This is a genomic window from Pseudoalteromonas sp. APC 3355 (assembly GCF_030407615.1).
Taxonomy (GTDB): domain Bacteria; phylum Pseudomonadota; class Gammaproteobacteria; order Enterobacterales; family Alteromonadaceae; genus Pseudoalteromonas; species Pseudoalteromonas distincta.
In genome coordinates this window covers 143,306-200,976 of record NZ_JASDDB010000011.1, presented here as the reverse complement: position 1 = coordinate 200,976, position 57,671 = coordinate 143,306, and the positions used below count along the sequence as shown (strand labels likewise).

At 39.4% G+C, this 57,671-nt stretch carries 49 protein-coding genes (1 of these 49 cut by a window edge); 18 read left to right on the top strand and 31 right to left on the bottom strand.

Annotation, left to right across the window (positions count from 1 at the left end; genetic code table 11):
- From QMA08_RS15720 to QMA08_RS15710, 3 genes are all read left to right on the top strand, one after another.
- Positions 1 to 867 carry the 3' portion of a deoxyribodipyrimidine photo-lyase gene (locus QMA08_RS15720; RefSeq protein WP_290174898.1) on the top strand. The gene continues 651 nt to the left of window position 1, outside the view, so the window shows 867 of its 1,518 coding nt (coding positions 652-1,518); its start codon lies off the left edge, out of view; the stop codon is at positions 865 to 867.
- Positions 868 to 869: 2 nt separating this feature from the next.
- A complete protein-coding gene (locus tag QMA08_RS15715; RefSeq protein ID WP_002958154.1) occupies positions 870 to 1,010 on the top strand; it encodes a DUF2256 domain-containing protein in 141 nt (46 codons plus the stop codon).
- Positions 1,011 to 1,134: 124 nt separating this feature from the next.
- Entirely contained in the window at positions 1,135 to 1,572 is a 438-nt protein-coding gene (locus tag QMA08_RS15710) for an OsmC family protein (RefSeq protein WP_290174896.1), read from the top strand.
- 76 nt (positions 1,573 to 1,648) lie between these two features.
- Here QMA08_RS15710 and QMA08_RS15705 read toward each other — a convergent pair whose 3' ends face one another.
- Positions 1,649 to 1,831, bottom strand: a complete 183-nt coding sequence (locus tag QMA08_RS15705) for a 2TM domain-containing protein (RefSeq protein ID WP_002958152.1) — start codon at positions 1,829 to 1,831, stop codon at positions 1,649 to 1,651.
- Positions 1,832 to 2,048: 217 nt separating this feature from the next.
- Here QMA08_RS15705 and QMA08_RS15700 point away from each other — a divergent pair, with 217 nt between their 5' ends.
- Positions 2,049 to 2,825, top strand: coding sequence for an EAL domain-containing protein (locus QMA08_RS15700; protein WP_149603039.1), 777 nt, complete (start codon positions 2,049 to 2,051; stop codon positions 2,823 to 2,825).
- A gap of 47 nt (positions 2,826 to 2,872) precedes the next feature.
- Here QMA08_RS15700 and QMA08_RS15695 read toward each other — a convergent pair whose 3' ends face one another.
- Positions 2,873 to 4,360, bottom strand: coding sequence for a dipeptidase (locus QMA08_RS15695; RefSeq protein ID WP_039487193.1), 1,488 nt, complete (start codon positions 4,358 to 4,360; stop codon positions 2,873 to 2,875).
- A gap of 137 nt (positions 4,361 to 4,497) precedes the next feature.
- Here QMA08_RS15695 and QMA08_RS15690 point away from each other — a divergent pair, with 137 nt between their 5' ends.
- The gene (locus tag QMA08_RS15690) at positions 4,498 to 4,689 is read left to right on the top strand and encodes a DUF2986 domain-containing protein (RefSeq protein WP_290174894.1); all 192 of its coding nucleotides are present in this window, start codon (positions 4,498 to 4,500) and stop codon (positions 4,687 to 4,689) included.
- A 2-nt stretch (positions 4,690 to 4,691) separates the two neighbouring features.
- On the opposite strand, the gene QMA08_RS15685 is transcribed toward QMA08_RS15690, so the two are convergent.
- The 3 genes from QMA08_RS15685 to QMA08_RS15675 all read right to left on the bottom strand — a co-directional run bounded on the left by QMA08_RS15685 (position 4,692) and on the right by QMA08_RS15675 (position 9,469).
- Positions 4,692 to 5,654, bottom strand: a complete 963-nt coding sequence (locus QMA08_RS15685) for a TDT family transporter (protein WP_290174893.1) — start codon at positions 5,652 to 5,654, stop codon at positions 4,692 to 4,694.
- Positions 5,655 to 5,865: 211 nt separating this feature from the next.
- Complete coding sequence (locus tag QMA08_RS15680) at positions 5,866 to 8,037, bottom strand: TonB-dependent receptor (RefSeq protein ID WP_290174891.1); 2,172 nt, start codon at positions 8,035 to 8,037, stop codon at positions 5,866 to 5,868.
- A 133-nt stretch (positions 8,038 to 8,170) separates the two neighbouring features.
- Positions 8,171 to 9,469, bottom strand: coding sequence for a PAS domain-containing methyl-accepting chemotaxis protein (locus QMA08_RS15675; protein WP_290174890.1), 1,299 nt, complete (start codon positions 9,467 to 9,469; stop codon positions 8,171 to 8,173).
- Positions 9,470 to 9,829: 360 nt separating this feature from the next.
- Here QMA08_RS15675 and QMA08_RS15670 point away from each other — a divergent pair, with 360 nt between their 5' ends.
- On the top strand, positions 9,830 to 11,035 hold the full coding sequence (locus tag QMA08_RS15670) for an MFS transporter (RefSeq protein ID WP_039487205.1): 1,206 nt from the start codon (positions 9,830 to 9,832) through the stop codon (positions 11,033 to 11,035).
- 63 nt (positions 11,036 to 11,098) lie between these two features.
- On the opposite strand, the gene QMA08_RS15665 is transcribed toward QMA08_RS15670, so the two are convergent.
- From QMA08_RS15665 to QMA08_RS15650, 4 genes are all read right to left on the bottom strand, one after another.
- Entirely contained in the window at positions 11,099 to 12,145 is a 1,047-nt protein-coding gene (locus QMA08_RS15665) for an NAD(P)-dependent alcohol dehydrogenase (protein ID WP_290174889.1), read from the bottom strand.
- A gap of 144 nt (positions 12,146 to 12,289) precedes the next feature.
- Positions 12,290 to 13,003: a DUF1499 domain-containing protein gene (locus QMA08_RS15660; protein WP_024596009.1), complete on the bottom strand. Its 714-nt coding sequence runs from the start codon at positions 13,001 to 13,003 to the stop codon at positions 12,290 to 12,292.
- Positions 13,004 to 13,109: 106 nt separating this feature from the next.
- Positions 13,110 to 14,450, bottom strand: a complete 1,341-nt coding sequence (locus QMA08_RS15655) for a DUF1501 domain-containing protein (protein WP_290174888.1) — start codon at positions 14,448 to 14,450, stop codon at positions 13,110 to 13,112.
- A gap of 9 nt (positions 14,451 to 14,459) precedes the next feature.
- Positions 14,460 to 16,367: a DUF1800 family protein gene (locus QMA08_RS15650; RefSeq protein ID WP_290174887.1), complete on the bottom strand. Its 1,908-nt coding sequence runs from the start codon at positions 16,365 to 16,367 to the stop codon at positions 14,460 to 14,462.
- A 170-nt stretch (positions 16,368 to 16,537) separates the two neighbouring features.
- Between QMA08_RS15650 and QMA08_RS15645 the strand changes: the two genes are divergently transcribed.
- Positions 16,538 to 16,753: a hypothetical protein gene (locus tag QMA08_RS15645; protein ID WP_002958138.1), complete on the top strand. Its 216-nt coding sequence runs from the start codon at positions 16,538 to 16,540 to the stop codon at positions 16,751 to 16,753.
- A gap of 49 nt (positions 16,754 to 16,802) precedes the next feature.
- On the opposite strand, the gene QMA08_RS15640 is transcribed toward QMA08_RS15645, so the two are convergent.
- The 4 genes from QMA08_RS15640 to hrpB all read right to left on the bottom strand — a co-directional run bounded on the left by QMA08_RS15640 (position 16,803) and on the right by hrpB (position 22,106).
- Positions 16,803 to 18,368, bottom strand: a complete 1,566-nt coding sequence (locus tag QMA08_RS15640; protein WP_234047856.1) for a diguanylate cyclase — start codon at positions 18,366 to 18,368, stop codon at positions 16,803 to 16,805.
- A 395-nt stretch (positions 18,369 to 18,763) separates the two neighbouring features.
- Complete coding sequence (locus QMA08_RS15635; protein ID WP_138489497.1) at positions 18,764 to 19,108, bottom strand: hypothetical protein; 345 nt, start codon at positions 19,106 to 19,108, stop codon at positions 18,764 to 18,766.
- Positions 19,109 to 19,123: 15 nt separating this feature from the next.
- Positions 19,124 to 19,588 (bottom strand): nuclear transport factor 2 family protein, encoded by a 465-nt coding sequence (locus tag QMA08_RS15630; protein ID WP_138489498.1) that lies wholly within the window; start codon positions 19,586 to 19,588, stop codon positions 19,124 to 19,126.
- Between the two features lie 91 nt (positions 19,589 to 19,679).
- Positions 19,680 to 22,106, bottom strand: a complete 2,427-nt coding sequence (gene hrpB / locus QMA08_RS15625; RefSeq protein WP_290174886.1) for an ATP-dependent helicase HrpB — start codon at positions 22,104 to 22,106, stop codon at positions 19,680 to 19,682.
- A 285-nt stretch (positions 22,107 to 22,391) separates the two neighbouring features.
- Between hrpB and QMA08_RS15620 the strand changes: the two genes are divergently transcribed.
- Entirely contained in the window at positions 22,392 to 22,589 is a 198-nt protein-coding gene (locus tag QMA08_RS15620; protein ID WP_002958133.1) for a CsbD family protein, read from the top strand.
- A gap of 63 nt (positions 22,590 to 22,652) precedes the next feature.
- Here QMA08_RS15620 and QMA08_RS15615 read toward each other — a convergent pair whose 3' ends face one another.
- The 9 genes from QMA08_RS15615 to QMA08_RS15575 form a co-directional block, all read right to left on the bottom strand.
- On the bottom strand, positions 22,653 to 24,914 hold the full coding sequence (locus QMA08_RS15615) for a molybdopterin cofactor-binding domain-containing protein (RefSeq protein ID WP_290174885.1): 2,262 nt from the start codon (positions 24,912 to 24,914) through the stop codon (positions 22,653 to 22,655).
- Entirely contained in the window at positions 24,911 to 25,408 is a 498-nt protein-coding gene (locus QMA08_RS15610) for a (2Fe-2S)-binding protein (RefSeq protein WP_007376163.1), read from the bottom strand. The genes QMA08_RS15615 and QMA08_RS15610 overlap by 4 nt, the downstream gene beginning before the upstream one ends.
- A gap of 414 nt (positions 25,409 to 25,822) precedes the next feature.
- Positions 25,823 to 28,921: an Ig-like domain-containing protein gene (locus QMA08_RS15605; RefSeq protein ID WP_290174883.1), complete on the bottom strand. Its 3,099-nt coding sequence runs from the start codon at positions 28,919 to 28,921 to the stop codon at positions 25,823 to 25,825.
- A gap of 209 nt (positions 28,922 to 29,130) precedes the next feature.
- Positions 29,131 to 29,886 carry a hypothetical protein gene (locus QMA08_RS15600; protein WP_290174882.1) on the bottom strand — a complete coding sequence of 252 codons (756 nt, stop codon included), beginning with the start codon at positions 29,884 to 29,886 and terminating at the stop codon, positions 29,131 to 29,133.
- 26 nt (positions 29,887 to 29,912) lie between these two features.
- Positions 29,913 to 30,560 carry an AbiV family abortive infection protein gene (locus QMA08_RS15595; RefSeq protein WP_008133984.1) on the bottom strand — a complete coding sequence of 216 codons (648 nt, stop codon included), beginning with the start codon at positions 30,558 to 30,560 and terminating at the stop codon, positions 29,913 to 29,915.
- Positions 30,561 to 30,782: 222 nt separating this feature from the next.
- On the bottom strand, positions 30,783 to 33,413 hold the full coding sequence (metH, locus tag QMA08_RS15590; RefSeq protein ID WP_002958120.1) for a methionine synthase: 2,631 nt from the start codon (positions 33,411 to 33,413) through the stop codon (positions 30,783 to 30,785).
- 9 nt (positions 33,414 to 33,422) lie between these two features.
- Positions 33,423 to 34,496, bottom strand: coding sequence for a homocysteine S-methyltransferase family protein (locus QMA08_RS15585; protein WP_290174881.1), 1,074 nt, complete (start codon positions 34,494 to 34,496; stop codon positions 33,423 to 33,425).
- Positions 34,486 to 35,433 carry a homoserine O-succinyltransferase gene (gene metA / locus QMA08_RS15580; protein WP_002958117.1) on the bottom strand — a complete coding sequence of 316 codons (948 nt, stop codon included), beginning with the start codon at positions 35,431 to 35,433 and terminating at the stop codon, positions 34,486 to 34,488. Before metA ends, QMA08_RS15585 begins: the two co-directional genes overlap by 11 nt.
- A 210-nt stretch (positions 35,434 to 35,643) precedes the next feature.
- Positions 35,644 to 36,291 carry a porin family protein gene (locus tag QMA08_RS15575; protein WP_290174880.1) on the bottom strand — a complete coding sequence of 216 codons (648 nt, stop codon included), beginning with the start codon at positions 36,289 to 36,291 and terminating at the stop codon, positions 35,644 to 35,646.
- A gap of 333 nt (positions 36,292 to 36,624) precedes the next feature.
- Between QMA08_RS15575 and ettA the strand changes: the two genes are divergently transcribed.
- From ettA to QMA08_RS15555, 4 genes are all read left to right on the top strand, one after another.
- Complete coding sequence (gene ettA, locus QMA08_RS15570; RefSeq protein WP_002958115.1) at positions 36,625 to 38,298, top strand: energy-dependent translational throttle protein EttA; 1,674 nt, start codon at positions 36,625 to 36,627, stop codon at positions 38,296 to 38,298.
- 154 nt (positions 38,299 to 38,452) lie between these two features.
- Positions 38,453 to 38,818, top strand: coding sequence for a PilZ domain-containing protein (locus tag QMA08_RS15565; protein WP_002958114.1), 366 nt, complete (start codon positions 38,453 to 38,455; stop codon positions 38,816 to 38,818).
- Positions 38,819 to 38,871: 53 nt separating this feature from the next.
- The gene (locus QMA08_RS15560) at positions 38,872 to 39,780 is read left to right on the top strand and encodes a histone deacetylase (RefSeq protein ID WP_290174879.1); all 909 of its coding nucleotides are present in this window, start codon (positions 38,872 to 38,874) and stop codon (positions 39,778 to 39,780) included.
- A gap of 62 nt (positions 39,781 to 39,842) precedes the next feature.
- Positions 39,843 to 40,346, top strand: coding sequence for a TlpA disulfide reductase family protein (locus QMA08_RS15555; RefSeq protein WP_149603055.1), 504 nt, complete (start codon positions 39,843 to 39,845; stop codon positions 40,344 to 40,346).
- Position 40,347: 1 nt separating this feature from the next.
- Here QMA08_RS15555 and QMA08_RS15550 read toward each other — a convergent pair whose 3' ends face one another.
- Positions 40,348 to 41,349 carry an AraC family transcriptional regulator gene (locus QMA08_RS15550; RefSeq protein ID WP_149603056.1) on the bottom strand — a complete coding sequence of 334 codons (1,002 nt, stop codon included), beginning with the start codon at positions 41,347 to 41,349 and terminating at the stop codon, positions 40,348 to 40,350.
- Positions 41,333 to 42,253 (bottom strand): diguanylate cyclase, encoded by a 921-nt coding sequence (locus QMA08_RS15545; RefSeq protein ID WP_290174877.1) that lies wholly within the window; start codon positions 42,251 to 42,253, stop codon positions 41,333 to 41,335. The genes QMA08_RS15550 and QMA08_RS15545 overlap by 17 nt, the downstream gene beginning before the upstream one ends.
- A gap of 296 nt (positions 42,254 to 42,549) precedes the next feature.
- On the opposite strand from QMA08_RS15545, the gene QMA08_RS15540 reads away from it, so the two are divergent.
- The 4 genes from QMA08_RS15540 to QMA08_RS15525 all read left to right on the top strand — a co-directional run bounded on the left by QMA08_RS15540 (position 42,550) and on the right by QMA08_RS15525 (position 48,723).
- Positions 42,550 to 44,853, top strand: a complete 2,304-nt coding sequence (locus QMA08_RS15540) for a TonB-dependent receptor (RefSeq protein WP_290174876.1) — start codon at positions 42,550 to 42,552, stop codon at positions 44,851 to 44,853.
- 61 nt (positions 44,854 to 44,914) lie between these two features.
- Entirely contained in the window at positions 44,915 to 45,889 is a 975-nt protein-coding gene (locus QMA08_RS15535) for a metallophosphoesterase (protein WP_193226173.1), read from the top strand.
- Positions 45,890 to 45,900: 11 nt separating this feature from the next.
- The gene (locus tag QMA08_RS15530) at positions 45,901 to 47,883 is read left to right on the top strand and encodes a phytase (protein WP_290174874.1); all 1,983 of its coding nucleotides are present in this window, start codon (positions 45,901 to 45,903) and stop codon (positions 47,881 to 47,883) included.
- Between the two features lie 174 nt (positions 47,884 to 48,057).
- The gene (locus tag QMA08_RS15525; protein ID WP_290174873.1) at positions 48,058 to 48,723 is read left to right on the top strand and encodes a hypothetical protein; all 666 of its coding nucleotides are present in this window, start codon (positions 48,058 to 48,060) and stop codon (positions 48,721 to 48,723) included.
- Here the strand turns inward: QMA08_RS15525 and QMA08_RS15520 are convergent, their stop codons facing one another.
- Complete coding sequence (locus tag QMA08_RS15520) at positions 48,724 to 50,181, bottom strand: PLP-dependent aminotransferase family protein (RefSeq protein ID WP_290174872.1); 1,458 nt, start codon at positions 50,179 to 50,181, stop codon at positions 48,724 to 48,726.
- A gap of 106 nt (positions 50,182 to 50,287) precedes the next feature.
- Between QMA08_RS15520 and QMA08_RS15515 the strand changes: the two genes are divergently transcribed.
- Positions 50,288 to 50,863 (top strand): GNAT family N-acetyltransferase, encoded by a 576-nt coding sequence (locus QMA08_RS15515; protein ID WP_197121264.1) that lies wholly within the window; start codon positions 50,288 to 50,290, stop codon positions 50,861 to 50,863.
- Positions 50,863 to 51,450 (top strand): FMN-binding negative transcriptional regulator, encoded by a 588-nt coding sequence (locus QMA08_RS15510; RefSeq protein ID WP_290174871.1) that lies wholly within the window; start codon positions 50,863 to 50,865, stop codon positions 51,448 to 51,450. The genes QMA08_RS15515 and QMA08_RS15510 overlap by 1 nt, the downstream gene beginning before the upstream one ends.
- 61 nt (positions 51,451 to 51,511) lie before the next feature.
- Here the strand turns inward: QMA08_RS15510 and cyoE are convergent, their stop codons facing one another.
- From cyoE to QMA08_RS15480, 6 genes are all read right to left on the bottom strand, one after another.
- A complete protein-coding gene (gene cyoE, locus QMA08_RS15505) occupies positions 51,512 to 52,396 on the bottom strand; it encodes a heme o synthase (RefSeq protein WP_002958102.1) in 885 nt (294 codons plus the stop codon).
- A gap of 9 nt (positions 52,397 to 52,405) precedes the next feature.
- Positions 52,406 to 52,762 (bottom strand): cytochrome o ubiquinol oxidase subunit IV, encoded by a 357-nt coding sequence (gene cyoD, locus QMA08_RS15500; RefSeq protein WP_002958101.1) that lies wholly within the window; start codon positions 52,760 to 52,762, stop codon positions 52,406 to 52,408.
- Positions 52,762 to 53,388 (bottom strand): cytochrome o ubiquinol oxidase subunit III, encoded by a 627-nt coding sequence (gene cyoC, locus QMA08_RS15495; RefSeq protein ID WP_002958100.1) that lies wholly within the window; start codon positions 53,386 to 53,388, stop codon positions 52,762 to 52,764. The genes cyoD and cyoC overlap by 1 nt, the downstream gene beginning before the upstream one ends.
- On the bottom strand, positions 53,385 to 55,373 hold the full coding sequence (gene cyoB / locus QMA08_RS15490) for a cytochrome o ubiquinol oxidase subunit I (protein ID WP_024596558.1): 1,989 nt from the start codon (positions 55,371 to 55,373) through the stop codon (positions 53,385 to 53,387). Before cyoB ends, cyoC begins: the two co-directional genes overlap by 4 nt.
- Positions 55,374 to 55,375: 2 nt before the next feature.
- On the bottom strand, positions 55,376 to 56,335 hold the full coding sequence (gene cyoA, locus QMA08_RS15485; protein WP_290174870.1) for a ubiquinol oxidase subunit II: 960 nt from the start codon (positions 56,333 to 56,335) through the stop codon (positions 55,376 to 55,378).
- 322 nt (positions 56,336 to 56,657) lie between these two features.
- The gene (locus QMA08_RS15480; protein WP_149594338.1) at positions 56,658 to 57,077 is read right to left on the bottom strand and encodes a hypothetical protein; all 420 of its coding nucleotides are present in this window, start codon (positions 57,075 to 57,077) and stop codon (positions 56,658 to 56,660) included.
- Positions 57,078 to 57,671: the final 594 nt, after the last annotated feature.

The following is a 57,671-nucleotide window of genomic DNA, read 5'->3' as shown; positions in this document are numbered from 1 at the left end:
TTAAGCCAAACCCACTGCTCTCGGCTTTCGCCCTACCTAGCATGGGGGAACATTAGCCTTAGGCAAGTGTATCAAATGGCCATTGATGAATATCATTCAAAACACCCTGACAAAAGAGGTTGGAAACGCCCACTAGCAGCGTTTGTATCGCGCTTGCATTGGCACTGCCACTTTATGCAAAAGTTTGAAAGCGAGTGCTCTATGGAGTTTTTAGCCCTTAATCCGGGTTATCACGTATTTCCGTATCGTGATGATGAACGTGTGAAAAACGATATTGAACGCTGGGCGCAAGGTCAAACAGGTATTCCAATTATTGACGCTTGCATGCGCTGCTTAAAAGCCACCGGTTATATAAACTTTAGAATGCGCGCCATGCTTGTAAGCTTTGTAACGCATCATTTAAATATAAGTTGGCAGCAAGCAAGCTTTCCTCTCGCTAATTACTTTTTAGATTTTGAGCCAGGGATTCATTATCCGCAAATTCAAATGCAAGCCTCGGTCACAGGTATTAATACCATTAGGCACTACAACCCAATTAAACAATCAGAAGATCAAGACCCTACAGGTTCGTTTATTAAAAAGTGGTGCCCAGAGCTTGAGAAACTCCCTATTGAATATTTACATCAGCCTTGGGAGCAAACTCCGATGGAAGCACTCTTTAACGACTTTAAGTTAGGGGAGGATTACCCTGAACCGATGCTTGATTTAACAGCGGCTTCAAAAGAAGCACGCGAGCGCTTATGGCAATACCGTGAGCGAGCCGATGTTAAACGCGCCATAGGGAAAATTCTTAGAAGGCACGTAGCAATTACGCCAAAAACAACCCAAGTAAAAAATAACACTAAAAGTAACAGTAAGGCTAAGTAAGCATGGCGCACAAAAAACTAAACTTACCTCAGAAAATATGCCCTATTTGTAATAAACCTTTTACGTGGCGTAAAAAATGGCAGCGCGACTGGGATAACGTTATTTACTGTTCAGAGCGCTGTAAACGAAATAAACAGGGATAACAATTAACTGGCGCCTATTTTGCAGCATCATCTGTAATTAGTGCTTTTAAGGCTTTATGTAAGCTTATTTTGTAAATAACGCTTATCTAACCTGAAAAGCTTACACTCTAGCAAGGAGAAGATGATGACTATTAAAAAAACGGCAAGTTCAACATGGTCTGGCGACATTAAAACAGGTAAAGGTAGCATATCAACTCAAAGTGGCGCGCTTGATAAAAAACCTTATGGTTTTAATACCCGCTTTGAAGATGAGGCAGGCTCAAACCCTGAAGAATTAGTGGGTGCAGCGCACAGTGCATGTTTTAGCATGGCGCTTTCACTTGCATTAGGTGATGCAGGCTTTACCGCAGATAAAATTGATACTAAAGCCACTGTAAGCCTTGATGAAGTAGATGATGGTTTTTCGGTGACGCATATTGCCCTTGAGGTAAAAGCACGTATTAATGATATTCAAAACGAGCAGTTTCAAGCCTTATGTGAGCAAACCAAAAAGAGCTGCCCTATTTCCAAGCTCTTAAATACCGAAATATCATTAGATGCGACACTTCAATCAGCATTTTAAATATTTAGGTTTAGATTACTGTAAATAAAGCACATTAAATTAAAGCCAAGTAAATTATTACTTGGCTTACTAATCATCAAGATACCTTTTTAGAGCTGCTTATACCTAAGACTTCAGATAATAAAGCGATCCCCATGCCTAGCGCGGGCCAAATCACCCATAAGGTGTTTGGTGATGTAATTAAATTAATTAATCCTAAAAACACTAAAGCAACTGCATACTGTTTAAAACTTTGAAATATTGTTGTTGATGTATTCATATTTATCCTCCTGTTAATGCATAAATCTATTTTTATATAAAAAAGAAATACAAACCCCTGCCAAATGTCATTAAATAGCATGACATTAGTCATCATATTACTCACATATAAATAATTACTTATTACGTTAAAAAAAATACAAACTAATACTTTAATCTGCTCGTGTTAGGATCTACCCTCAACTAACTTTAAAAATAAACATAAGAGGATGAACTAAGTGATCGAAAAATCAAAAGATTGTGAAAAAGTGACATGTAGTAATTGTGCTGACGCCAACGATCTTGAATTTGATTTTTCTATGGCTTTTCAACCGATTATAAACTGTAAAACTCGCCTAATTTATGGCTATGAAGCATTGGTTAGAGGTTTAAATGGCGAGTCTGCTTATTCAATTATTTCAAAAGTGAATGAAGACAACCGCTATGCATTTGATCAGCTTTGTCGTATTAAAGCCATTCAACTAGCCGCAAAGCTGGACATAACATCAATGCTAAGCATTAACTTTTTACCTAATGCTATTTATAAACCAGAGCGATGTATACGCACCACACTAGAAGCTGCAAAAAAGTATAACTTCCCAATTCAAAATATTATGTTTGAATTTACTGAAGTTGAAAAAATTGAAGACACCGCACACATTAAACGCATTGTTGATTACTATCAGTCTCTTGGATTTAAAACCGCCACTGATGACTTTGGTGCAGGTTATTCTGGTTTAAATCTATTGGCTGACTTTCAAACAGATATTATAAAGCTGGATATGGCGCTCATACGCGATATTAACAACGACAAAAAACGCCAACTAATAGTAACTCATTGCTTAAATATGTTTCGCGATTTAAACATAACCGCACTAGCTGAAGGCATTGAAACAGTAGAAGAATATAAGTGGCTTAAAAACGCAGGTGTTGAGCTTATGCAAGGGTATTTATTTGCCAAACCAAGCTTTGAAAACTTGCCTGAGGTAAATTTTAAGGACATAGGTGCTGATTAGTGCTCAACACCTACTATTAAACCTTATTGAGTCTAAGTACGTTTAAACTACATATTACCTAGCTCTATCATCATTGCTGTGTACATACGTAAATTCAGTTCAAGTTGCTCAAGTGTCATAAATTCATGCTCTGAATGACCTGTGTAGCGCTTACCTGGCATTGAAGGGCCAAACGATACCGCATTATCAAACAGCTTTGCGTTAGTGCCACCACCTATTGATACAAAGTCAGCTTTTTCGTCGCCCGTAAAATGCTTGAAAATATCAAGCAGCTTTTGCGCATGCGGCGCGCCATCAAGTAGCATAGGTGTGCCAATAATTGTTTCTATGTTAGCAAGTGTTACATTGTTAGTAGCTTGCCAATTAGCGAGTGCATCATCAATTTGCTTTTGTAATACAGCTTCGTCTTTACCCATTGGGCGACGTGCATTTACAGCAAGTGTTAGCGCATTACCATCGCGTTCAATAACTGTTGGTGCCACTGTCATTGGGCCCATAAAGTCGTGCTTGTAAGCTATTTCGCCAAATTGTTTACCATGAATATCTAAACCAATTAACTGATTCACAAAGCCGATTAGCTCGCCGTCACTGTTATTTTCAAGCTCCACACCTTTAAATAACTCAGCTAAATAAGCAATAGCATTTATACCCGACTCCGGCTCAGATGAATGCGCCGACATACCTTTAACGCTTATTGCTAAACCATTACTTTTTTCACTAAAGTTAAATTCAACTTTATTTAATGTTTTAGCTTTTGCTTTTAATGTATTAATAAGTGCCGCGTCTGCATTGTGCAAAACTAAGCTTGCATCTTCTGGAATTTGGCTTCTAAACGCACCGCCAGTTACATCCTTTACATATAAACCCGTTTGTGGTGATGTTGCATTAAAAGTAGGTGCAATTAAGCTCCAGCCTTTCTCGGCAACCACTACAGGGTATGATGCATCAATCGTTACTGCATATTTTGGTTGTTCATACGTTTTCATAAATTGAGTAAGCGGACCCCAATCAGACTCCTCAGCAAGGTAAATCATAAGCTCAATACGGTTATTAAGGGTTATGCCTTTATCTTTAATTGCTTTCATAGCGTAAAGCGCTGTTGCTATTGCACCTTTGTCGTCCTCAGTACCACGACCAACTAATTTACCCGGTTCAGATGTATCAATAATAAAAGGGCTTTGTTTCCATTTGCTTGCATTAGCAGGTTGCACGTCGCCGTGGGTTACTACCGTTACTTTTTCGCTTTGCTCGCCCATACCAATTAATACGGTGTAGCCTAAATCTTGGTAGTCAAAACCAAGCTCTGCGGCTTTCATTTTTAACAGTGCTTTAAAGCCAATAAAATCGGGATTTTGAGGGGCTGTAATGTCGCTTTTATTAACGGTCGGAAAAGCCACTAAGTTAGTTAGTGTGTGTATTTGAGCATTTTGGTAGGTATTTACTGCGTAATCGGCAACGCTATCAATATTTTTATTTAACTGCGCATGAGCACCAAACGCAAATAAAGCAATACTGGCTAAAGCTAACTTTTTCAAAACAATTCCCATTTAATTAATAACTAAGAGCGGTAATTATAACGCTATGAAGCGCTTACTTATAGCTCTTTACGCTAAACACACAGGTAACTTAAGCTGAATATTTATATAGCAGCTTTTATGAGGATGGCTGTATAATGCGCGACTTAAAATTAACAGGGTATTTAATTGTGAACCGTCGTAAAAAAATCGTCACTAAATTTCAAAAGAAAGATAAACGCACTAACGCTAAATTGCATAAAAGCAACAAACCGTCTTATGTATCAAAAGCTGAGCGCGAAAAACTAGCTGAACAAGAAAGTAATGAGCCACAGGTAACCCAAGAGTAACTTTACGTTACCCGTTGCTTTGATAATTTAAAGTGGCAAAAGTAGCGACCACTTACATAACATATCACTGCCGTGGCAACTATAAGCTCAAACGTAGCTAAGTAATTAACTGTATCTACATATGGCATTGCGAGGTTTATACTTTGCATCCAATCAGCCATTTTAAATAATGCAGTTGCCCCAATAACCATTGGAAATGTAAAAGCAGCGTAGCTCGGCGTAAAAGGTCTGCTTAATAACTTTATAAATAACACATAAACAATCAGTGTTTTTATTATCGCTAATATAAATAATGCCCCCACTATAACAAGTGATGGATTAGCTACAATATGAAAATACCCTGCTAATGTTAAACTGGCAGGCGCAGCTAAAATGGCAAGTGTTGGCTGTATTTCGTAGTCACTTTTTAATGCTAATAAAAAACGATAAAACATAATTGGCAGCATTATCGCGTACGTTGATATACCAATAACCAGCGCACTATAAGCTAACCACGCTAATGTCGGATTTCCCGAAAAAGTAACATCTGCAATAATTATCCCTACTGGTGGCACAAACCAGCTGGGCGCCATATCCTCAAAGTTAAACTTTTTTGCTCGCTGGTATAAAAAGCTCACCAAAAATGTGAGATGCAGCACAAAAGCTAAAACCCACATAATATCACCAGCCAATGGGTTAAATTGCCCAATTGAGTTTGAAATAACAAGATTAGCCATTGCAAATGTAGGGATCACACTTCCTGCAACTGGGTGTGCTAAATCGGCTTTTAATAAATGAGGGTGTAGTAAAAACTTAGCAGCCAAAAGTAAAACTAATACGCCAGCTAATACAGCTCCCAAAAATTGCCCTTGGGAGTTTAAATTAAAAACGTTTTCCCATGTCCACCCCATACTGGCAATACCCAAAGCTAAACCAGCCATAGCTGTTGGCGCACCCATCACTTTATTTTTAAATTGCTTAAACACTGTATTTCCTAATCATTGGGTGATGAACAAGTTACTGCTTTTTACTGCATTGCCTTAAAATAACGCTGTAAAATTAGTACAAGCGTGCTTAATAGAACGCTTTTTGCGTACAAATATTTCATAAAAATAAGTTTACGGCTTACATATTAAAGCGTATGAAAAAAGCCATAACACAGTTATGGCTTTTACTTTATTTTAAAATTTAATTTAGTTAAAACGCGTAACTAATGCTTACATTAAATGAACGACCCTGCCCAGCAAGTTGTTCAAACCCGTTGCTGCTATCTTGTTTAAGTGCTGCAATACTTACGCCGCCTAGTGGGAGTTGGTAGTACTCATCAAACACGTTACTCACTTCTGCGCTTAGCGTTAATGAATCCCATGTGGCTTTAGAGCTTAAATTAACCAAGCTGTAGCTGTCTGTTTGGTTTTCAAAACGATTATTATCTACACGGGTTTTAGTATCTACCCACTGCCAAGATAACGCATTTTCAAATCGACCCATTTGCTGGCTAATACCTAGCTGGGTTTGCAGTGGTTTAATTTGATAAAGCGGCTGGTTAGTATCGTCGCGCTTACCTCTCGTATTAGTAACATTAGCGTGTAACTGCCAGTTACCTAAATCCTTAGATTCATAAATGTTGGCTGTTAAATCTATTTTTGCACCATATAAAATGGCATCTACATTAGTAAACTGCAAAATGTTACGCGCTGTGTTGTCCAAGTCATAACTATTGAAGCTTCTTACAATATCAGCATCAATATAATCATTCACATCTGTATACCAAACATTGGTGCTTAAACGCCAACCATCATCTTTAGCCTGCTTAATATAAGTAGCACTTAAAGTATGCGCTGTTTCAACGTCTAAATCAGGGTTACCAATATAGCCATTACCATCGCCATACCAACCAATCATGGTGGTTGCCATATTGCTTACCCCCCAGCTGTATCGCTCGTATAAATTAGGTGCGCGGTTTTTACGGGCAAGACCAAATTGCAGCTCATCATAATTTGTTATTTGGTAGTTAATTAAAAAGTTAGCATCAACTATAGTGTCGGTTTTATCTCTGTCGCCAGCATTAAAGTTCTGTGCAGCAATAGTGTTATCTGTAGACATATCGCTCATGGTCATAGTTTCCATACTATCCATGTCGCTCATATCGTCCATATCCGTCATACTCATGCTCATACCATCGTTGTAAGATTGAACCTCTCCAGCTTGGGTATTAATACTTTCAATACGTAGGCCTGCGTTTAACCATAACTTGGTATTTATTTGGCTCTCAAATTCAGCCAATACCGCTATGCGCTCTCGTTTGCCATTATTTATATTTACGTAATCGTTTGGTCCCATCATGGTTGAGCCTTCAATACCTGGCCACCAATCATCAATGCGGTAATTGTAATATTCTTGAGCGAGTAAAATACTGCTGCTTTTATTAAGCGCGATACGCCATTTAAGCTGCGTACTTATATCTTGTGCATCGGTTTTCATTCGCATCATGCCTGTTTTTTCTTCACTGAAAAAACCCATTTCGTGCTTTACGCTATGCCAGTTAACTTGCCCTTCAAGCTCGCTGTTATCAAAAGAGCGTTTGTATTTAGCTATTGCACCGTAACTGGTGTTATCGGTCATATCCATATACTGATTTGCAAATCCTTGATACGGGATTTTTTGATGTGTTAGCTTTATAACTAATTGCTGTTTATCATCGCGCATAGCTGCGGTTAAACTATGATTTTGTGCTCGATACAATGTATCTAATGCTACATCGCCGTTACCGTCTTCATAACTATCTGCGTCACTAAACGACCCCTGATAATTAAGGCTAAACGTGTCACTTGCTAAACGTGCACCAACGCCAAGTTTACGCCCGTTATCAACGCTACTGTACTTTGCTGACACATAGCCTGAGTGCCAATCTAATTCATTGCTATCGCTATACTGTGGTGAAATAGAATTAACGCTTATTACGCCAGCAATATTATCGCCGCCCGCGCTCACTGGCGACACGCCTGCAACCACATTGTAAGACGTAATTTGATTAGCCGAGATATACGAAAGTGGCGGGTTCATATGATTAGCGCATGCAGCGGTTACATCTGCGCCATCAATTAACACTTTAACTCTGTCGCCCATTAAACCATTTAAAATAGGGAGGTTAGATACGCCGCCTGCAGCTGAAAAGTCGACACCTAAATCACTTAATATCGATTCTGAGGAACCAAGTGCTAAATGCTTATTTTGAGCATGTCCGTGTACTTCAATTACTTCTAAAGACGTATCGTCGGCAAACGCAAAAGGAGATAGCACACCGCTAATAAAAAGTGCGACAGGGGAAAGTAAGTAAGTTTTTTGAGTTTTGCTTTTATAAAACATTGTTAATTTATGCCACTGTAATAATTGGCGTAATTATAGTGTGAACTACAAAAGCAAAAGCGCGACATATTGTCGCACTTTATCAATTTAAAATGTTGTTAGGTGTGTTTAATTTAAAAGGTCATATAATAAATTAAGTATTTAACTCAGCTACTGTTTGAGAAACAATATCAGCCCCTCGCTCAATCTCTTTAATAACTTCAGATACATTCGCAATAAGCTCTCGGCCTTGCTCTGAAGAGTCTGAAACCGACGTAATTTGCCTTGATATATCATTAGTAAGCTCTTGGTTATTTTTAACAACGGTCGCTATTTCATTAGTTGAACTACTCGTACTGGCTGCAAGTTGCCTTACTTCGTCAGCTACTACAGCAAAACCTCGACCGTATTCACCAGCACGTGCAGCTTCAATAGCAGCATTGAGTGCAAGTAAATTAGTTTGATCAGCAATGCTGCTAATTGTAGAAACAATGGAGCCTATTACAGCTGATTGTTCATTAAGGTTTTTAATTAAATCAACTGACTTAAGAACTTGGCTTACAATGGCATCGGAGTTTGCAACAGAACTTTGTAATATTTCAGAACCTTTTTTAGCTGTTTGCGCTGTAGCTACCGCCGATTCATACGCGATTGCAGCGGCTTCAGTCACTGCATTATTATTGTGTATACGATCAGTAATATTTGATGCAAACTTAATTATTTTAATTACATTACCTTTGCTATCTAATATTGGGTTATAAGTAGCTTCTAGCCAAATTTCTGAACCGTCGGCGGCAATACGTTTAAATTTTCCTGACTTAAACTGCCCCTGCGCTAATTCATTCCAAAAGTGTGGGTTTTTCTCATAAAACACTTCAGTACAAAACATTTTATGATGTTTGCCTACAATATCTTTTAAGCTGTAGCCTACTGTTGCTAAAAAGTTTTGATTTGCGCTTAAAATATTACCTTGTGGGGTAAACTCTATTGCAGCTAATGCTTTATCGAGTGCGTTTGCAATAGCTTCTTGCGCTTTTCTTTGTATATAACTGGTCGTAATATCAGAGGCTATTTTAATAACTTTAGTTACTACGCCGCGCTCTTCTACAGGAAAATAAGTTGCCTCAAGCCAAAGCTTATCGCCATTAGCTTTGTATCTTAAAAAAGAGCCTGCTTTAGACTTTCCTGCTTTTAAAGCTTGCCAAAACTGGCTGTATTCGTCTGATTTTGCATATTCAGGCTCGCAAAACATGCGATGATGCTTACCAATTATTTGCTCTTTTGTGTATCCAATTGTTGTTAAAAACAATTGGTTTGCGTCTAATATTATTCCTTCAGGTGTAAATTCAATATAAGCCACATGCTTGTTAATTGCAGACAAGATAGACTCTTTTTGAATTAATTGAAGTTCCAGTTCTTCAATTTTTGCGTTCTTTTGGGAAATACCAAACATATAAAAACCTTAAGGAGTTAATTAGTACAAACATTAGCAAATTAATGTGATATCAACATGTAACTGTACTGTAAATATAAGCTCTAAATAACCTTTCGGCGAATATTTAACACCTTATAGATGCATGCTTTATAAATAGTTTTTTTATTTTATGAATTTTAAGTAGTATTTTCTTCTAATTAACATTTTAAAAACCTAACAAAAACACTAATTTATGCATGACTCTGTACTTTTTTTAACTTAAAATAGCACTCTCACAGACTACCCTCTCACACCAAAATTTAAGCATACATATAATATTTTCTATTCAGAATTTATTGTGCTGTTTCACTTTTAAAATTAAATCTTAAGGGATCATCTATGACATCAGATGTAACGTCGGCATCTAGTCAACTTAACAGAACCGCTATTTTACTCGTATTAGCGCTAGGCACATTTATTTTAGGATTATCTGAGTTTTCGATGATGCCTATGCTGCCACTTATTAGCGAAACATTTGGCTCAACGCCCTCGCAAAGTGGTTACGCAATTAGTGCTTACGCCATTGGTGTTGTAGTTGGCGCCCCTATTTTAATGCTCACTACAGCTAATATGAGAAAGCGCAAAGCATTGCTCATTTTTATAAGTTTAATGTTTATCTCAAACGGGTTAAGCGCGATGGCAACATCGCTTGAGCAGCTTGTAATATTTAGATTTTTAAGTGGCTTACCTCATGGTGCATATTTTGGTGCTGCTATTTTATTAGCATCAGATATTGCCCCAAAAGGTAAGCGTGCTAGCTTTATGTCTAAGGTGTTTATGGGTTTAACTGTGGCTACTATTGTTGGCGTGCCTATAGTTACACTTGTAGGTCAAAATTTAAGTTGGCGTTATTGTTTAGCTGGCGCTGCAGTACTGGCCTTTATTGCTTTTGTTTTTGTTTATAAAGTAGTGCCTAATATCGATAACGCTAAGCCTTCTAACTTACTAAACGAGTTTGGCGTACTTAAAAATAAACTGGTTTGGTCTATTTTGGGTATTGTAATTATTGGCTTTGGCGGAGTGTTTTGTATTTATACTTACATTGCCGACACCATATTAGTGGTAACAAAAACAGCCCCGTATACTATTTCTATCGCAATGGTAATGTTTGGTATCGGTTGTACACTCGGTAACTATGTACTGGGTAAAGCTGCCGATAAATCAGCAATTAAAACGACTGGCCTTGCGCTTGTATGTACTATTGTATTTGCCTTTGCTTATGTAACTGCAAGCCATAATATTTGGGCTCTTTACGCGGTGATCTTCTTTATTGGTTGCAGTGTGGGCTTGGCTACGCTGATTCAAACGCTTTTAATGGACGTTGCGCCCGAAGGCCACGCTATGATTGGTGCCTTAGTACAGTGCGCATTTAATACTGCTAATGCTATAGGTCCTTGGGTTGGCGGAATTGCAATAGCGCAAGGTGCTGCACCTAATCAAACAGGTTACGTAGCAGCTGCATTGTTTTTAGGTGGTTTGGGTATGTGGCTATTAAGTTACTTACAACTAAACAAACAGCAACCAACAGCGCAAGCAGCTAATTAGCTGAGTCCTGGTTAATTTAAAATACAAAAAGAGCCGCTAATTAGCGGCTCTTTTTAGGTAAAATTAAGCGCTTAGCGATGCCATATCAATAACAAAACGGTATCGTACGTCAGATTTTTCCATACGCTCGTATGCCGTGTTAATTTCGTCAATGTTGATCATTTCGCACTCAGGTAGCACGTTATTTTCACCACAAAAGTCGAGCATTTGTTGCGTCTGTGCAATACCACCAATAAGTGAGCCTGCAATACGACGGCGACCCATTAATAATGGCACCGTGCTTAGCTCATCCACTGGACCAACTTGGCCAACAATAACTAATGTACCATCTACATCAAGTAGCGGTGTGTAAATAGATAAATCATGTTTTACAGGAACTGTATCTATAATGACGTCAAAGGCTGATTGCGAGTCTTTCATTTCGTCATCATTAGATGACACTAAATAGTGCTGAGCGCCTAATTTAACCGCATCATCTTTTTTAGACTCACTACGGCCAATTACCGTAACGCTTGCACCCATTGCAACTGCATTTTTAACGGCCATGTGACCAAGTCCACCTAAACCAACAACACCAACACGGCTACCTTTTTTTACGCCCCACTTATGAAGTGGCGAATACGTAGTAATACCTGCACAAAGTAGCGGTGCAACGCGTGAAAGGTCTAAATTTTCTGGTACAGAAAGTACAAATTCTTCGCGTACAACAACATGCTTAGAATATCCACCTTGGGTCATTTCACCACTAACGCGGTCTTTGCCTGCGTAAGTACCAACCATGCCTTCGCGGCAAAATTGCTCTTCGTCGTTATCACATTGATCGCAACTTTGGCACGAATCAACCATACAACCCACAGCAACTGTGTCGCCTTGCTTATATTTTTTAACGTCGCTACCTACCGACATAACTTTACCAACAATTTCGTGCCCTGGTACTAGCGGGTAGTCACTGCCACCCCAATCATTTCGTACGGCGTGTAAATCTGAATGGCACACACCACAGTATAAAATTTCAATTTCTACATCGTTATTTCGTAAATCGCGGCGCTCAAAAGAAAATTCTGTAAGTTCAGAACCTTGGCTTTTTGCTGCATATCCTACTGTTTTCATAATAACTCCATAGTGGTTAAAAATTTAAATCATCAACAGCATAGTCCATAGCCCGTGAATAGAACCTGACAATATAAAATAGGCACAAAAAAAAGCCCAAACAGTGTTTGGGCTCAATCATTAGTACTAGGGCGCTAAATTTAATTATTTTGCAAGTAAGCTGTTTAGTTCATTAATAATTGAATGAATGCGCTCTGCATTTTTTCCTAAATCACTACGCCCTACTCGCGACTTACTACGAATATCAACAAAACGTTGGCTGCCTTCATCTTTAATACGAATTACCACATCGTCTTTAAAACCAAACCATGTGGTTGTATCAGTAGCTTCTACAATACCTGTAGCCGTGTTTGCACTTACCACTGCAAAGCCAAGATTTTTAACTGCTTGTTCGCTTGCTGCCATCAAATCGGCTTTAGATTGTGCAAAGCTTAACGTTGCCAGTTCAGGGTATGCTTTGCGTTGCTGTACTGCCGTTTCTTCACCCGCGTACTCTACTGGGTTTGGTGCTTCAGCACGTAGTGGTGCAATTGCTACAAATTTTGGTGGGTTAACTAAATCTGTTGAAATATCATGAATTGCCGGTACGCTTTTAGCTTTGTTCATCATATTAAGTGGCATAGCAATAGCCACAACCGAAAACACAAGCGCAATAACACCACTGCTTAGCGTTAACGTTTTACGCATAAATAACGCTTGTACTATAAGTAGCACCAATGCAGCGCCACCAGCGTAAACACCAAATTTAAAACCAGCAAACGCAGTTCCTAGCTCTACAATACCAAATTTATACAAAGGCCCTGGCAGTATGACGAGTAAAAAGGCGATTAGACTAACTAAGCTCACTAAAACTTTCATTTTATGATTCCTATATTGTGTGATTTTTATTATTAAAACAATTAAGCACTATTAACCAGTAGCTTATACTACTAACAAGTGCTTTTAGATTACTATTAGCGACTAATTACACAAAAAAGTCCAATGTTGTGTGATCAAAGTTACTCAAGTTTGGGAAAATATCAACAAGCTCAGAGCTTGGCACACCAAACCACTGAGCCAGTGTGGCAAAGTACTGCTCATTAGCAACACTTGGAATTAAACGCCCGCCACCGGTATCTTGTGGGCCATCCAAATGTTGAGTTAATAGCTCGCCATATATATTGCCGCCTTTTACTGCGCCGCCCATTACTATTTGGTTCCCTGCCCAACCATGATCAGTGCCATCGCCATTTGAGGTCAACGTGCGACCAAAATCAGACATAGTAAACGTAGTCACTTTATCAGCCATATCAAGCTCTTTCATCGCACTATCAAATTCATTTAACCCTTGAGCTAACGTATTTAATAAAGCAGGGTGCGTTGTTAATTGGTTGTCGTGGGTATCATACCCCCCCATAGAAACAAAAAACACTTGGCGCTGAGTACTCAACTTTGCCTGTACGCTAATTGTTTTAGCAACTGCTGCAAATTGCTCACTAAGGCTATTATCGCTAAATGGGGTAATAAGTGCAGGCGCGCTTTCTAACGCGCTGTTCATTGCTTGAGTGTTATTTATCGCACTTGTTAAGCCATTGGCATAAGCTGTACTTAACGGATGGCTCGTATTGCTTAGTAAGCGGTTCATAATAGCGGTTACGTGCTCGCTACGAGGTTGATACCCTCCAAACGCGTTAATACTACTAATGCCGCTTTTGTTAAGCGCAAATGCATTGCTAGCACTTCCCGTTTGCCATAAATTAGTACCGTCGAGTGATACATTAGCTGCAAACTCATCTTGTAACTCTAAACGCTCTAAAAGTCGTGCGCCCCACCCGCTATTAAGTGATTGTTTTTCTCGACCATACATCCACGCAGCTTGCTGATCGTTATGCGAAAACAAATGCTTAGGCAAACCTATTGTTTTATTTTTATAGTCATTCAATGTTGTGGGAGCGAGTAAAGTACCTACCCCACCTATAAATGCTAAATTTTGGGATTCAAACACATTTTGTATCGGTTCAAGTGAAGGGTGAATACCGACTCCACCGGCAAACTGGCTTTTAATGCTTAGCTCAAGTGGGCTCTCTACCGCTAGGTTTTGCCTGCTTTGCTCGTACAAACTCCGTTGCTCGCCTTCAAGCGGAACGAGCATATTTAACGAATCATTCCCCCCGTATAAATACACACACACTAATGCTTTGTAATCACCTAGCTCAACGGCATTAGTCGCTCCAGTTAATGCTTGTAATTGCAGGCTCGTTAACGCGGCAGCCGATACGCTGCCTTTTACACATAACGACAAAAACTCTCTTCTATTAATGCTCATTATGCGCTCCTAATACTGCACGTTAAATTCAGGTGAAATAGCAATCATATATAATAAATACGAAACCCGTTCACGGTATTGCTCTTCATTAAAGTAGGCATCTAAATCAAGTAATGCTTGGCGTGTGTCACTGCTCATTGCGCCTGCAAAATATAGCGTGTTGTACTGAGTTAATAGCGCGCTAACACCGTTTTTCTCTAAAACATTCATGTCGTCTTGAATATAAACATAAATACCATTTGAATTTAAATCACTGCGTGCTTCAGCGGTACTCCACACTAAACTTGCGTAAAGCGCATTCATGGTGCCAATCAGTGTCGCATCGTTTGCTATTTGTAACTCTGGCGCAACAATACCTTCATTTCGCAAAGCTGCGGTTTGATAATCAGGCCTAAAAAAGTTAAATACCGAAGCCGACTGCATGGGTCCTTGCCCGTAGCTATTTATTAAATTCCATGTTTTATAGTAACCAGCCAAAGATTTAGCATCGAGATTTCGCCAAAACTGTACGGTTTTTAAAATAGGCTCTTTAATTTTACCTTGATAGTTAAGCACTGAGCCAAAGTGGCGAGCTTCATCATCTAAATATATAGCCTTTACTACAGCCGCTAAATCGCCGCGTACACCGGCGCCATTATCAATAAATATATTAGCTACTCGTTCAACGTATTGGGGAGTTGGATTTGACGTAATTAATCGCTGAATAAGCTGCTTAGTAATAAATGGCGCAACATTTTGATGATTAAATAAATTATCGAGCGCTATTTGCAATGACTCTTCTGCTGTATAACCTTGTGGTATAACCTCGCCATTTAGTAAGGTTTTTTGTTTACTAGAATGGTACTCGTCAAATGCTTCCATTGGCTTAATATAGTCACGACTTTTACGCTTAAATGTTTCACTATCGGCAAACGTCCAACCAGTAAATACGCGTGCAAAACCCTCTATTTCGACCTGTCCGTAAGTAGCAATAGTATTACCTTGTGCATCAAGCTTGGCGCTGCCATCTAGGTTTAGCTCTTCAAGGCCAATAGTAAATAACTGCATTACTTCACGTGCGTAATTTTCGTCTGGGCGAATATTAAGTGTATCGTCTGCTTTTTCGTTACCCAAATGGCTTAAGTAAGTTCCCATAATAGGCGAAAGCGTGACATCTTCGAGTAAGTCACGATAATTACCAAAGGCATGCTTTAGTAGCAAATCGTAATAAGTGATCATGCCCTCAGGTTGCCCTCTTAAGGCACTGTTTTCATCCGACACTACTAATATTTCACTTAACGCAAATGCAACACGTTGACGAAGTTGATCGTCACTTTGCATTACTGCCTTCCACCATGCGTCTATGCGGCTTATGTATTTAAAGTCGTCATCGTCATTTAACTTTACTAAATAATCACGGTGATAATTAATAGGTAGCGCTATTTGCTTATCAAGCCATTGCTGCTCGCTTAATCCTTGTGCGTTTTGTATTTCACTAAGCTTAGGTCCCATTGTTGCTTGGTGTAGTAACCGTGCGGCGCTAATGTCATCCATATTATTACGTGCAGTAAAGCTTAGCGTTTTTACACTGCTTGCCCCTTCGTTATCGGTTGCTGTGACCGAAAAAGCGTAATCAACAGGCTTATAACTTTGCGCATTTAGCAGTGTTACTGAAGTAGTTGTTGCCTCTAAAGGCCCACTAATTAGTTCAGGCCCTTGCGTTTGTTGCCACACAACAGATGTAATAGTGCCGTCTTTGTCACTGGCTATTGCTGTTAGCTCAATTGTTTGGCCTTTACTTAATTCACTAGGAATATCAGCGACTGACAAAATGGGGATTTTATTTCCGTTAACGGTTGGCGTATCATCGGAGCCTGAACCACCGCAAGCGCATAGTATAAAAACCGAGCTTGCGATAAGAGCAAATTTATAATGCATGTAAAGTCGTCATCATTTGTTAATTAAAGTACGTTAGTGTGTACCGAGTTTAATGCATTTATTGAAACACAAAATTTACAATTTAACTCTTTATTTTTTGTAACCGAATCATGAACGCCCCATTAATAATGCGCTAGCAGCTGGGGTAAACAGCCAGAGCTTTATTATTTATGAAAACAGAAATTCGCTATTGTTTTGAATCATCACAAGTTGCTAACCGGTTTTTACACGAGCTCAAAGACTGGCCGGTTAACGATGTAAAAACACGACTTTTTAATGGCGGCGATAGTGTAAAAGTGACATACGAATACGACGAAAGTGGTTTTGATTACACTTGCGCCGAACTTGACGACCTAGCACAGAGCCATGGCGGGAAAGAGGTTTGAGCGTTTAATAATAAAAAACAGCTGATGCATCTTTAATAATTGACTTAAATTATATAGATTTGATTGATGTTTTATCTCTACCTGAGTTTTTCGCTTCGTAGAGCATTATGTCGGCTTCTTTAATTAGTGATTGAATAGACACATTATTACCACTTAAGGTTTCTTTTGTAGCAAATACACACCCAGCACTAATTGTTAAATATTTACGTACAGGCGACGCTTCATGAGGTAAATTTAACTCCCGAACCGCCAAAAGCAATTGCTGAGATATATTTACAAACTCTTCATAAGAAAGCTCTTTAAAGAATAATATGAACTCTTCGCCGCCATAGCGCGCAACTGTTCCTGTGTTTTGCTTTGCCATTTTTTGTAATTTACCAGCTAGGAGCTGTAAAGCGTTGTCTCCGCCTTGGTGACCATAAAAATCGTTATAATTTTTAAAGTGATCTACATCAAGTAATATTACTCCAAAGGCATTTTGTTGCTGTTGAGCCTGCTCCCACTGAGCCGCTATAATTTCATCAAAGGCACGCCTGTTGTAAATTTGGGTTAACCCATCAATTTTACTTATTTTTTCGAGCTTAGAATTTTGCTCTTTTACTTGTTTAATTAACGCATTAAAACCGCTAATTAAAACGCGCATTTCTAAAAATTGATTAGTGAACCTCAAAGGCTGTAAATCGTTTTTAACCAACATTGAATTAATAGCGGACGCACCACTAATAAGCGGTTCAATAAAATAACGATTTACAATATAAAAACCTAATAATGACATTACAAAAAACATTAACAAAATAAGCTTTAAATAATGATCAAATAAAACTGGCAGTGTTTGGTGATGGTGCTTAATGTTCAAAGCAAGCAATGGCTTACCATTTACATCTAGAATCACCCTCTTCCTTTGAGTGGCAATGTCCTCTTCTTGGAGGCTCCCTTTAAGCGTCGCAATATCGTTTAAAGAACTACCGTGTGCTATTTGTGTATAGCTAAGCTCCACTTGTGCAATTTCCGCTAAGGATTTGATCAACGACGGTCTTACTTTTTTTATAAAAACAATACTACCAACAGGCTCACCTGTTTTATCTGTTCGCTTTATTACATGCGATGCAAACATAACAGGGCCGCCCGCTGTTTGTAAAAAACCAGAATGGCTTAAACTATTGTCGTCATTAGCAGCTTTTGGATTAGGAATAATTGCGCGGTTTAATTTATTAACCTGTAAATCTAAATCAGGCGCATCAAACTCCGTATGCTTCATATAATCATACGCTTGTCCGTACACCATATTAAAGTTTACATCGTAGATAAACACACCATCAATTTTGAGAGAATAGAAGGTATCCCCTACAAAGTTTGAATCTACATATTCTGCGTCAAAATCTGCCATATAATTATAGGTATCATCCCATACGGCGTAGTCATAATTGAGTGTTTCTAAAAATATAAACTCTTTATCAAGCGCAATTTTAAGACTCAGTAATTCACGATTTTGATAATCTTCAATACTAGTGTTTATAGTCGGCAGGCTAAAAAAATAGCGATACCCAACTAATAAACTTGTTACAAAGCACATTAAAATTAAAGTACCTATTATTACAAAAAATCTTAATGTCATAGTCTCTATCTAATCGTGTAGAATTAAGTCAAAGTAGCTTACGTTTTATGTTTTAGACTTCTGCATCTAAATTATAAATAATTAGCTTCTTACTAAAGCGTAGTATAAATTCATGAGCAGGAATAAACAAAGCTTACTATTAAGTTTTATAGCGTTAAAACTTTAGCACTTTCAATAATATATTTAATATAGACATAAAATCATACCAATTCGCTTAATTAAGTGGTCTATTTTGAGGGCAGAAAAACGTGTTGATAGCTAGGCAAAAAATTCGCTATTTAGTTGTTCTAAATGAGCATTTTTTAACGCAGGTAGCGACACGTTTAGCCCTGCAAAATGATTAAGTATTATTGCGAATTGGTATTACACATTTAATGTAATACAAAAAGCTGGAACTATTTCGCTACCGAAACTTCCACTTTCGATGAAGATGTACTCGCAAGTTCCAGTACTTCATAATAATTTAAGCCATCAATTTTTTTACCAATAATAAAGTAATTCATTTCATTCATCATGGTCGGGTCGCCTAAAACATCTTCTGCGCTTTGCACATCAGAAAATTGAATTGTAATTAAGGCGCCTATAAAGCGCATTACATCTTGAGATTTTAATGTCTTTAAAACTTTATTAACTCCGGCCTGAGTTGACTCAGGTGTAGAACCATCAAATCTAAAATCACTTTTTGTACTAGCGCATGCACTAAGCATTAATATTGATAGTGCGATAAGTAAATGTTTCATATATATCCTTATTTGTTATTTGTGATACTTGCGGATCATCGCCACTTTACCGTTTTCAACTTCTATTACTTCCATCATTGTGGAGGTGTATTCTATTGGCTGCTTACTTTGCGGGTGAATGCCCTTTGCATGACTCTTATAACGAATAGCAAAGCCCGTATCATTAAACACAAATGTATTAAGCAGTGTGCTTTCAAACAACGTGTGTGCACCTAAGTAAAAACTCATACCTTTGCGCATCTGCTTTTTACCATCAGGAATACGTGAGTCATCCGGTTGATACGGAATGTGCTGATTGCCAATATCATCGGTTAACAATGCAAGGTAAGCCTCAAGCTCTTTAGCACCTGCGTTAGGTGCTTGTGTGGCGGTCATTGTTTTATAATACTGCTGCGCAAACGCATTTAAGTCGAGTGGCTTTTCAGCATACGCCGAAAAAGCAGTTACTAAAGCCAAACCTAATGTTAAAAGTAACCTCATTGACTATTCCCTGTAGCTAAAAATATTTTATAGGTACATTACCTTAGCAAGTTCAATAATCAAACAAAATCAGTTTTAAGTAAATTAACACCTACATTTTGCTCTTTACTCTATTTGTTGCAACGCTGTTGGCAGGGTCGTCTGGCCAAAAATGTTTAGGATAGCGGCCTTTCATTTCCTTTTGCACATCGCGGTAACTGCTAGCCCAAAAGTGGGCTAAATCTTGAGTAAGTTGCAATGAACGTTTACCTGGCGATAGCAGCTCCATAAGCAATGGCAATTTACCGTTGGCAAGCATAGGCGTACTGGTCAAGCCATAAACTTCTTGCATACGCACGCTTAGCTTTGCGGGGCCATCAAGTTGGTATTCTATCTTTATATTTGAGCCACTGGGCACCGTTAAACGCAGAGGTAACAAAGCTTTTAACGTGGTTTGTTGTTGCCAATCAAAGCAGTTTTGTAATGCTTCAAAGTAGTTAAACTTTTTAAGCTGCGTGAGCGTTTTAATATCTTCTAAAAACACGCCTAGCCACTGCGCTGCATTTTGAATAAGTTGTTGCTCGTTTATCTGCGGGAATTTATCGGGCATTAAATTACTTGCTAGGCTCATACGTATCAGCAATTGTTGCGCATCAGGTTGCTCGTTAAATAATGCAAAACCGTGTTTAGCAAATAAGTTAAGCCACGCTTTAGCGCGCTCGCCCTTATCTAGTTTTTGTTTACTAGGCTGGCTGCTGAGCGTTATAGCCCCGAGCTTTACTTCATCTTGATGAATAAAGCGCGCTGATTTTTCATCAAACTCACAACGAGTAAGTTCACTAAATAAATGCGGTAAAAATTCTTGTAACTCAAATGGGTTAAGCGCAGTGGCTGTAAATATACGCCCGCCTTTGTGCCCGCCCATGGTTGCTATAGCTAAGTAATCGTCGTTGTGCCAGTAATCTGCATTTAACTCAGCACCTGCACCATTGGCAAGTAGGTAACCATTACCGCGTTTTTTAGCGATGCGATCGGGGTATGCCAATGCCACTAGCAAACTAATATAATGCGTATTTAATTCGCTGTTTTCGTCTTTTACTTTTAAGCGGCTTTGCCAATATTTTAACTGTTGTTTAAATACCGGATGCGGATGTTGCTGCTGGCTATGCAGCGCTAAACTCAACTCGTTTGCGCTATTTACTCGGCTCTCAAGTAATGCCACTAAATAAATAGCGAGCCTAAAAATACCAGGGAGTTGGTCATCAAGTATTTGTGCTTTTAATAGCATATGCGCCAAACGAATATCAGCACCAAAACCTAACATTTTACTGCCAAGCGGTGTGAGCTTACCTTTGCTATCAATAGCTTCAAGCATATTAAGCAGGTTACTTGCTTGTTCGCATTGCTGCTCAGTGGGCTTATCGAGCAAGGTTAGCTCATCAATACTGGCTCCCCACTGCTTTGCCTCAAGCATAAGCTGGCTTATGTCTGATGTGAGTATTTCGGGATTGTCGTGGCTATTACGTCGCTCAAAGGTTTGCTTTGAGCCAATTCGATAAACAATGCCCGGCTCTATACGTCCTGCACGCCCTGCACGCTGCACAGCAGATGAGCGCGATATACTTTGTGTTGTGAGCTCTGTAACCCCTGTTTTTAAATTAAAGGTGGCTGCACGGCGCTTGCCGCTGTCAATTACAATGCGTATGCCTTCAATAGTTAAACTGGTTTCGGCTACATTGGTGGTTAGCACTACTTTGCGCATGCCGTTTGGTGCAGGAGCAATAGCAGCTTGCTGATTAGCTTTATCTTGCTCGCCAAATAGCGTTGCAACTTGGCAGTTACTTGGTAAATCGCTCAGTGCTTGTTGCACGCGTAGTATCTCAAACTGCCCAGGTAAAAACACCAATACGCTACCTGTTTGCTCATTAAGTGCTTGTTTTATTATGTTAGGAATTGCATCAAGCCAGCGGCTTTCATCTTTTATGGGTATGTATATTTCGTCTATTGGGTAGCTGCGACCGCTTGATTGAATTACAGGGCAGTCAAAAAACGCTGTATAACGCTCAGTATCAAGAGTTGCCGACATAAGCATAATGGTTAAATCTTCACGCAGCGCACTTTGGGTCTCGAGCGCAAAGGCAAGTGAGGTATCGGCTGCAATTGAACGCTCATGAAATTCATCAAATATCAGTAAATCAATATCGCTTAATTCGGGGTCGTTTTGCAACATGCGCGTTAACATGCCTTCGGTGACTATTTCGAGGCGCGTATTAGCGCTTACTTTACTCTCGCCCCTAATCCGCAAGCCCACACTTTGCCCAACACTCTCGTTTTGGCACTTTGCTAAATAACTGGCAATATTACGTGCAGCTAAACGGCGAGGCTCTAGCATTACAATACGTTTAAAATGCCCATCGCGCATTAGTTGCAGCGGCAACCACGTAGACTTACCCGCACCAGGCGGCGCTTGTAATAACGTAATAGGATTACTTTGTAATGTAGTAACGAGTTGTTGATATATGTCTTGAACCGGCAGCACAGCTATTTACCCAAAATTGCTTTGTGTGCATTGTAACAAAAACCAAAAATAAACGCGCCGCTAAAGCTGTGTGGTTATAAAGGATTTAATTAAGGGTTACATAATCAGAAATAATTACAGACTGCTCTGTACATTTTTTAAGGATGTGCTCACAGCATTAATTATTACTGCCTCAATAAAAACATAACACACTGATTATTAATATAAAATAAAGATTTAACTTGTTGGTACACGCTTTGCTCCTTTTATACTGAACGTTAATTAAATCTAAGTAAGGAGAAACTTATGAACAGCGATCGTATGAAAGGTAATTGGAACGAACTTAAAGGTAAGGCTCAACAAAAATGGGGCGATCTTACTGACGACGATTTAGACAAAATTGAAGGTAGCCGTACAGAGCTAGTGGGTAAAATCCAGCAGCAGTATGGTAAATCTAAAGAAGAAGCAGAGCGTGAAGTTGATGAGTTTGAAAAAACTCACTAATCGCTAACTTCTAAAAAAAACCGCCATTTGGCGGTTTTTTTGTTTAAGCTGTAGGTTATTTAGTTACGCTTTTAATTGGTTACCAATCGGTAACTGTCTAATACGCTTTCCGCACGCGGCAAAAATAGCATTACATAATGCTGGCGCATAAACCGGTGTAGATGGCTCGCCTACCCCCGCTGGAGGTGCGTCACTTTGTACTATTTCAACGTCAACTTCAAGAGGTGAGTCACTCATACGCGGTACGCGATAATCATGAAAGTTACTTTGCTGCACGCGGCCTTTATCAAAGGTAATACCATCGCTGATTGCAGTTGTAATCCCGTAAATAGAACCACCTTGGGTTTGGTTTTTAACGGTGTCGGTGTTTACAACCGTACCCGCATCAATGGCAACCCACGATTTAATTACTTTTAAATCGCCAGCATCTGATACTTCTACTTCAACTACCGTAGCTACGTAAGTTAAAAAGCTTCTGTGTGCTGCTATGCCTAAACCTCGACCTTTAGGAAGCTCTCGCCCCCATTTACTCATGTCAGCTACTTTTTCAATAACATGGCGCAGTCTGCCAATATCTAAAGGATAAACCGCTTTATCACCACCGTAATTATCGTATGTGGCATTTTGCTCAGTTACATCCACAATACGACTTGGACCTATCGTGTCTAGTAAATAGTCTTTTTGGTCGCGACCGGCTTTGTGTGCTGCTTCGCCAATAAATGACTGAATAGCAAAGGCATGAAAAATATTTGATACAGAACGCATCCAACCAATTCGTGCTTTGGCTTGCGCATCACCGTTTTCTAACTTCATGTTAGGTGTGTTAATTGGGTTGTCGGTAAACCCTAAGCGCAGTTCAAAGCTTCCTGGCGTAGTCGCCCCTTCTGAAAAGGTAGAGGTAATTGGTGAAAACGCGGTGCGGTGTAAATAAGATTCTATAGCGCCATTTTTATCTAGCGATGCTTCAATGTGCTGAGCCGAAACTGCATGGTAAAAACCATGTTGTATGTCGTCTTCACGCGTCCATTGTACACGAATAGGCTTGCCTACTTTCATTGAAAGGTAAGCTGCTTCTGCTGAAAAGTCAGGTTTTGACTTACGCCCAAAACCGCCTCCTAACATGGTAACGTGAACATTAATTTTGCTCTCATCCATGCCAAGCATTGCCGCCACTGTTTTCATATCGGCTTGTGGATTTTGCGTAGCAGCCCATATATCAACACTGTCTTTGTTGTACATAGCTGTTGCACAAGGCGGCTCCATTGGGGCTTGAGCAAGATGCGGCGCGTAATAATCAGCTACCAATTTATTGCTCGATTTAGCCAACACGCCCATCGCATCGCCTTTATCACGTATGTTTGCCTGTGGAGTTTGTACTGTTTTTAGTAATGACTTTTTAAATTCTTTTGAATTGTAATCGCCATTTTTGCCATCATCCCACACTACTTTTAATGCCTTACGCCCTTGCCATGCAGCCCATGTGTTTTTAGCTATAATCGCAATACCGCCTTTTGGCTGAAACTGCGGCGCGCCTTTTGGTGCAGGTATTTCAATAACATCTACAACGCCGTTTATCGCTTTTGTAGCACTGGCATCAAATGACTTAATAACACCGCCTACTACCGGCGGGCGTTCAATTATAGCCACCAGCGCTTGTGGTTCGCGTACATCGGCTGCAAATATAGCTTTGCCTGTTACTAAATCGGCTAAATCTATGTGCGCCATGCCAGTATTAATGTAGCGCCATTCTTTGCGTGTTTTAAGTGTTAGTTTGTCAGCTTCTGGTGGCGTTATTGTAAGCGCTAAGTCGATTAAATCTTTATAAGTAAGCGATTTACCTGAGCTGTGTGTAACAACGTGTTGATTGGCTGTACAGGTCTGCGGGTCAACTTTCCAATACTTAGCGGCAGCGTGCTGCATCATGTAACGCACACTTGCGCCCATTTCACGCAGGCGTTGCATGTTGTAGCGAATACTGCGCGAGCCATCGGTATTTTGATCGCCATATTTAGGGTCGCCCTTACCCTGAATAACAATAACCTTATCCCACGCGGCTTCCATTTCATCGGCAACTATTTGTGCAATCGCGGTGCGAATTTGCTGACCCATTTCAGAACGATGGCAGGTTATTTCAACCATGCCGTCTGGGCGCAGTGCAATAAATAAGTTTGCGCGCTTTGCTTGCTCAGATGGCTGCTCTAACACACCCGCAATCGCTCTTGGCGCACTGCCTACAAAATAAGTACCAAGTACCAATGCACCTATTGCGCTAGTTTTTAAAAACTTACGGCGGTTTAAATCAAAGTATTTGTTATCTTGGTTCATACTTCTTCCCCTTGTTCATTTGGGTCAAAATATTGAACACTCGCCATTGTTTTAGCAGCTGATTTAATTGCTTTATGAATACGCGGGTATGTACCACAACGGCAAATATTTCCCGACATATTACTTACTATTTCATCGTCGGTAGGGGTTGGGTTTGCAGCTAATAAGCTTGCAGCTTGCATCATTTGACCGCACTGGCAAAAACCACACTGCGGTACTTTATGCTCAACCCATGCTTGTTGCACGGGATGGTCGCCCTGCTCGCTTAACCCTTCAATTGTCGTAATTGAACGCCCTGCTGCTGCCGCTACAGGTAATACACACGAGCGCTGAGCTACCCCATCAATATGCACGGTACACGCACCGCACTGTGCCATACCACAGCCAAATTTAGGCCCAGTTAAATTCAATTCGTCTCGGAGATACCATAATACTGGCGTTGACGGATCGCCAGAAAACTCATGTTTATTACCATTAATGGTAAGCGTGATCATACTAAACTCCTTGGCAAAGCGCTTTACAGGAGGGTTCCTTGTTGCGCGAGAACTATTTTTAATTACTTACTATTTTATACTTACTACTTTTAGCCTACCACTTAGATCTGTTTTATAAAAATACTAATTATTAGAACGTTTAAACCACATTGAAATTATTAACGTCTGATTATTAGTATTGTGACTAGGGACTGCAGACCTTTTAGATTGAAACTCACTCAATCTAGGGCAGATTTAATCGCGACGGGAGGCTTGTAAACACCAAAGCGTAAATTGCCCCTACGCAGAACCCATAGGGCATTGCATGTTAAACCTCGAAAGATAAACAGCCCTAAATGAAAGTTTAAAAAGACTATTAATAAATAAAAAACCGCCATTTGGCGGTTTTAGATAGTGTAAATAAGCTTTTAACTATTAATTAAAACGGCGTCTACCAAATAAAACCACTGATAGCAGCGTAAGTAAGTAATAAATACTGCCACCTGAGCTAGAGCCTGAATCAGATGAAGGAGTCGCTAGCGCAGCAGCTTGCTTACCTTCAACGTTTATAGTCACAGTTTGAACTGCAGAACTATCAAATTTATCTTTAGCTACATAGCTAAACGTTACTACATGATCGGATTCGCTCGTAGGAGTTAGTTTAAACAATCCAGTATCAGGCTCAAATGTTAAAGTTCCTGAGTTTGGCTCTGTTACCACTTCAAATTCAAGTGTATCGTTGTCGCTATCTAATGCTGAAAAGCGACCATTCACTTCACTCTTATAAGAGGTGTTATATGTTACATTTTCAGCTTGTGGGGCTGTATTTGTAAGTTCAATAACAACATTATGAAGCTCTGATTCAACTAAAGAATCTTTCACTGTAAAGCTAACTGATACTGGCTCAACCGAGTCACCACTTGGTGAAAAGGTCACGCTACCTAAAGCAGAGTCCATTAACTGAATTTGCCCATGAGCAGGCGAATTTTTAATTTGAAATACTAATGGCTCTGCGTCTTCATCCACACCTTCTAAATTAAAGTTAAGCGGTGTATTCCAATGAGTTTGCAGTGTCATATTATTTGCTGTTGGTGCTGTATTTTTTAGCTCTAACGTTAAGCTTGATAACGCTGAACGTGAACGATCTTTTACTGTGTAGTAACTAAGCTCGTCAATGCCTACAGCGCCCGATGGTATATAAGTTAATAGACCCGTCTGTCTGTCGGTAAACTCGACCCTACCCAGAGTTGGTCTCTTATTTAAAACTACATAATCAATATCATCTGATACAGGTAAGTCTATTTGTATGCTTTTTAAAACATGATCAGAGTAGCTTACAGCTTCAGGTTTAGCTAAAGGCTCAGCAACTTGATTAGAAAACACCTCCAATGACTGACCTGCCAACAAGGTATAATCAACATTATTATACGTAGAAGTTGCTAACCAACTGTCATTATTCTTACGCTTAGCAGTGTATGAAACCACATTGTTATCTAGGTTATATTCACCAAACTGATCAGAACACGAATACTGCACAAACCCAGCTCTTACAGACACAATGTTATTTAAAGTGTTTTGGCACACTTCACTAATTAATGTTGTCTGCCCATTTAAAGCCACTTTGTAAAGTGAGCCGTTATAGGTAGATGCAACTAAAGTTTCTTCTCCATTAATAACAGTGTTAACCAAACCGTTAAAGCTTTGCTCCAAAGCAACTTTAGATATAGTGTTTTCAGAGTAGTCATAACTAATGAGGTAATCACTAACGAGACCAACCACATCTATATTTTCGTTATCAAGAAAGCTTCCAGTTACTATTGAACTCATACCGCCCCAATAAAATCCTAAGCGAGGCGATGTTTTTAATAACTCTCCAGTTTGCCCATTTAATACTTTAAAAAAGGTACCTTCACTTCCTGTATGCTCAGCGCCATTACCTACTATTATTTCTAACTTGCCATCATTATTAATATCTAACGTTGTTAAGGTACTAATGTAGTCTCCGCCGCCTAGATATGTTTGAAATAGCTCTTCACCCGTTTCAGGTGAAAACACCTGTACATTCGCATTGTATATAGCAGAGCTGCCGGCAATAATATAATTCTTACCATCATTAAACAGCTGAGCAGTAGTAACTAAATTGTTATTATCCCAATCGTTATTAACGCTTATATTTGTAAGTATTTTTTCATTAGTTTGTGTATCTATTATGTGCAAAGCGTTACTGTCACGCTCGGAATAAAGTATATCTAAGCTACCGTTATTATTAATATCAGCAAGTGCTAACGCTTTATTTGAGTAGTACTTAATGCCTTTAGCCCACTGCTGGGCTTTATCATCCGTGTTGTGAATATAAAAACCATCTTCACCTGATGAAGAATAGCCTGAGCCCCAAGCAATATTTTGTTTGCCATCGCCGTTAAGGTCATCTACAACAATGCCCGACACACCATGCTCTGGATTATTAATACTCCAAAACTCAACGCCTGTTGTGAGTGAAAGCGCGTATAAGCTCCCCCACTGACCATCGCCGTAAACTAAATCGTCGGTACCATCATTATCGATGTCTGCAACTATTACTTTATCAATATCTAAGTCGCTTTGGGCTGTCCATAAAATGCTTTCAGTGCTTGGGCTTAGCATTTCTATGCTGTACCAACTTTGCCCATTAATCACTTCATCTAAGCCGTCGTTATTAATATCAACAGTAATTAAATGCTCGCCATTAATACTTACACTAAGTTGTTTATGCAGTACAAGTTCTGAATTTTCAAACCTATAAACCGCACCATCACTAAATAAAACTTCTTTTGCATTGGCCTCAGTAAACGAGCCTGTCACAAAATTTTGTGGTACGTTTTCAAGTACCGCAATTTCAGATAAATCGAGCGAGTTAAGAACAAAAAGCTTACTACTTTGATAAACAAAAAGCTCATCTTGGCCATCGCTGTTTATATCAAACTTATCTGCTGCTCTTGGGTAATAAAATTCTTTGCTTAGCTCTATCTCTTGGGTGACTAAATTAACTTTATGTACTGCGTTATTGTCTAAAACATATAAGTAATATGTATCTGCCACTGTATCTTTAATTAGTGTGGTATCTTCAATATAGTCATCAAAGTCGTAGCGAGCTGTTACTTTATACGCACCTTTTACATACTCTATAATATTAAAATTGCTCTCTTGGGCGGATATAATGTGCTTGCTACCCACACCCGACAAAGGTGCAATGTACATACCTTTGCGACCTGTTGAGTTACCTAACGAAAATTCACGAAATACGCTACTAAGCTCTATGCTTTGCTCGTCTGAGGCCGCTTGAGTAAGGCTATTATTTTTTATAATTGGCGCGAGTTGAGGCTTTTTAGATAAACTTTCAAAATGAGCTTTATCAAAATTTATTTTTTGATCGTTAATTAAAACAGCATCACCGTAAGTATTTTTTTGAGTGTTTTTTATAGGTTGTGCATGAGTATTGGCATTCACTGAATACGCGCTCATCATGAGCAACGTAAGGCAAGATAGTTTAATCAATTCCATAATCCTTTGTATTTCTTTATTTAATAACGCCACTACAACTGCAACGTTCCATTAACACGGCATTATATAGAGTAACAACCGGAAATAAAGAGGCGATTAACAAAGTTTTACAAAGACATAGAAGAAATAACGTAATAATATTTTATTTTCAGCTAAGCTAATTTTCTAAAAAACTTAGCCGCATACTTACTAATTAAAATCGATTAATGGGTGCTTATAACATCTTCAAATAGTAATCGCTCATCGTCTTTATAGACTTCAAGCCAACCTGGTGGTGATGTATCACAGCCAATAATGGTTACATGTAGTATGTAACTATAACGCCCATTTTTAAACGTATAATGGTGATTACCGCCAGTGCCACTAACCGTTACATCGCCGTTAAATAAAACCATATCAGGCTTATCCTTTGCTCTTTTATCAATATTCCACACTGCATATCGATAATTATGATCGCCTAAATCATCAACACGAATATGGTAGTTAGCCGTTTTCCAATCGAGTACTGGTTTTTCAAAAGTATTAATACTTGCGTGCAAAGATTGCTTACCTTGTTCGATTAAGCTTTTAGCAAGTGTCTGCTCTTTAGTATTTTGTGTATTTACAGCAATAATTTTACCGTCGGTATCGACCCACATAACGCCGTTATTTAGCATAATGCCGCGCCAACCTACTTTCTCCCAATCAGTTTTAATGTTTGAACTGGCAATAACTGCCGCTAGCTCATCATTAAATACTTCATCAAAGCGGTTAATAAACTCAGCTTCATTTTTAATGTCAGGTATGGGATATCGTCGTTTTAGCGGGTAGCGAATAAGTGCTGCAATCGCAGTTTTATCATGCGCTTTAAAAGCAGCAATAACAGGTAAAACACTCTCGTGATACTTTTGCTCAAGAGCAAATGTTCTAGATGTAAAAAGTAGGGATAGGCAAAGTAATATGTAATTTAGATACTTCATTAATAGTCCTTGAGATTTTATCAGTGTCACTCTCTATTTTTTTGTCTCCAGCTTTTATTTTTCAATCCACTTTTATGAGGCCACTTTAAAAGCTTTTTATATATTTCATAATCAAAAACTTCATCCATACCTTTTCCACCTTCAAAATAAAACTCCTCGTCTTCAATTCTTGTAATGATTCGAATTAATTCATCATTAATTATTGAAATGAGCTGCTTTGCATCTTTTTGTTTAATTTGCCATGGAGTAGAGATTTTACTATCAATATCAATCTTTCCCTTAATTCTAGGTAAACCAACATAAACTGAGTTTTGTTTTTTACTTTCTAATTCACGGCTTTGAATAACTGAAATAAAGTTTGGAGAATAATCCTCAACTTCCCTTGCAACAAAGTTCCACTGCTTCTTTGGATGACCGTATAAACCTTTTAACCAATCTAGCTCTTCAGCAGCATTTGGGTAGCCTTCATTCGTTTCAGATGACCATATGTAATGATCAACCCAATGGGCTTTTGAAAACTCCTCTAAAGCTAATATTGAGAGTTGTAGTGCACTTGGATAAGATCCGTTATTGTAAAGTAGCACCGAGTCGAAATGTAAGCGGATAGTGTTTCTCAAAGACTCCACTGCAATTTTATTTAACTTATACTTAGATATACCATCTTCTTTTTTCACTGAAGCTCCATTCAAAAAAATCCAATTACTTAGTATAAATTTAATAGTCACACTAACTTATCTGTATGCAAACAACTACTTGATATTAAGTAAAGTAGATATAACGATTACTAATTGTTAATACCATTAGTAATTAATCCTAATCTGAAAATAAAAACGAGCCTAATTGGGCTCGTTTTTATTTTACTGATAGCTGACAGCTAAAAACTGACCACCTCTCTTTTACTCCGGATCATACCCCAAATTAGGCGATAGCCATCTTTCAGCCTCTTCAAGCGTCATATTGGTTCGCTTAGCGTAGTCTTCTACCTGATCCTTTTGCACAGCTGCTACGGCGTAGTATTTAGCCTCAGGGTGTGAGAAGTACCAACCCGAAACAGCTGCACCTGGCCACATGGCATACGAGCTAGTTAGCTGCATACCAATGCGCTTTTCGGTATCGAGCAACTGCCAAATTTTCTTTTTCTCGGTGTGCTCTGGGCACGCTGGGTAACCTGGCGCTGGGCGAATACCTTGGTAGTTTTCGCGTATTAGCTCATCGTTTGCTAGGTTTTCGTCTGGTGCAAAACCCCAATACTCTTTACGTACTTTTTCGTGTAGGTATTCTGCAAACGCTTCGGCGAGCCTGTCGGCAACGGCTTTAACCATTATTTTGTTGTAGTCGTCTTGCTGTGCGTCAAACGCATTTGCTAAGTCGTCTTCTTCTAGGCCGCCCGTTACTGCAAACGCGCCAAAGTAATCAGGCGTGCCTTTTGGTGCTATGTAGTCGGCTAGGCAATAATTAGCAAAGTCGGTTTTTTCGGTTTGCTGGCGTAAATGGCACGAAGTAGTTAATACTTCTTTGCGTGTTTCGTCGGTGTATATTTCTATGTCGTCCCCAACGCGGTTAGCCGGGAATAAACCAATTACGCCAAGTGGTTGCAAACTGCCTGCTTTTTCAAGGTCGTCTAACATATCGTTAGCGTCTTTAAATAAGCTTTGCGCTTGCTCGCCTACGACTTCATCGTCCATTATGCGCGGGTATTTACCGGCAATTGACCACGTCATAAAGTATGGCGTCCAATCTATGTATTTACGCAAAGTCGCGATTGATACATTTTTAAACTCGGTGACGCCCAGCTTTTTAGGCACTGGTGGTGTGTAGTTATCCCAATCAAGCTTTGCTGCGTTATCGCGTGCGCGCTGGATTGTAACAGGCTTAGAGCGTGGTTTTTTACGCGCTTGTTGCTCGCGTACTTTTACATATTCAGCTTTAGTTTTAGCTAAAAAGTCAGGTTTAATGTCTTTTGATAATAAGTTTGAAACCACACCAACTGCACGGCTTGCGTTATTTACATACACAACGCCTTTGTCATATTGCGGCTCAATTTTTACTGCGGTGTGCGCTTTAGAGGTAGTTGCACCACCAATGAGTAGTGGCAGTTCAAAACCACGGCGTTTCATTTCTTTTGCTACGTGTACCATTTCGTCAAGCGATGGGGTAATTAAGCCCGATAAACCAATAATATCGGCTTTTTCGTCGATGGCGGTTTGCAGTATTTTATCGGCAGGTACCATTACGCCTAAATCAATAACTTCATAGTTATTACATTGTAGTACCACGCCTACAATATTTTTACCTATGTCGTGTACGTCGCCTTTTACGGTCGCCATCACTATTTTACCATTGGTTGAACCTTCTTCTTTTTCGGCTTCAATGAATGGGTCTAGGTAGGCTACGGCTCGTTTCATTACGCGCGCCGATTTAACCACTTGTGGTAAAAACATTTTACCTGCGCCAAATAAATCACCTACCACGTTCATGCCATCCATTAACGGCCCTTCAATTACGTGAATAGGTTTATCGGCAGCAGCGCGGCACTCTTCGGTATCTTCATCTATAAAGGTAGTAATGCCTTTTACAAGCGCGTGCTCAAGGCGTTTTTCTACAGGCCATGTGCGCCACTCTAAATCTTCTACTCGCTCAGCTTGTGCCATACCAGAGTATTTTGGTGCAAGCTCTACTAAACGCTCGCCTGCACCTGGGTCTGTGTTAAGTATTACGTCTTCAACGGCTTTACGAAGCTCTTCTGGGATGTCGTCGTAAACGGCGAGTTGCCCTGCATTTACAATGCCCATATCCATACCCGCTTTTATGGCGTGGTATAAAAATACCGAGTGAATAGCTTCACGTACTGGGTTATTACCCCTAAATGAAAACGATACATTTGACACCCCGCCCGACACTTTACAGTGCGGTAAGTTTTGTTTAATGCGGCGTGTGCCTTCAATAAATTCTACAGCGTAGTTGTCGTGCTCTTCTATACCGGTGGCTACGGCAAATATATTAGGGTCGAATATAATATCTTCTGGTGGAAAACCAATGTCTTCTACTAATATTTTGTAGCTGCGGGCACATATTTCATATTTGCGGTCTGCTGTATCAGCTTGCCCGTCAGTATCAAACGCCATTACAACGGCAGCTGCACCAAAACGTTTTATTATTTTAGCTTGGCGAATAAACGGCTCTTCGCCCTCTTTTAGCGATATAGAGTTAACAATGGCCTTACCTTGAATACACTTTAGGCCTGCTTCTATTACTTCCCATTTAGAGGAGTCGACCATAATGGGTACGCGTGAAATATCAGGCTCTGAGGCTATTAAGTTTAAAAACTTAACCATCGCGGCTTTTGAGTCCAACATGGCTTCGTCCATGTTTATATCAATAACCTGTGCGCCATTTTCTACTTGTTCGCGGGCCACTGTTAGCGCGGCTTCAAAGTCTTCTTCCATGATTAAACGTTTAAACATGGCAGAACCGGTTACATTGGTACGTTCGCCGACATTAGTAAATACTGCTATTTGTTGGGTCATGTTGGCTCCTTAATTTAAGTTACAGGCTTCAAGGCCTGATAAACGCATGCGTACTTCAAGCTCTGGCAATTGGCGTGGTTTAACGCCCGCTAGACCTTTTGCAAAAGCACGAATATGCGCAGGCGTGGTGCCACAACATCCACCTACTATATTAATAAAGCCCGATTTACCCCAATCGATAATTTCGGTTGCCATTTCAGGCGCTTCTAAGTCGTATTCACCAAACTCATTAGGCAAGCCCGCATTAGGGTGTACCGATGTAAAGGTTTCGCACACGCGCGATAACTCTTCTACATATTGGCGCAGTAAATCAGGGCCAAGCGCGCAGTTTAAACCAATCGAAATAGGCTTAATATGGCGAATAGAGTTATAAAATGCTTCGGTTGTTTGCCCCGAAAGCGTACGCCCTGAGGCGTCGGTAATAGTGCCCGAGATCATAACTGGTAATGTGCGCCCTGCTTGCTCAAAGGCTTCTTCTACACCAAACGAGGCGGCTTTTGCATTAAGCGTGTCGAATATAGTTTCGATTAGTATTAAATCGGCGCCGCCTTCCATTAATGCAAGGGTAGACTCTACATACGCAGTGACTAGCTTATCAAAGGTAACGTTTCGGTAACCCGGATCGTTTACGTCTGGCGAAATTGAACACGTTTTAGATGTCGGCCCTAAAACACCCGCTACATAGCGCGGTTTTTCTGGCGTTTTAGCCGTAAATTCATCGCAAATTGCGCGTGCTAATTTAGCCGACTCTACGTTTATTTCACGACTTAGGTTTGCCATGTCGTAATCTTCCATCGAAATAGTGGTCGAGTTAAACGTGTTGGTTTCGATAATATCGGCGCCCGCTGATAAAAAACCACGATGAATATCAGTGATTAAGTCGGGTTTGGTTAGGCTTAATAAATCGTTATTGCCTTTAATTAATACATGCCAGTCTTTAAAACGCTCTCCGCGATAGTCTTCTTCTTCTAGCTTATAATCTTGGATCATGGTGCCCATAGCGCCATCTAAAATTAAAATGCGTTCTTTTAATGCGGCACTTATTTCGGCTTGCTTATTATTTGTAGGCGCGTTATTCGGCATAGTTGTTAGTCCTCACGTCTTGGCTAACTAAATTAATATCATACGGTGTGGTTTGGTACACGTAGTAATTTAACCAGTTCGAAAAAAGTAAAAAAGCATGGCTTTGCCACGTTTTTGAAGGTTGTTTGGTTGCATCGTCATCCGGAAAGTAATTTTCGGGTTTTGGTGCATTAGGGCTTTTTTTACAATCGCGCTCGTATTCTGCTTTTAGCGAGTCGGCGTCGTACTCAGGGTGACCGGTTATAAACACTTGGCTACCTGATTTATTTTTAAGTAAGTAAGCCCCTACTCGCTCAGAACCTGCCAGTACAACGAGTTCTTCACAGGCGTTTATTTTATTTATATCAATGTGGCCGTAGCGTGAGTGCGGTACTAAAAAGGTATCGTCGAATCCGCGAGTCAGTGCACCGTGATCAAAATAACACTGGTGAGTAAATACGCCACACAGTTTATCGTCTTTTAAATCGCGTTTTAAATTGTAACGGTGATATAACGCTGCATGCGCTGCCCAACACGAAAATAACGTAGAGGTAACGTGTTGCTCAGCCCAATCAATAATGACCTTTAGCTCATCCCAATACGCTACATCGTCGTATTCTAAATGGGCAAGTGGCGCACCGGTTACTATTAACGCATCGTAATTGTTGTCTTTAACCTCAGAAAAATAACGATAAAAGGTATCAAGGTGCTCTTCTGAATTGCTGCTACTGCGGTGAGTGTCGAGGCGCAGTAGTTCTACGTTTACTTGCAAAGGCGAATTGGCAAGTAAGCGAATAAACTGAACTTCGGTTTCTACTTTATTAGGCATTAAGTTTAATATAGCCAAACGCATTGGGCGTATTTCTTGCGTTTTTGCACGACTTTTTGGCATTACAAATACGTTTTCTTGACGTAAACGTGCAATTGCCGGCAACTCGTCTTTTACTGTAATTGGCATACTTTACTCCTGCTCATAAAAACCGAAGCTTAATTATGAACTGAAAGTAAAAAATATCAACCTCTAGATGTATAGATGTCCAAATGAAATTTATTCATGATTTTTTTAATACTTACTAAAAGTTATAGATGAGAGGCAGTGCATTTATATTGAAGTACTTTGTTTTAGTGAATTGAAATAGCGCTACTAAAATCAGTAGCGCTATTATAATTAAAAACGATAATTTACAGATAAATTAAGAGCGTAAATATCGCCTTCATTTGTATCAAAATATTGGTATTCAGCACTTACTTGCCAGCGTTGAGTTAGCCTAAAGTCAATGCCGGTTCCGTACGTTACGCCGCCTTCATCGTAGTTTTGCTCAGTTATTAGCGTAGAATTTGTATCTGTACCAGTTATTGATTCTGCAAGGTTTTTTAAGTCGCCTTCATTGTAACTTAATTTATTTCTACCATAGCCACCAAATAAAAACACATCAGCTCGAGATGAAATTGGATAATTAGCTTTTACAAATATACTTGTTTGCAAATCAAGGCTTGAATCGATTTCGCTCTTAATGAATTCTGAACTCAGCGAACCGTCCTGTGGGTTCTGAGTGTAAACAATTCCGTTTAGAGGCGTTGACTCATCATTTAACCCAAAACCTATACGCCCTTCTAAAGCAAAGTATCGCGAAAACTGATATCCAAACCGGCCGTAAAGCGTTGTAAACTGTATGCTATCACTCTCGTATACATCAATTTGCGTAGACCCTATCCCTATTCCTTGGTAATAACCATTTACGTGGAGTATGTCTGCTTGGCTCGAAAATGAGTATAAACCTAAAAGTAATGCCCCTAACTTTGTAACTATTTTCATGTTCATTCCTTTAAACCTTTGTAATATTTAATAATGTGATGTTTAACAACAAACTAAGTGTGGCCTGCCTATATAACTTGCTTATACTTTACAGCTTGTAAATATACTGTACCACTTTTGTTAAAAATGAAATGTATTTGAACAATATAAAACAATAGATTACAGAATTTTACACAATAGAAATCCTGTAATAGTAGTGTTTTTAACGAGCAATCAAAACAAAGTACCGCTTAGGTAAGTGTATTGTTCTATACAGCATTCGTTGACTGTTTCACCCGTCAGCCACTACAATACAACATTGAAATTTTTATTATTATTTGAAGGCTTTCCTCCATGGTTTTACCTGATAAATTTATATTCTCGATGAGTCGAGTATCTAAGGTTGTGCCACCTAAGCGCACTATCTTAAAAGATATTTCGTTGCACTTTTTTCCTGGCGCTAAAATTGGTGTGCTTGGTTTAAACGGTTCTGGTAAATCTACGTTACTGCGTATTATGGCCGGTGTTGACCAAGATTTTGAAGGTGATGCACATCCTCAGCCTGGTACTAAAATTGGTTATTTACCGCAAGAACCTATTTTAGACGAAAGTAAAACAGTACGTGAAACTGTTGAAGAAGCTGTTGGCGAAGTTAAACATGCACTTAAACGTCTTGACGAAGTGTATAACGAATACGCCATGGAAGACGCTGACTTTGACGCACTTGCAAAAGAGCAAGGCGAGCTTGAAGCTGTTATTCAAGCACACGATGGTCATAACATCGACAACGTTTTAGAACGCGCAGCTGATGCACTTCGCCTGCCAGAGTGGGATGCTAAAATTGAGCACCTTTCAGGTGGTGAGCGTCGCCGTGTTGCTATATGTCGATTATTACTTGAAAAACCAGACATGCTTATTCTTGATGAGCCTACTAACCACTTAGATGCTGAGTCGGTTGCATGGTTAGAGCGCTTCTTACACGATTACGAAGGCACTGTTGTGGCAGTAACGCATGACCGTTACTTCCTTGATAATGTAGCTGGCTGGATATTAGAGCTTGACCGTGGTGAAGGTATTCCGTGGGAAGGTAACTACTCTTCTTGGCTTGAACAAAAAGATGCGCGCTTACAGCAAGAACAAAAATCTGAAAAAGCACGTCAAAAATCAATTGCGCAAGAACTTGAATGGGTTCGTTCAAACCCTAAAGGTCGTCAAGCTAAGTCAAAAGCACGTATGGCTCAGTTTACTGAAATGCAGCAGTCTGATTACCAAAAACGTAACGAAACTAACGAGATGTTTATCCCACCTGGTCCGCGTTTAGGTGACCAAGTACTTGAAGTAACTAATCTTCGTAAGAGTTTTGGCGATCGAGTTTTAATTGATGACTTAAGCTTTAGCATGCCAAAAGGTGCCATTGTGGGCATTATTGGCGCGAATGGCGCGGGTAAATCAACGCTGTTTAAAATGATAAGCGGTGAGCAAACGCAAGACAGCGGTAACATCAGCGTTGGCGAAACAGTACACCTAGCTACTGTTGATCAATTCCGCGACGGTATGGACGAAAGCAAAACTGTTTTCCAAGAAATATCAGACGGACAAGACGTACTGAAAATTGGTAACTTTGAGTTCCCAAGCCGAGCATATGTAAGTCGCTTTAACTTTAAAGGTAACGATCAGCAAAAGTTTGTTAAAGACCTATCAGGTGGTGAGCGTAACCGTTTACACCTTGCTAAGTTATTAAAAGCTGGCGGCAATGTGTTACTACTCGATGAGCCAACCAATGACTTGGACGTTGAAACACTACGTGCACTGGAGAACGCTATTTTAGAGTTCCCAGGTTGTGTAATGTGTATCTCGCATGACCGTTGGTTCCTTGACCGTATTGCTACACATATTTTAGATTATCGCGACGAAGGTCAAATTAACTTCTTTGATGGTAACTACACTGAATATGAAGAGTGGCTTAAAAAGACCCTAGGCGCTGAGGCAACTCAACCTAAACGTATTAAATACAAAAAAATTGGCTAAAAATATTGGTTAATTTTATGTTTGTATAACTTAAGCCCTGCACTTTGCAGGGCTTTTTTATGCCACCAGCATTACAGGAGCACATCTTACTAGCATGTAGAGAATTACCCGCTATGCTTAATTTATTATAAAAACAGTAAGGCTAAATTAGGTTATGCAAAATCGTCGACAGTTTTCTCGTGTGCTATTTTCAACTAACGCCCTGTTATGTTTTGATAGCCAACAGTATCCGTGTAAATTACTCGATCTATCGTTACATGGCGCGTTGGTCACTAATTGTGATGCATTTATTGGCAGCCACAATACGCAAGCAATACTGCGTTTTACATTGCCTCAAAGCGATATAGAAATAAAAATGGAAGTAGTGATTTGCCATATTGAAGCCGATCATATTGGTTTAAAATGCCATCACATTGATATAGACAGTATTACTTATTTAAAGCGCTTAATAGAGCTAAACTTAGCCGATGATGAGCTACTGCATCGCGAATTAGCGTCACTTATTAATGACTCACAATAGACTCATTCTCTTAAGTTGATTACCATAGCGCAAACTTTATAAAGCTTGTAAATATGCGCTTAAATCCTCATTTGCCTTTGGTATACCATCCTAACTACTCGTTTAGCTTTGATCCTAAGCATCGCTTTGTAATGAGTAAATTTGCACATTTATATCAACATATTGCAGAGCTTGGTTTAATCGGCAATAACCTAGTTGAGCCAATTTTAGGCACGCCAGAGCCGCTTGAGCTTGTGCATTGCGATAATTATATCCAAGATTTATGGCACAACCGCTTAGATGAAAAAGCAATGCGTCGCATTGGTCTACCTTGGTCAAAAGAGCTTATGGCACGTACATTTACAGCCCCTCAAGGAACGCTACAGACAGCACGCTTAGCACTTGAACACGGTATAGCGTGTCATCTTGCTGGTGGTACACATCACGCACATAATGACTTTGGTTCAGGTTTTTGTATGGTTAACGATTTGGCCTTTACCACGCAAACTTTAATTGAATCGGGTGAGGTAACTAACGTACTTATTTTTGATTTAGACGTGCACCAAGGTGATGGCACAGCCGCAATGTTACAGCATCAACCCTATGCGTATACCTGCTCTATCCATTGCGAAAAAAACTTCCCCTTTAGAAAGTCCGCTAGCGATTTAGACATTGGCCTGGCAAATAATATGAAGGACGACGAATACCTTGCCATAGTTGACGAAACACTAAGATATTTACTTAAAGAACTAAACCCGAGTTTAGTACTTTACGATGCTGGCGTTGATATTTGGCAAGGTGATGGCTTGGGTAAGTTAGATATTAGCTGGGATGGCATAGCTAAACGTGATCATTTAGTGCTAAAACGCTGCCTTGAACACAATACACCTGTAGCTACTGTGATAGGTGGAGGTTACGATAGAGATCACCTACGCCTCGCTAAACGCCACGCTATTGTTGTTGAACAAGCTGCTGGCTTTTAGTTTGAAATAAAAATGTTAAATTATCGTTCTTGTTTAATATGTAAAATAAAAAAGAGCATATTATGAAACAGCTATTTATTACCATCACGCTAATTTTATTAAGCTTTACAGCTTACGCACAAGATACAAGCTCAGAAGCAACATATCCTAAATTGCCTACATTAAATTTACAAATGGCTGATGGGTCGCCACTCAATACTCAAGATTTATTAGGTCAACCTTACGTTTTACACTTTTGGGCAACGTGGTGCCCGTACTGTAAAAAGCTGCAGCCAGCACTTCAAAAAATTGATGATATGGGCTTAAAAGTTATTGCCGTGAGCTTTAAAGAAGATGACGATGCTACTCCCGCTAAAGCACTTAGCGAAAGAGGTTATACTTTTAAAACAGCTGTAAAAGCCGATGCAATAGCACAGCAATTAGGTATACGAGGCACACCTACTACATTGTTTGTAAATAAAGAAGGCTATGTAATTTGGCTGACTAATACGTCAAACCCAGAAGATCCAAATCTTCATTTAAATGCACGAACATTGTTGCACTCCATCGACATGGCAACTGAGTAACTTATTGCGCTTTTAACTGATTAGGTGTTAAGCCTGTCCAGCGCTTAAAGGCGCGCCGAAAGTTAGGTATATCGTAAAAAGCTAAATGCTCAGCGACTTGTTCGTTATGTTTAGCGCACAGAGTAAGTAGGTAAATAGCTTTGTGCTTATTTTGCTCATCTATTAACGCTGAAAAGCGTACCCCATTGAGTTTGAGTCTGCGCTTAAATGTAGCTGAGCTCATAGCAAAGTGCTTTGCGGTACACTCTAAATTAGCACTTGGGTGAGAGTATAAGTATCTGCAGACGGCTTCAATAAAAGTCATGCTAACTACGCTTTTATTATGTAGCTGCGACTGCGCTTGCATAAATCGTAATTGACTCGCATGCGGGTTTTTAGCCCTTAACATGGTTTTATTTAATACCCAGCGAGTACATGGCTTATCAAAACTTACCTTTAGCCCTAAATTTTGCTCGTATTCTTGAATATGCCGAGGGCGTTTAAAAGCAAAGTCGAACTGACAATGCGGGTAACTTTCGCTCACTCGTTTAAGTAAACTATAAAATGCAGTGCTGTATATCTCTAGCACATAGTGGTAAAGGCTTTCATCAAACCCATGTGCAGGCTGAATATAAATATAAACATTATCGTTTTTAATATACGTTTGACTAAACAGCAAAGGCGCTAATTGCATTCTTAAAAGTGATAATTGCTTTAATACTTGAGCTAAATTATCGCTATATATTAATGCCTGAGCTTCGGCTCGCGTGTCGTTAATAAGTTGACTACCGAGTAAAAAACCACTGTCAGTACTTTTCATCAACAACTTAAATTGAGCTAATAAACGCACCTGCTGAGACACACTAAATGTATGCTGAAAATTAAGTAAGTCTTGTTCAAAAATACCGGTACCGCGTAGCAGCTTATGTAAATTTATGTTTCGGCTTTGAGCAAGCTCTACAGCTGACGTAATAAGCCCTTGAGCGCTTAAATATTTATCGTCTTGGCTAACAAACGTGTGCACGGTGCGCTACTTTTTGTTGATGCTTTTTTTGTTGTAATTGACTATGCAGTTGGCTTGTTAGTTTATCTGTACTGCTATGCTTATTACCTTGTATTAAGGCGGTAGTGACATATTGAAACTTTGCTTTTTTAGATGCTTCAACTTTAAATGCACAATGCTTTAGAGCTCCTTTAATTTGTGCCATCAACTCTTTAGCTTGCTGCTCTGTAGTGGCTGGCATTAGTACCATAAAGCAATCTCCGGCGTAGCGGCACACTACATCACTTAGTCGGCAATTCATTAACAATAGCTCGCTAATTTCACGCAGTAACCGGTCGCCCTCACTAAAGCCAAACTCACTATTAAAATGCGAAAAATCACGAATATCAATAGCCCCAAGCCAGAGTGGTTGTTTGCTCGTAAGTTGCTCTTTAATTGCTGAATCTAAGTACTGCGCCTTATAAAGGCCCGTTATTGGACACACCTTATCGTGCTCACGTAAATGCGCTTCACGGCGGCGTAGCTGACGATTTAATACGTACTGCTCTTGATGCCAATAATACAAACCCACACTCGTTAACAACATGCCTAAAGGTGCTGGCAAAGATTCAATCCAACTGAGCCATTGATGGGCGGGGTGCATTAGCCATTCATCAAGTAAATCGAGGGTTGCCGAAAACATAAATAACCCAACTCCTATCACTGAGTAAGTGGTTACTTTACTCGGCGGTCTTGAAATTAATAACGCGGCAATCCATACAAGGGTCATTAATACAATACCGCCCTCCCCCATAATATCGAGCCACTGAATACTGGCGTAAGTTTTTAATACACCTAAATAACTACTTAAAAATACAGCGCTAAAAAACATCGCAATAATAGCGTTTATTAATAATCGGTGGCTGATAAAGGGGTTAAATCGCATGTGCGGTATCTCTTTATAAATGAGTTTTAAAGTTAGTTCATACAAGTTTTTGTTAGCAGGGTCATATTAGCTCAGCTATATGACAACGAGATGATACCTACTTTAAAAACAGCCCTGCACGGTACATAACACCTGACTTTACGAGGAGTGATAAAAGCTCAATACGCTCTACATATTGCTCAAACACCTCTAAATACATGTATTTAAACTAAACACTGTCACATATACGTAATCAAATATCTTTAGCTTGCTCGCCATACCAAGAAACAACCCAGCAATAACCAAGAGCAAATACAATGAAAGACTTTAAAATAAAAGCACTGGTAGCCACATTAGCCTTATGTAATTTGACGGCTTATGCAGAGGATAATGCAAAAGAAACCACAAAAAAAGATATCGAAGTTTCTGACAAAATTGTTGTATACGGTGAAATTGGCTACAGAAACCGCTCAGACGAACTCGCACCAACCTTAGAATATTCACAAGAGTACTTTCAACGTTTTGAACCATTGACCGCAGGCGATGCATTAAAACGAGTACCCAGTGTTACATTTTTATCGGATGTGCTTGAATCGGATGGTGCACGTATGCGGGGGTTAAGCCCTGCTTATACAAAGGTGCTTATAAACGGTGAAGAAGTACCTGGCGCTGGTGCCGATCGTTCATTTTTTGTTGACCGAATTCCGGCTGAGTTAATTGAACGCGTTGAAATAATTCGCTCATCAAGTGCTAACCGCTCAGCCGATGCTATTGCGGGCACATTAAATATTGTATTGCGCGATGGTTACAGTTTAGATGGCGGTTACTTGCGTGCTGGTGGCTTGCTTTATGACGATGGTGAATTTAAAGAAAGTTTGGCTGCTGTGTACGGTACTGAATTTGCTGGTGGGCGCTTATTACTTGGTGCAAATTTACAAGGCAGATATAACCCAAAACAAAAAACTAGTTTGCGCTACGGCGATAGCCCTGAAAACAATATAAACTTTCAAACAGAAGAATTTGATAACCGCGAAGACCAATCAGACACTCGCGATGGTGACGACACGTCACTTAACTCCAGCTACGAAATTGTTTTTGACGACGATAGTCAGTTTAATATTAGCGCTATGTGGGTTGATACAGAGCGTACTGAGGATGAGCGTTCATTTGAATACAACAACCCAACTGCAACCAATAACGATATTGTAAATGGCGGTAACTTAGAAACAGATAATGCCAATGTTAAATATATTGACCAAACTAATTACAACATCAATACCGCTTATGAATTTCCACTACTAAGCGGCACAAGTAAGTTTAAATTTGGCTTTGCTCGGTTTGAAGAGTCTGTTTATGAGGAAGAAGTCGAATTAGATACCTCAGAGCTGCCTATGGTATTTGAAGAAGAGCAAACTAAAAGTGAAATAGATGATAAAGAATGGACTCTACAGTGGCAACACAGCCAACCTTGGGGTGACAGCAAAGAAATTCAGTTTGGTGCATTTTTACAAAATAAAAAACGCGACAGTGAAATTTTAGAATCGCAAAACGAATTAGAACTTGCACTTACCAGTTGGGATCAATACGCAGCAACACCTTTAACGCTTGCTGCATTTAATAGCGAGTACGAAGCGGTTACTGGTGGTGTAAATACTTTAGAAGAAGATCGCTTTGACTTATTTGCCCTTGTTAAGCACAAAGATGATTTATTTGCTTGGGAGCTGGGGGTTCGCTGGGAGTCTACCGATTCTAAAATTAATGATAAAACAATTGGCGTGACCGAAAATAATAGTTACGACTTTATCCTCCCCTCGGCACACTTTCGTTATAACGTTAGCGAAAATGGCCGTATAAGTGCATCGATTGCGCGTAGTTTACGCCGCCCTGAGTTTGATTTTTTAACGCCAGCACTTATCGAAAAAGAGCTTGGCGATAACGACCAACTAGGGAACCCTGAATTAAAACCAGAATCAGCTTGGGGTATGGACTTAGGCTACGAGTATCGCTTAGGAAAAAGTGGCGTTGTAGGTATTAATTTATTTTATCGCAAAGTAAATGACCTAATAGAAATAGCAAATACAGGACAAGAAGGCTCTGAGGGCGAAGGTACGTTTGTACTGCAACCACGCAACACAGGCGATGGTAATGTTAAAGGAGTTGAGCTTGATTTATCTACTCCACTTGGCGCATTTAGCATGCCTAATACGGGTGTATTTTTAAACTACTCATGGCTTGATAGTGAAGTAACCGATTTTTTTGGAACTCGCAAATTTAACGACCAATCAGACTACGTTTATAACGTAGGGTTTATTCAAGACTTACCCGAACTCAAAGCTGCATTTGGCGTAACTTACCGTAAGCAAGGTGATGCCTATGGACGTATTGTAGGTGAAGAAATAACTACATCTTACAGTGCCGACTTTGAAGTGTTTTTAGAAAAACGTTGGGAAGATGTAACGCTACGCTTGGTGGGTTCAAACCTACTTGATGCAAGTAAAGACGAAACCTTTAATAAATTTGATACCGTTGAAGATCAGTTTAGTAGAAGCTTTGATGAGTACGAAATTGAGTCTGAAGAAGCGGGACCGGTTTATCAACTTATGCTGCGTTACGCGTTTTAAATAAGTTTATGAGGTAGTGCTAATCACTTTATTTAGCGCTACCAAACATGGGAGAACAATAATGATAAAAAAAACATTACTGCTAATAACACTCGGCTTATGCAGTATACAAAGCGTATTGGCAAACGTAACGTACACAGGCGTATTATACGAGCAACAAAAAATTGCCAACTTGACGGTGCTGCCTAAGAGCTTAAATTTTACGGTTATTGGTGATTGGGGTCATAACGGGCACTTTTATCAAAAAGACGTAGCACACCAGTTAGAAATAGCGATGTTTCAAACGAATGGTGATTTTACTATTTCAACTGGCGATAACTTTTATCCCAATGGCGTGGCAAGTGTTAACGACCCGCTTTGGCAAAGTGCCTATGAAGATATTTACCATGGTCCACATACATTCGAGCCTTGGTATGTAGTACTGGGTAATCATGATTATTTAGGTAATGCGCAAGCACAACTTGATTACAGTAAAAAAAGTCAGCGCTGGAATTTACCTGCACGCTATTACAGCAAAACCTTTACTTTAAAAGGTGGCGAGCAGATATTAATGGTGTTTTTAGACACTAATACTTTAAATCCTGAATACAAAACACGCGAAAAATACAAAGCAACTCAAGGGCAAAACAGCCAAGCGCAATTAACATGGTTAGATAGCCAACTATCAAATAGCCAAGCACGATGGAAAATAGTGGTTGGTCATCACCCACTTTATAGCAGTGGAAAACGTTACGGACTTACTGAAGGTTTACGTAATTTACTCGAGCCCATATTTGAGCAAAATGGTGTGCAAGCATACATAGCTGGACACGAACATGACCTGCAACATAACCAAATAGATGGCAGTAAACTCGACCACTTTGTATCTGGTGGTGGTAGCGAAGCGCGTTACGTAAAACAACGTGAATTTACGCGTTTTGCAGAAGCTACTCCAGGATTTTTGAGCTTTTCGATTAACTATGAAGCACTAAAAGCAACGGCTATTAACTATAAAGGCGAAGTGCGTTACAGCACTCAAAAGCGCTTTGACCAATAAAGGGTTACAACATGAACTTTAAATTAAAAACATCTATTAGCTTAATTGTAAGTAGCTTAGTGCTTAGTACATTAAGTGCATGTAGCAATAGTAACATGGCTACAAATACGGCAGTAAAAAACACATCCGATAAAGTAGTCATTAATAGTACTGAATTTGGTCCAACAGATAACATGCAAGGCTCACAAGCGGCATGGTTAAATAATAACAATTGGTTGCTAGCAAGCGAAAGCAAAGGCTTAGTGTTAGTTGAAAGTGAAACGCAACAAAGCCGCATTATAAAAAAAGGTAACTTTGAAGCGCTTGCTGTCACTAAGCTAACAGCACACTCATTTTTGGTTGCAACTATTGATAACAATCAAGATAACGTAGTTATATTTAAGCTTGAGCACACTCAAAGTGGCTGGGATACAATTGAACTAACCCGCATTAACCCACCACAAGCACAATCCGATACAGTGTGTTTATTTGCTAATAAAGCGAGTGAATCAATATCAGCATTTGTACCTGATGTACGCGGGCTAATTACCGAAACTATTATTTTTGATACAGCGAATAATAAAGCGGTTAACGTAAATGTACGTGAATTTTCTGGCGTGAGTGAGGCATCAGGTTGTGCTGTAAGTACAACAACAAATACCTTATATGTAAGTGAAAGCGAAGTAGGCATTTGGGCAATAAACGCGAACGCGGAATCGCAAGCAGATAAAAAACCGATTGCTTTAGTCGCCCCCTTTGGAAAGTTACACAGTGAACTAGGAGCTATTTCAGCTTCGCAAGATGGTATTATCTGGTTTACTAGTACCAAAAACAATACTGTGTATGCTTATGATCCAATTAGTAAAATGCTTAATAACTGGATGTTAAATGGTGACTTGAGCTTGGAATCGGTAGCGGTAAATTACACAAGTAACAACGCGGCAACGGCAGTGCTGTATAACGATGAAACAGGCGCTTATATTAAAAGTACATTACCTGTAACACCTATCAAAAAATCATTAAAAACCAACACTCAATCAATCACTCAAATAAAGGCAAGTGCACAAACGGTCCCCGTTCAAGCATTTGGTGATGCAGCAGACGATCCGGCAATTTGGGTTAACCCTAAAGATGCAGCAAACAGCTTAATTTTAGGCACCGATAAACGCCGTGGACTAATGGTATACAGCCTAAATGGCAAGCTTGAACAGTCACTTGAAGTTGGTCGTTTAAATAACGTAGACCTGCGACAAAATAGCACGATTAAAAACAGTACCAATACATTAATAACTGCCAGTAACCGAACGCTTAACGGTATTAGTGTATTTACAGTACAAGCTAATAATAGTGTGAAGTACATTGCTGATATTCCTACCAATCTTGATGAAATTTATGGCTTATGTATGTACTCGTCAAATACGGGGAACTATGTATTTGTAAATGATAAATCGGGGCTATATCAGCAATATAAAATCAGTGAGAATAACGAAAAAATAACAGGCAAACTTGTTCGCGAGTTTAACCTACCAAGCCAACCAGAAGGATGTAGTGCAGATGATGAACTAGGACAATTATTTGTAGGCGAAGAAGATGCCGGTATTTGGTTTATAGGTGCAGAGCCAACGGCAGGCAGTACACCGGTTATGCTACAAGGTATAAATGAGCAACTTGTTGATGATGTTGAAGGTATGGAAATTTACCACAGCGACAAAACATGTTATTTAGTTGTTTCCAGCCAAGGTGATAACAGCTACGTATTGTATAAAATAAAGAATGGTACTCAAGGCATTAAAACACCTAGCTTAGAGTTTGCAGGTAAGTTTAGTGTAATAAGTGATTTGGTTAATGGTATTGATGGCACATCAGAAACCGACGGATTAACAGTAACAGCTAAGTCCCTTCCGGGTTATCCTGAAGGTATTTTAGTTGTACAAGATGGTTATAACCGTATGCCACAGCAGCCTCAAAACTTTAAAATAATAGATTGGCGAGAAGTAAAAAAAGCAATTAAGTAGTGCTTATTTAGTCGCGATTATTTTAATGTCGTTTTGAGATTACCTTGTAATTGTATAAAAGGCTCATTTGAGCCTTTTATACAATCCTTTGCAGTTAAGTATTAAGTGTAATTAACTCAATGTAATATATATTTTTATACTACAATTTAAGCTCATAAATTAATTGAGATTATAATGCGCTTACTACTTACTTTATTACTAATCACTTTAAGTGGCTTTGCCGCAGCTGAAGAAGAAAAAGCAGAACTACCACCGGTAGACCCCGCTTACAATGCTGAGCATCCTATGGCTTTGGTTAATCAAGGCTCATCTATTATTGCAATGAATTTATCCACCTATAATTTACCCAATGATGTGCAAGTTGTTTATAAAATAGGAAACCCCGATGTCGCACTCTTAAATTTTGTTAGAAATGCTGAGCTAATCACGGTTAAGCCACAAGCGTTTAATATTCAACATTTAATGCGTGGTGAAGAAATTACGATTATTGCCGATATTTACGAGGGTGATTATAGAAAAGGTGGCAGCTTAATTTACTCAAAAAAAGAGCTTGAACTGACTAAGCAACTGTATGCCAGAGAGCTAAAAGATTTAAGTGAATCATCGCAATGGCAAGATTACGACATGATTAATCTGGGCGGGACTGAGCGTATTTATATTCATAAAATTCAACAAGCGCCGAGCTATAACCATCTTATTTTTGTTGATTTAGTTAACGCATGTATGCAAAAGCTTCGTACCTCAAAACGTGTCCCAGCTGAAAATGAGCTTACCTATAAATTTATTAACTGCGGCACGCTTAAACCTCTTTATTACAATGCTGATGATTTTAAAAAATAGTTATTTATATTCAGTGATTAGTTTGAGCCCTTGCTTCATTGCCTCTGCTGATTGTCCTGCAAAGCCTAAACGGACATAACTATATTGCTTAGGCATTAAACTTCTCACTGAATCAGCAAAGTAAAACTCAGATTCTGCATGTAAATACACGCTTTTACTTTGCATTGCTTGTTTTATATTACTCGTATTTTTATTTAAGTTAACCCACATTGCCATACCGCCATCTGGCTTTTTATACTCTATTGGTAAACCCTGTGATTGCAGCAACGCTAACGTGTTGTCCATTGCTTCATAACGTTGTTTATAGTGTTTAGTCATGCGTTTTAAGTGGCGCTCAAATCCACCTTCTTGCATAAAGTGCGCAACGGCTAGCTGCATAACCACATCATTTTTATGGTTCATTAACTGCTTCCATGCGGTTAACTGTGCTAATACTTCAGGAGCTGCACAAATGTAGCCAATTCTAGCACCTGAGAACATGATTTTAGAAAATGTAGATAAGTAAATAATAATCCCAGCGGGATCGTCCCCAGCCATAGGTTGCAATGGCTGACAGCGATAATGAAACTCGTGATCGTAATCATCTTCAACAATCATTACGCCATACTCATAACATAGTTGATAAATTTGCATGCGCCGTGTGGGCGAAAGCGTAACGGTAGTTGGATATTGATGCAGCGGAGTTAAGTACAGCATTTTTATTGGATATCGTCTAAGTTGCGCTTTTAAATCATCAACACATAAACCATATTCATCTTGTTTTATATCTATTAATTGCGCGCCACAAGCAGCAAAGGCTTTGCGTGCTGGTGGGTAGCCTAAAGTCTCAACGGCTACGAAGTCATCTTTACTTATAAAGGCCTTAGAAATTAAAAATAAAGCTTCTTGTGAGCCATTACATACAAGTAAGTCTGATGCTTTTAAATTTCTAGTTTTATGTAAGTAATCACTTATCTGAGCTTTTAGCTCACTCACTCCACCTATATCACCATAATGAAGTTTACTGATATCTAAATGATTAAATACATGGCTTATAGAGCGTTTAAATTCTTTATAGGGAAAGCTATTTAAATCAGGAAGCCCGCCTGCAAAGTTATATACGTAGTCTTTTAAATTCATTGCCGGAATAGGCACGGCTAACTCTGTAGCAAATTTATAAGGTTTTGGTGTTAAAACTGGCGTGTGCTCACAGTTAGCACTGCTTTGAATTGGTAGTGTTTGAGTGACGCTATACCCTGAGCGTTCATGGGATTCTAGCCATCCTTCGGCCACTAATAACTGCAATGCGTTCATTATTGTATGGCGATTTAACTGATACGTTTGCGCCATAACTCGAGCAGAACTGAGTTTTGTACCAGGTGCAATATCTCCCTTTACGATAGAACCACGCAAAGCATCTGCAACTTGTATGTACTTAGCTTTGTTTGAGTCATTAAATTCAATATTAAGCGGTTGCATGTTATCCCTTTATAACTGGTATAGCTAAAAAGCCAATTCTGGTTGTTTTTACCAAACCAAATTAGCGTACATTTGTTGCTCGTAAATAGCAAAGCATAGAGGCAACATGTTTACTCAACAGATACATAAAACAAATAAGGTCATATTAGAGCCATTAAATTATGAGCATTTAAAAAGCTTATATAAAGCTGGGCAACATCCAAAAATATGGGAATGGGTATTAAGCAACTATACAAAAACACCCGAACAGTTAAAGGAATGGTTTACCACCAGTGCACAATTTAATAAAAAAGAACAAATTGTATTTGCCATAGTAGACATAGCCAGCAAAGAGGTTGTAGGCACTACACGACTATTTAGATTAGATACGCATAACTTAAGTGCTGAAATTGGTCATACATTTATAAGCCATCACTGGCAGCAAACTTATATTAATACTCACACTAAATATTTACTGCTTAGCTACGCTTTTGACGCGTTGAATTTAGTGCGAATAACATTTAATACCCACGAAAAAAATCAAAAATCTCGAAATGCAATTACTCGACTAGGCGCCCGATTTGAAGGTATAGCCCATAAAGATAGATTGCTAAGTGATGGAAGTTACAGAAGCACTGCAAAATTTAGCATTATTGACGAACATTGGCAGAGCATTAAGTTGCAGTTAGAGGAGAAGCTTTAATGTACCCACCCACACATTTTCAAGAACATAATATTAAACGTTTGCAAGCATTGGTTGAGCAATTCCCTCTAGCGAGTATTTTAATACCCTGCTCGCAAAGTGACTTAAATAATATATGCCAAGTACCTGTATTATATGAGCCCTCACGTAATGTATTTAATGCACACGTAGCAAAACATAACCCGCTAGCCCAATGTGATAAACAGTCAGTAAAATTACTATTTAGTGGCGATAACTGTTATCTATCTCCCTCGTATAGTAATAATAAAACACTGCCGAGCTGGCTTTATTCATCAGTACAAGTAACTGCAAATGTGAATATTATTGAAAGCGATAATGAGAAAGACAAAATAATGCGGCAACTAACGAGCCATTTTGAGCAAGGCTTTACGCCAATGTGGAAGATTACTGACGTGCCCAAAAGTAATCGCCAAGCAATGTATCAACAATTAAGCTTTATAGAATTTACCCCCACTCATTGGAGTGGAAACTTTAAGCTAAGCCAAAATAAATCACCAGAGGTAAAAGCACGAATAAAACAAAGCCTAGAACTTGCCAATAAGCGCTCTATTGCACAGCTATTTTAGGCATAAAAAAAGGCCCTTTCGAGCCTTTGGATTAACTTTGGAATAGTTAAAAATCTTTAAATTAGGTAAGCGTTAATAGCTGTGGAGCAACGCTATGATAGTCAACAGCCATAGCAATACTTAACGCTGTAATATTAATAATTGAAAATGCGAACACTTTACGTGCCCAGCTACTCATATCAATATTACGACGATAACCACGTAGCGCCATTAACAACCACCAAAAGCTGGTAATACAAGCAACAGCCATAAAAGCAGCACCTGTGTAGCCAGTAATTGGCAGTAACATCACAACTAGGGCATATACAGCAATGTAAAGTACGATATGGCGTTTTGCTTTGTCGATACCTTGCGCTACTGGTAATACAGGAATACCTGCAGCTTGATAATCTTTAAAGCGAAAAATAGCAATAGCGTAAGAGTGCGGCATTTGCCACAAACTAAACATAACTAGCAGTATTAATGCGCCCATATCGAACTGCCCTGTTACGGCGCAGTAACCAACTACTGGCGGTACAGCACCAGAAAGGCTGCCTACAAAAGTGCCATATACTGAGTTACGTTTCATGTAGAGGCTATAAACCCCTACATAAATTACGTAGCCAAAGGCTGCAAAAAATACTGCGGCTTGAGTGGTGTAGGCGATAAGTAAACCAAAGCCCACAACACCCAATAAAATACCGTGACTAAGTGCAGCAAAGGCCGACATTTCGCCTGTTACTGTTACTCGCGTACGAGTACGCGCCATGGCCACATCTATGTCTCTATCTATAACGTTATTGATAGCGCAACCTGATGCAACCACTAGCGACAAACCAATTAATGTGGCAATCATTAACCATGGGTCTATATCACCGCGCGAGGCAAGTAAAAACCCGCCCGCTACGCTGATCAAATTGCCCATAATAATACCCGGCTTTGTCACTGATAAATAACGACGAAACATCTTCAACTCCTAGTACATCATCATTGCGTTAGATTCATAAATGATCCAAACAGATAACCCAACAACCATTACGATGATCAGAGCACTGAATAGGAATGAGAAAGTACTTGCACGGCCATCTTCGGTGGTAAAATTAAGGTGTAAAAAGTATTTTAAATGCACCCAAATTTGTACGATTGCTAAAGTAACAATGCTCCAAAGCGTTGTTGCTTTTGAGAAGTCACCTTCCATTACCATGTAAAACGGTATAGCAGTTAAAATTACCGATAGCACAAAGCCAATTAAGTAAGTTTTAACACTGCCATGAGATTCATCATGATGGTCACTTTGCGTTTGCTTTAACGCATGCGTTTCGCTGTGGCTCATTACATTGCTCCCATTAAATAAACAACGGTAAATACACAAATCCAGACAATGTCTAAGAAGTGCCAAAATAGGCTTAAGCAGCTTAAACGCGTTACGGTTGCTTTACCTAAGCCACGTTTAGCAACTTCAATCATCATTATCGTCATCCAAATTAGACCCGCAGTTACATGTAAACCATGTAAGCCAACTAATGAGAAAAACGATGTTAAAAAGGCACTTTGTTGTGGACCATTACCATGCACAATTAGGTGATGAAATTCGTATACTTCCATACCAATAAACACAGCACCTAAACAAAACGTAACAAATAACCAAGTCAGTGTTAGTGCCTTTTTTTGCCCTTGAGCGGCAATCATGGCAAAACCAAAAGTAATACTACTAATCAGTAGTGCTGCAGTTTCTACTGCTACAAAGTCGAGTTCAAAAATATCTTTACCCGATACGCCACCAGCTGTGTTCATAAATAACACAGCGTAAGTGGCAAAAAACGAGGCAAACAGTAGGCAATCGGTCATTAGGTATAACCAAAAACCAAATACGGTATCACCCGAAGTATCGTGGTGATCATGCGCGTGGGCATGATCATCGTGTGATACAGAGTCTAAATTTGCAGAAAGTGTACTCACGCTTTTAACTCCTTAACGCCACTTGAATTATATGCAGCTTCAATGCGTGCAATTTCATCAGGTTGTATATAGTAATCTACATCGCTGGTGTAACAACGTTTGATAAATATGGCAATTCCGCCTACTAGTCCAACAACAGCTAACCACCAAATATGCCAAATCATTGCAAAACAAAATACTGTTAAACTTGCTGCCATTAACACGCCAGCTGATGTATTTTTAGGCATATGAATAGGGCTGTAGTTTGCTTTATCTTGATATGCTTGACCTTTTTCTTTCATATCGGTCCATGCATCAATATCATCGATATGTGGAATTGTTGCAAAGTTATAAATTTGCGGAGGTGAACTTGTAGCCCACTCAAGTGTGTGGCCGTTCCACGGATCGCCTGTTGTATCGTCAAGCGCTTCACGGTCTCTAAAGCTCACATATAGTTGAATAACTTGGCTGATAATACCAAACATAATAATTACAGCACCGCCTGCGGCAATGTATAACCACATGTTCCAATCTGGGTTGTTAGTGTGGTTTAAGCGACGTGTCATACCTAAGAAACCAAGTACGTACAGCGGCATAAATGCTACGAAGAAACCAATAATCCAACACCAAAATGATGCTTTGCCCCATTTTTCATTAAGTTTAAAGCCCATTGCTTTAGGGAACCAAAATACAAAACCGGCCAGGTAACCAAACACAGCACCACCAATAATTGTGTTATGGAAATGTGCAATTAAGAATAAGCTGTTATGCAGTACATAATCGGCGCCAGGAATGGCAAGTAATACACCGGTCATACCGCCTACGGTAAAGGTAACCATAAAGCCAAGAGTCCAAAGCACCGGTACACTTATACGTAAACGACCTCGGTAAATAGTAAATAACCAGTTAAACAACTTAACCCCAGTTGGTACGGCAATAACCATGGTCATTACACCAAAGAACGCGTTAACGTTAGCACTCGAGCCCATAGTAAAGAAGTGATGTAACCAAACAATAAAGCCTAAAATTGAGATTGCACCGCTGGCGTAAACCATCGATTTGTAACCAAACAAACGTTTACCGGCAAAGGTCGATATAATTTCAGAAAAAATACCAAACGCTGGTAATACTAATATGTATACCTCAGGATGACCCCATGCCCAAAACAGGTTGATGTACATCATGGCGTTACCGCCCAATTCATTGGTAAAGAAGTGGAAGTCGAGATAACGGTCAAGCGTTAGCATTGCAAGTACAGCAGTTAAAATTGGGAATGATGCTGCAATTAAGATGTTTGCCCATGTACATGCCCATGTGAAAATTGGCATTTTCATTAGGGTCATACCTGGTGCACGCATTTTAAACACGGTTGCTAAAAAGTTTACGGCTGTTAGAAGTGTACCGAGCCCGGATATTTGCAAGGCCCAAATATAATAATCGACCCCCACCCCAGGGCTAAAGGTCAGCTCCGAAAGCGGCGGATATGCCACCCAACCTGTTTTTGCAAACTCACCAAACACAAGTGATAAGTTAATTAAAATTGCACCACTGGCTGTAAACCAAAAACTTAAATTATTTAAAAATGGAAAAGCAACATCGCGAGCACCAATTTGAAGTGGTAAAACAATGTTCATTAGACCAATCATAAATGGCATTGCCATAAATATGATCATGATTACGCCGTGGGCAGTAAATATTTGGTCGTAGTGTTCTGGTGGTAAATAACCTGGCGCACCACTGGTAGCAAGTGCTAACTGCGCACGCATCATTATTGCATCAGAAAAACCACGAAACAGCATTATTAGTGCTAAAAGAATATACATTACGCCTAAGCGTTTGTGATCAACAGACGTGATCCAGTCGCGCCAAAGCACGCCCCATTTTTTATACTTTGTAATAAGCCCGGCAATAATAAGCCCAGCTATCGCAATAACCGACATCGTGAACACAAGAATTGGCTCATGAAACGGAATTGCGTCGAGTGAAAGATTACCTAATAACGACATTATTATTCCTCGCCTTGGCTGTGAGATGAAGGCATTGAGTGCTCACTCATTTCATGATGCTTTTTACTCATTTGCCCATGTTCGCCCATTGCATGGTGTTTTTTGTTCATATCGCCATGCGCCTGCATATACTTCATAACAATGGTATGAAATAAGCCGTCATCAACTTTTCCGTAATATGCTACTGGGTTATTTTCACTTGCTTTTGCAAGCTCAACATAATTCGCATGAGTCAGGTTATTAGCGCTTGAATTCGCTTTCACATCACTCACCCACTTATCAAAGTCTGCTTGGGTAGGTGTAGCAATGGCATTAAATTTCATGCCAGTGAAACCTGCGCCGCTGTAATTTGCTGAAAAGCCTTTAAACGAACCTGGCTCATTTGCAATTAAGTGAAGCTTGGTTTCCATCCCAGCCATTGAGTATATTTGACTACCCAATTGCGGAATAAAAAATGAATTCATTGTGCTCTCTGAGGTGATTTTATATTCAACAGGTACATTTGCTGGGAACACTAATTCATTAACTGTAGCAATACCTTGCTCAGGATATATAAATAGCCACTTCCAGTTTAGTGAAACCACTTCAACAGTAAGATGTTCACCTTTACCTTCAATGGGTTTATAGGGGTCTAAGTCTTGGGTAGACTGCCAGGTAATAACACCTAAAATGATTACAATAACAATAGGAACAGCCCAAACAACGGCTTCAATTTTATTTGAATGAGCCCATTTTGGAGCATAAATTTCTTGGTTTTGAGTGTCTCTATATTTCCAAGCGAAATACAAAGTCATCACAATAACGGGAACGACTACAAGCAACATAAGCACGGTTGCGATGATGATTAAATTTTTCTCATCAATGCCTATCTGCCCTTTTGGATCGAGTATCCCGCCTTTACAGCCTGACAACGCCAGTACTGTACTAGCTAAAGCAATATTACAAAGGTTACGAATTAACAAGGGAGTATCCTACAAACCTAGAGTTTCAATTTGCTGCTTAAAATAAAAACCAAAGCAACGATTTTTCAATAAAAACCCAAGTTAACTAGAATTAAATTATAAAAATAAGGGGGCTATTCAAAAAAACCTAAAGCTCATGCCATTAATGACCTAGCAACAAACCCAGCTTTCTAAACGCATTTATATAACGTAATAAAAGTTAACTTGGGTGAGTGGTGGTTGGCTGAAATGTGTTTAAAAAAACACGGAGCTACTTTGTTTTAGCTAACCTTAATTATTTACAGCAAGAACAAATAATTAAAACCAGCAACAAGATGCAGCGTTACAGGCAACCTGTAAAGCTAGGTGGAGCACGACAACCATGTGAAGAGATCACAGGCTGAAGAACTTTAGCCTCGCTAAAAGCAAAGGCTGCTTTACGGAGGATTATGCCAGCACGACGCGCTGGACAAATATGGAACAATAACCAACAAAGGCCAATAAGTAACTGACTTGATATGATCGGATGAGCTAAAAATTGCGCAAGGTTAAGTAACAGTGGCTCTACAATAAACCCATCACTTAATAGCGCTTCAAGCTTGAAGGCATCCTCTAGTGCACCGCTTAGCAACATTACAGTATTAAACACTAATAAAGTTATAGCTACACACACGCCCTTGCCTGCTTTATTCAAGCGTTCACACGTCTGCGGCTCGCCAGAGGCAAGTTCCGTAGTTGTATGATGCAAAGAAAGTGTGTTCAAAGACATTAACCTACTAAAATGACTATAACAAAATTAGAGTAATACAGTTTGCAACGGAAAAATTTAAAAAACATTGCTGTTGTAAACCCTAAAACCAGGTGCTAAATACAATCAAATCCAGCTAGCACATATTTGCCTAGCGAAAATTGATCCGTATCAACCAAACTTTCAAAACTTACTGAAAGTTCGAACGTGAGTATAACAAAGAGAATTTTCTGTTCAACTAAAAATCAATTAATTTGAGTTAAGCTTTCGAAGCTATTTTGTTAATAAAAAATAACACGATAAAAAACATTTACTTAGCTAAAATAAAAAACGATTTAAAGAGAAATATTTAATAGGATTATAGGTTTTTAGGAGGGAGTAATAATTGTGTGGCACAAATAAAAACAGCCCAAATTCAGTCACCACCGAACTTGAGCCGCCTTTCACACTGACAACATCTTCACACACAATATAAAGATTCTTGGTTTACACTGCATGGCAATTGTAGGGAATAAAAACAACTCAAACTCAGTCACCACCGAACTTGAGTTGCCTTTCACACTGACAACATCTTCACACACAATATAAAGATTTTTGGTTTACACTACG

Excerpts from the sequence above, each read along its gene's own strand:
- metH (WP_002958120.1), bottom strand. The coding sequence starts at position 33,413 with ATGACCCAACAAATAGCAGTATTTACTAATGTCGGCGAACGTACCAAT.
- QMA08_RS15670 (WP_039487205.1), top strand. The coding sequence starts at position 9,830 with ATGACATCAGATGTAACGTCGGCATCTAGTCAACTTAACAGAACCGCT.
- QMA08_RS15555 (WP_149603055.1), top strand. The coding sequence starts at position 39,843 with ATGAAACAGCTATTTATTACCATCACGCTAATTTTATTAAGCTTTACA.
- QMA08_RS15705 (WP_002958152.1), bottom strand. The coding sequence starts at position 1,831 with ATGAATACATCAACAACAATATTTCAAAGTTTTAAACAGTATGCAGTT.
- QMA08_RS15710 (WP_290174896.1), top strand. The coding sequence starts at position 1,135 with ATGACTATTAAAAAAACGGCAAGTTCAACATGGTCTGGCGACATTAAA.
- QMA08_RS15660 (WP_024596009.1), bottom strand. The coding sequence starts at position 13,003 with ATGAAAGTTTTAGTGAGCTTAGTTAGTCTAATCGCCTTTTTACTCGTC.
- QMA08_RS15525 (WP_290174873.1), top strand. The coding sequence starts at position 48,058 with ATGCGCTTACTACTTACTTTATTACTAATCACTTTAAGTGGCTTTGCC.
- QMA08_RS15690 (WP_290174894.1), top strand. The coding sequence starts at position 4,498 with ATGCGCGACTTAAAATTAACAGGGTATTTAATTGTGAACCGTCGTAAA.
- QMA08_RS15510 (WP_290174871.1), top strand. The coding sequence starts at position 50,863 with ATGTACCCACCCACACATTTTCAAGAACATAATATTAAACGTTTGCAA.
- QMA08_RS15715 (WP_002958154.1), top strand. The coding sequence starts at position 870 with ATGGCGCACAAAAAACTAAACTTACCTCAGAAAATATGCCCTATTTGT.
- QMA08_RS15540 (WP_290174876.1), top strand. The coding sequence starts at position 42,550 with ATGAAAGACTTTAAAATAAAAGCACTGGTAGCCACATTAGCCTTATGT.
- QMA08_RS15560 (WP_290174879.1), top strand. The coding sequence starts at position 38,872 with ATGCGCTTAAATCCTCATTTGCCTTTGGTATACCATCCTAACTACTCG.
- QMA08_RS15585 (WP_290174881.1), bottom strand. The coding sequence starts at position 34,496 with ATGCCGAATAACGCGCCTACAAATAATAAGCAAGCCGAAATAAGTGCC.
- QMA08_RS15650 (WP_290174887.1), bottom strand. The coding sequence starts at position 16,367 with ATGCATTATAAATTTGCTCTTATCGCAAGCTCGGTTTTTATACTATGC.
- cyoB (WP_024596558.1), bottom strand. The coding sequence starts at position 55,373 with ATGTCGTTATTAGGTAATCTTTCACTCGACGCAATTCCGTTTCATGAG.
- QMA08_RS15615 (WP_290174885.1), bottom strand. The coding sequence starts at position 24,914 with ATGAACCAAGATAACAAATACTTTGATTTAAACCGCCGTAAGTTTTTA.
- QMA08_RS15545 (WP_290174877.1), bottom strand. The coding sequence starts at position 42,253 with ATGCGATTTAACCCCTTTATCAGCCACCGATTATTAATAAACGCTATT.
- QMA08_RS15645 (WP_002958138.1), top strand. The coding sequence starts at position 16,538 with ATGAAAACAGAAATTCGCTATTGTTTTGAATCATCACAAGTTGCTAAC.
- QMA08_RS15640 (WP_234047856.1), bottom strand. The coding sequence starts at position 18,368 with ATGACATTAAGATTTTTTGTAATAATAGGTACTTTAATTTTAATGTGC.
- QMA08_RS15575 (WP_290174880.1), bottom strand. The coding sequence starts at position 36,291 with ATGAAAATAGTTACAAAGTTAGGGGCATTACTTTTAGGTTTATACTCA.
- QMA08_RS15565 (WP_002958114.1), top strand. The coding sequence starts at position 38,453 with ATGCAAAATCGTCGACAGTTTTCTCGTGTGCTATTTTCAACTAACGCC.
- QMA08_RS15655 (WP_290174888.1), bottom strand. The coding sequence starts at position 14,450 with ATGAGCATTAATAGAAGAGAGTTTTTGTCGTTATGTGTAAAAGGCAGC.
- ettA (WP_002958115.1), top strand. The coding sequence starts at position 36,625 with ATGGTTTTACCTGATAAATTTATATTCTCGATGAGTCGAGTATCTAAG.
- QMA08_RS15520 (WP_290174872.1), bottom strand. The coding sequence starts at position 50,181 with ATGCAACCGCTTAATATTGAATTTAATGACTCAAACAAAGCTAAGTAC.
- QMA08_RS15515 (WP_197121264.1), top strand. The coding sequence starts at position 50,288 with ATGTTTACTCAACAGATACATAAAACAAATAAGGTCATATTAGAGCCA.
- cyoE (WP_002958102.1), bottom strand. The coding sequence starts at position 52,396 with ATGTTTCGTCGTTATTTATCAGTGACAAAGCCGGGTATTATTATGGGC.
- QMA08_RS15675 (WP_290174890.1), bottom strand. The coding sequence starts at position 9,469 with ATGTTTGGTATTTCCCAAAAGAACGCAAAAATTGAAGAACTGGAACTT.
- QMA08_RS15600 (WP_290174882.1), bottom strand. The coding sequence starts at position 29,886 with ATGAAGTATCTAAATTACATATTACTTTGCCTATCCCTACTTTTTACA.
- QMA08_RS15610 (WP_007376163.1), bottom strand. The coding sequence starts at position 25,408 with ATGATCACGCTTACCATTAATGGTAATAAACATGAGTTTTCTGGCGAT.
- QMA08_RS15680 (WP_290174891.1), bottom strand. The coding sequence starts at position 8,037 with ATGTTTTATAAAAGCAAAACTCAAAAAACTTACTTACTTTCCCCTGTC.
- QMA08_RS15630 (WP_138489498.1), bottom strand. The coding sequence starts at position 19,588 with ATGAGGTTACTTTTAACATTAGGTTTGGCTTTAGTAACTGCTTTTTCG.
- cyoD (WP_002958101.1), bottom strand. The coding sequence starts at position 52,762 with ATGAGCCACAGCGAAACGCATGCGTTAAAGCAAACGCAAAGTGACCAT.
- QMA08_RS15635 (WP_138489497.1), bottom strand. The coding sequence starts at position 19,108 with ATGAAACATTTACTTATCGCACTATCAATATTAATGCTTAGTGCATGC.
- QMA08_RS15535 (WP_193226173.1), top strand. The coding sequence starts at position 44,915 with ATGATAAAAAAAACATTACTGCTAATAACACTCGGCTTATGCAGTATA.
- QMA08_RS15665 (WP_290174889.1), bottom strand. The coding sequence starts at position 12,145 with ATGAAAACAGTAGGATATGCAGCAAAAAGCCAAGGTTCTGAACTTACA.
- metA (WP_002958117.1), bottom strand. The coding sequence starts at position 35,433 with ATGCCAATTACAGTAAAAGACGAGTTGCCGGCAATTGCACGTTTACGT.
- QMA08_RS15620 (WP_002958133.1), top strand. The coding sequence starts at position 22,392 with ATGAACAGCGATCGTATGAAAGGTAATTGGAACGAACTTAAAGGTAAG.
- QMA08_RS15530 (WP_290174874.1), top strand. The coding sequence starts at position 45,901 with ATGAACTTTAAATTAAAAACATCTATTAGCTTAATTGTAAGTAGCTTA.